Here is a 43,187-nt window from a genome sequence, read left to right on the forward strand (position 1 = left end):
CCCCCGTTTTCTCCCGCTTTTACGTTTGTTGTTGCTGATTTTTGAACCAAAGCCAGCAAAAGCGAAACGTTGTTTGTTGCGCCTTCAACCTGGTATTGCAAACCAACTTTGTCTTTATCAAACTTTACACCATCCAAAGTTAAAACCAAAGATGGAGTTTTTTGCAAGCTGCTTTTGATGGCATTTCGCAGCGTTCCTTCTTCCGATCCGATAAATTCTTTGCGGCCGTTCACCACAATTTGCGGCGTATAAACGGATTGCGTTTTCAACCAATTGGCATATTGGTTTTGCCTTTTAGAATAAGCCGCGCTGCTGAAAACATCTTTCCAGCCCAAACGGTTCCAGTAATCAACATGAAAAGCAAGGATATAAACCGGCTGGTTGTTGCTTTCCTGCTGAATTTTTTCTACCAGTTCATCTGCAGGCGGACAACTGGAACAACCTTCGGAAGTAAACAATTCAATCACTGCAAAACCTTTTGCTGCCATGCTGTTTTTATCGGTACTTTTTGGTTGATCGCCGGCAGCGATCCAGGAAATGATGCCAATCGTTGCAAGGCAACCGGCCAAAATGTATAATTTTATTGCTTTCATTATTTTAATTTTGAAGTTTCACCCTTTGTCGTTTAAAACAAGTCATCCTTACAATAAATTTAAAAAAGTTTTGTAAGGATTGAAAAAGCCGTACGACTAATGAGCTGAAATTTATACAACAATACTGCTTTTACCATATAAATTTTAACGATGCCAGCTGATAAGCTTTCGACTCTAAACCAACTAAACACTTCGGAAATAAACCCGCATAAGTGGGTGATTTTGTACGCTGATTATCTGTTTACTTATGCCATCACCCGGTTAAACGATGAAGAGTTGGCCAAAGATTTGGTGCAGGAAACTTTTTTGGCAGCGTTGGAAAAAACAGCGCAATTTAAAGGCAACAGTTCTGAACGGACTTGGCTAACGGCGATTTTAAAAAACAAAGTGGTTGATGTTTACCGGAAAAATTCCTCCGGCCCCGGCAAAAAAAGTACGGTAAAAGAAGCAGAGCAGGAACAGCAGGATTTTTTCGATTCTGAAGACGGACATTGGAACGAGGCGCATCGCCCGCAGGAATTCGGTGTAGAACAGGATCCGATCCTCAACAAAGAGTTTAACCAGATTTTGCAAAATTGCATGCAGAAACTTCCGGTGCTTTGGCTGTCGGTTTTTACCATGAAGCACATGGACGATGCCTCGACCGAACTGATTTGTACCGAATTGAAGGTTTCGGTCGCAAATTTTTGGGTAATCATTCATCGCACTAAAATAAATTTAAGGGCTTGTCTTCAAAAAAACTGGATTTAAGGATAAGGAATGGACGAGATAAAAAAAATTGCCTACAACTGCAGGAAAGCTACTTTTTTGATTGAAAAGAAGCAGTTAGAAACTTTGACACTTCGGGAAAAACTGGAATTAAAAATCCATTTGGTCGGTTGTTCTGTTTGCCGCACTTTTCAGCAGCAAAGTATCATGATTAATCAAATGGTGAAAGGTATGTTTCATTCTTCCCAACCTCAGGAAACTAAATTGGACGAAACTTTTAAAAACGAATTGCAGGAACGCATCAAAGAAAAGCTGAACGGAAATTAAAATAAATTGTAAGTTTAACATTTTTGCGGGAACGAAAATTTGAAACCATGAATACATTTTTAATTAAATCTTCTTCAACTTCTGTTTGCCCTGATGCTTCTTTTAGCACCTAAAAATCAGTGTGTTTTGATGGTTTTTGCGGTTTCGTTTCAACTGCTTTTATATTTTGGACAATGGGAAATTATCACTTTAAAATCATAATAGATTTAGTGTTTGAAGTAATGGAAATTTTTCTTACTTTTGCAGCAGATTTAGCAATGTAGCTAAGTTCGTTATTTACATCATGAACCCATTTATTGAACTGGGAATCCGTCATGATATTGTTAATGCCATCTCTGATTTAGGATTTGAAAATCCTACGCCAATCCAGGAACAATCTATTCCGGTTTTGTTAACAGGCAGCAACGATTTTGTCGGATTAGCCCAAACAGGGACCGGAAAAACTGCTGCCTTCGGACTGCCGTTATTAGAACTGATTGACTTTGATCAGAACAAGCCTCAAGCTTTAATTCTTTGCCCAACCCGCGAGTTGTGTTTACAAATTACAAGCGACATTAAAAGCTATGCCAAAAACATGCACAACGTTAAAGTTGTAGCTGTTTACGGTGGCGCCAGCATTATGGACCAACTTCGCGAAATAAAACGCGGCGTACAGATTGTTGTTGCCACTCCAGGACGTATGTTGGACATCATTGGCCGCAAAGCCATTGATTTTTCAGACATCCAATACGTTGTTTTGGACGAAGCTGACGAAATGTTGAACATGGGCTTCCAGGAAGACATTAACGAAATCCTGTCTACCACTCCTGAAGAGAAAAAAACCTGGCTGTTCTCGGCCACGATGCCGGCCGAAGTGCGCCGCATCGCTAAAAATTACATGACCGATCCTTTTGAGCTTACCATGGGCACAAAAAACACCGGAAATGTAAACATTGAGCACGAATATTATGTAGTGAAAGCGCGTGAGAAATACGCCGCTTTTAAACGTATTGTTGATTTTAACCCGGAAATTTTTGGTATCGTTTTTTGCCGTACCAAAATTGAAACCCAGGAAATAGCCGAATCTTTAATTAAAGACGGTTACAATGCGGATTCTTTGCACGGCGATTTATCGCAGCAACAACGCGACAAGGTGATGAAACGTTACCGCGACCGCAGTTTGCAATTGCTGATTGCGACTGATGTGGCTGCACGTGGTATTGATGTAAGCGACGTTACACACGTGATCAATTATTCTTTGCCGGATGAAATTGAAAACTACACGCACCGCAGTGGCCGTACCGGCCGTGCCGGTAAAACGGGTATTTCGATCGCCATCATCAACGCCAAAGAAATTGGCAAAATACGCCAGATTGAACGTGTTTTAGGCAAAAAGTTTGTGAAAGCAGAAATCCCGACCGGTTTTGATGTTTGCGAAAAACAACTGTTTGGTTTGGTGCACAAAGTTCATAACGTAGCGGTAAACGATCAGCAAATTGATCAGTACATTCCGCGCATTATGGAAGAGTTTAAAGAACTGAGCAAAGAAGATATCATCAAACGTTTTGCTTCTTTAGAGTTCAATCGTTTCTTAGATTATTACAAAAATGCGCCTGATTTAAATGCTTCGGCTGATGAATCCCGTGTGCGCGATGGCGAACGCACACCTCGCAGCGGCAGCGGTGTTAATGCAGATTATACGCGTTTGTTTATCAACTTAGGTTCGGTAGATAATTTTACCCGCGGGGATTTGTTGGGCTACATTTGTAACACCAGCAAAATTAACGGCCGTGGCGTTGGCAAGATAGACGTAAAAGGTGTTTATTCTTTCTTCGAAGTGCCAAACGACGAAGCGCAACAGGTAGTTGATGCCTTTAAAGGTGCCAATTTCCAGGGCCGTGAAGTTCGGATTGAACTTTCGGGTGCTGCCGATGGCGAGCGTAGCGAAAGCCGCAGCCCAAGGTCATCCGGCGGTGGTTATCCGCGCAGAGAAGGCGGAAGCGGAAACCGTGAACGGCGCGATGGCGGACGTGAACGCAGCTACAGCGGCGGCGGAAGCGGAAGTGGTTTCCGTGATTTCTCAGGAAAAAGCAAAGAAGACCGTGGCGAACGCCGCAGAAGGTTTTAAAACAGTTGATACTGTTTTTACCACATAATTTTTTAGTTTTAGTTTAGTTAAAAAAGCTTTCGGAAACATCCGAAGGCTTTTTTTATTGGCGCATAAAATTAACCGAAGTAGAATCCGGATAAACCAACGTTAAACTTTTATCCAATAAATTCTTGATAGTAAACTTGGTAAAAGGCCGGCTGCCTTGATACGAAGTAAATATCGAATCGCCCTTTACAAAATAATTTTCGGCAATTGGTTCGTCGCCTTCGTCCAGCGTAAATTCTTTTTGGGTAATCGTCAACCTGGTTTTTCCATCTTCAGAATGCCATTTGCCGCGGATTTTATCTTTTGCAGCTATTTGCTGCCTGCATCCCAAAGCCATCAAAAAAAATAGTAGTAAAAGAAGTATGCTGTTTTTAAAAAGTAGTTTTTCTGATTTCATACTTCCTTTGTTTTTCTGGTTCAAGATGCTTCTTTTATCGGCATAAAATTAGCAAACACAAAAAATGCCCGAACAATTATCCGGGCATTTTTCACTAAAAAAAATTTAATTATTTGGCTGGTGCGTCTACCAGTTTTGATTTTGCGATATAAACTTTTGCGCCTTTTTTGTTTACGTAAAAAGTTTTGTCGTGCTTGTCAATGTAAACCTTTTCTCCTCCCGGCGCAACTTTGCCTTTGTACGTTTTGTCGGCAATGGCTGCCACACCTTTTGCGGCAACTTCGGCGGTTTTATTGCCGGCTTTGTTAACGGCGGTTCCAACTTTACCTTTTGCGGTATTTTGGGCGAATGATTGTACGGCAAACAGCACAGCAGCTGAAAGCAACACGGCTTTAATTTTTTTCATGGCTATTGTTTAAGTATTTTCCCTATTAACTCAAATGTTCTGCCAATTGTTTCATTTCGGCAACGGGGCTGCTTTTTTGGTATAAAACTGCGTAAACCGCCTGACTAATCGGCATATAAACGTTGTACTTTTTGTTCACTTCCTGCAGGCAGTTGGCGGCGTAATAACCTTCGGCCACCATGTTCATTTCCAATTGTGCCGAGTTAACGGTGTAACCTTTGCCGATCATGTTGCCAAAAGTGCGGTTGCGGCTAAACTGCGAATAACCGGTAACCAGCAAATCGCCCAAATAAGCCGATTCGTTGATATCGCGGCTGATGGGATGGACGGCATCCACAAAACGCTTAATTTCGCGGATGGCGTTGGAGATTAAAACCGCCTGGAAATTATCGCCATAACCAACGCCGTGGCAAATACCGCTGGCAATGGCGTAAATGTTTTTCAAAACGGCGGCATATTCCGTTCCGTAAATATCGTCCGAAATATTGGTTTTGATGTAACGCGTGTTAAAAGAAGCGGCCAGTTTAGTGGCCAGTTTTTTATCCTGCGAAGCCAAAGTTATGTACGACAATTTTTCCAACGCAACTTCTTCGGCATGGCAAGGGCCGCTTAAAACCAAAAAACTGCTGAGTGGAAGCTGGTAATGCTGATGGATAAAATCGCCTACAATCTGGTTTTCGTCCGGCACGATGCCTTTGATGGCCGAAATGACTTTTTTGTCTTTTAAATCTTCGGACGTAATATCGGCAAGCGCATCTTTTAAAAAAGCGGCCGGCACGTTCAGCAAAATTACATCTGCTTTTTTAATCGTTTCCTTTAAATTGGTAGACAGGTTTTTGGGCTTGATGTTGATTTCCACCGAACTTAAATAACGCGGGTTGTGCCGGAAACGGCGGATGCTTTGCAGCGTTTCTTCGTTGCGCATCCACCAAAAAATTTCTTTCGGAACCGTATTGTCTGTCAGTATTTTAATAATGGCCGTGGCCCAGCTTCCGCCGCCAACCACCGCTATTTTTAATTTATCCGGCTCCATTAATTGCTGATGAACATTTTATTTATAGTATTGCAAAGTAAGGAAAATATCTGCATTATTAAGTTTACGCACAAAAGCCGGAATGGGTTATGCTTCTTTTACCACTACTTTTTTGGTGTCAAATTTTAATTTTTGCAGCAACATGAAAATGCCATATTTGGTAAAAACGCCTGCGCTTTTAAAATATGTTTATCCGGGCCTCACCTGGCACAAAAGCCGGACAGAAAACGCCATTTACCTTACTTTTGATGACGGGCCGATACCGGAAGTAACGCCATTTGTGCTGGAAACTTTAGCGCAATTTGAGGCCAAAGCAACGTTTTTTTGTATTGGCGATAATGTGCAAAAACACCCCGAAATTTTTGAAGCCGTAAAAGCAAGCGGGCATGCCATTGGCAACCATACTTTTAACCATTTGCGCGGCTGGAACACACCGGATGAATTGTATTTGGAGAATGTGGAACAATGCAACCAACTGGTAAAAGCTAAACTATTCCGTCCGCCTTACGGGCGCGCAAAAAAATCACAGTTAGCCGTTTTAAAAAAGCAATACGAAGTGGTGATGTGGGATGTTTTAAGCGGCGATTTTGATCCGGATCTATCTCCTGAAAAATGTTATCAAAATGTGGTTGATAAAAGCAGCAACGGCTCGATTGTGGTTTTCCACGATAGTTTGAAAGCCTGGCCGCGGTTAGAATATGTTTTGCCGAAGGCGTTGGCTTTTTGGCAGGATAAGGGGTATGGTTTTAAGAGTTTGTGATGGATAATTATTATTTTTCCTGCAAACAGGCAAAAGATAATTTACTCCTTTTGTATTTTGCATGATGATTTTTTACCGGTAAAAGAAGCATTGCTATTTGTAATAAGGGAATTTGAAACCCAAAGCTCTAAGGCTAGGGTTACAACTTGCGACCAGCAGAACAAAGCAGGTTACATATCCCGACCAGTAGGAATTAGCTTTTTAAGGCTTAGTTAACGTGCCAACCCGCTGCCAAATTGCGGCACTTATAAGCCGCATACCTTTATTGGAGGGATGGTATTGTATGCCACTATCGATCCACAACCCATAAGAATAGTTACTGCGATCATTCCCTAAATAACTAAGTGATAAAAATGGAGAGTATTTTTTCATAATATCATCGACAACACTTTTGCCAGGCCAAAATGAACCAAAAGCATATACTTGTATAGTAGGATTTGCACTTTTAAAATATGCAAGTAAAGCGGCGTACCTGGTGTTAAATAAAGTTGCATTAAATCCATCCTGTACGTTTTCGCCAATACGTATTATAAGTAAATCCGGCTTACTGTCTCTGTAAGTTTTAAGATTTGCATCAAAGTCATAGCTTGCAAAACCTGTTTCAAAAGCGGCAATATTAAAGGCTGTAACTTTACAATTACTGTTTTTCTTAGAAAACAGTGTTGTTAAACGATGTACATAATCGCTGTCAGCGGCAGTGGCTGCCATTCCCCAGTTATTATTCCAGCCTATTGATGGGTTAGCAGATGCTTGTGTAATACTATTGCCTAAAATTAAGATATTTGACAAAGCGGGCTTTGTAGTAGCTACTATTGTATTTTGTTCTTTGTAACATGAAATTGTAACCAAAATAGTAAACAACCCTAATGTGATAAAAACTGGATTTATTAATTTTAGCTTTTTAAAATTCATGTATATTGTCTATTGTACAAATTATCAAATAGAGTCTTCAAATTATTACACTATAGTAACGGAATTAAAAGAGCCTTTTACAACGTAAGGGCTCTTTTATTTAGGTAGCAAAAATCAATTTATTGATAACTATTTTACTCTAGATTATTTTTTCATAGTTTTTTCCAAAATCTCTAAGAATAATAACCTTACATCTAATATTATCACTTTCGATGAAAAACCAAAGCGACGGGTAATGTCAGGCCGTTCTCTACTGTTCTATTTTGAGTGTTCTCCGTATTTACCTTCATATGACGCTCCTCCGTTAAGTAGGTAGTGAACTCATCTGGATCTCGATCAGAAATTGTTACTACTAATTTGCCATGCTTATGTTTTCTCTGATCAGAATAAGTAAAAAACACTTTATCCTGAAAGATTTTACTCATGTCGTTATTAATGCCTTGGGTTAAAACAGGAGTATTTCTTTGCTCAAGTATTTCATTGTTGTCCTTATGTAACAGATAACCAACCAGGAAGTCGACTTTACTATTTAAAATAGGTTCTTGTATTTTTCTTATCGTTATTGTTATTGTCTTTTTTCCTGTTTGGGAAACCCAAGTACCTACAAATTTATCAAGTACCGGATTGGGTTGATAGGGCTTTAACTGTGCAAAGACAGTAAAACTAACTAAGGTCAGCAAAAGTGCAATAAATAATTTTTTCATGTTTTAAGAAAATAGTTTTTTATAATTCTAATATAATTATGGACATGGAGTCGCTTGTGTGCGATACCAAGAGGAATTGTAATTAAGTGGTAACCAATTAGCAGATGAGTATAAGTTATTTATGTCTCCTCTGATCATTCTAATACCGGAATTTTGAAGGTAATATAAAAGGGCTGTTTCATGCGCGTCTCGATCGCTGTATCCACCACCGGCAAGTAATGCATTTCCCAAACTTGTAAAATTCTTTTCAAATAACGTAACACCATCACTGTCTCTTGCAAAATTTGTAGTCATCCATGTTTTAAAAAGGTTTGGATCGCTGATAGAAATCATATAAAGGGATCCTAAACCAGTAATTACCGTGCTGGTAAATGTGGATGGAATAGCTAACTTACCGGTATTGAAGAGGGTTCCTATAGCCGCAAAATCCTCAGGTGTAGGGGTTGGTGACATGCGAACTGGGTTATTGTTCATATCAACAATGCCTGTCGGATGCGAATGCACCATGCCAGTGATTTGAACCGGTACTGTAAGATTAATAAAAGGCTCGTTTCTAGACCCATATTGAAAGCTATAGGTACTAAGTTGATTGATATTAGTATATGTATAAGCACTTTCATGGTCAAGTGCTAACCAATTGTCTTTAGCAGCATTCAAAGTGTTTGCCCATGTTGGACTGCTTAAGGTGGTCGCCTTAACTGCACATGGATTACTAACAGGAAAAGTTATATTAGTTGGACTACCACCAAGTGGAGGGTCTGGATATTCTACATCATGACAACTCGTCCTATACTCGGTGCCAGCGTACTGCCAACCGTTAAAAGAAAAGCAACCACTCGGTATAAAAATAGGTTCTCCAGGACAAAAGTCTACACCACTAACCGCTGTAACATAATATCCATTACAATTGGTGAAATATGTACATATTGCAGTTGTCTGACATTCAGTAACGACATAATTCGGTTTTAACACAGAGTTTGTACTAACCGGTGATTTAGCATTAATAATCTTCGACCCATTTATATAATAATTTTTACTGTAGGAATTCTTGTCTAAATTTTCAAACAAAATACTTCCTGTAAAATTATTCAAATTGTAATTTTGGCCGATAGCTTTAACTGGATTTTCAGTATTTTTTTTATCAGTTTCATCAAAAAAATATGTAGCAATTCTGAAAAAAGTTCTACTTGAACTTTTGCCTACTAATAAAAACTTCTTGATATTTACTTCTTCAGTATTATTAATTAACTCAAGTTGCTAGATAAAAGGCTTAAAGAGTAAGCATCAAAAAAGGGAATTTTGGTTTACCACAACTAAAGAACCGATGATGATGCTTACCAAGGATAAAATTATAGGAATATTTTGTTTTATAGATGATTTACTAAAAACAAGTAAACATTATGAAGACAGCCGGAGGCGGGTCAGCGATAGCGAGATCATTACAACAGCAGTTGTATCGTCGTTGTATTTTGGCGGGCATCAGGATAAGGCAAGGCAGTTTATGAAAATGACCGGAATGATACCGGGCATGCTGGACAAGAGCCGTTTCAACCGCAGGTTACATCGGATTGCAGAACTGATTTACAGTCTTTTCATGCAGATCAGTTATTATTTCAAGTATATCAGTTGTGAGATGAGCTATGTACTCGATTCGTTTCCGGTAGCAGTTTGCGATAATATTCGAATCGCGAATTCTAAAATATTACACGGCAAGCAGTGGCATGGCAAGCAAACCAGTATGCGCCGTTATTTTTATGGGGTAAAAGTACAGTTGCTGGTTACCAAAGATGGTATTCCGGTAGAGTTTGGTTTTGTTCCGGGCAGTGAACATGATTCACAGGCCTTAAAGAAGCTGCCAATGGAACTGCCTGCCGAAAGCGAGGTGTTTGCCGATTCGGCTTATACCAATTACGAAATCGAGGACCAGCTTATGGAAACCGATCTGATTGCTTTGAAAGTACACCGGAAATCAAATGCCAAAAGAACAGATAGCGTAAGTGCTGCCTTTATAAAAGAATATATGCGTAAACGGATCGAAACAACCATCAGTGAGATCAAAGGCTTGTTTCTCAGAAAACTTCATGCCGTAACTTTCAAAGGATGGTTGTTGAAAATTACATTATTCGTGTTTGCTTTTACCCTTGATAAAATAATACCTAACTAACAACTTGAGTTAATTATTGAATTAGATTTAGTATTGAGGGCAACAGGATATAAGAGCAATATAATAGTAAGTCAAGCTATCACCTAAAGAACTTGAAGTATAAGATTTCCAATCAGGAACCCATTTTAGTATAATGGTATCATTGATTGTCTGATTTAATCTTTTGTCATAGCTTTTATTAAGAAATCCGGTTTTAAAGCTGTCTATAATTGAATTGTTGGAAGTAGAAACGCTTGATTTTGATCCCGAATTATTAAGTTCTTTCTTACAACTGTATAATATGAAAAGAAAGATGATTATGTAAAAGATTTTTGTAGTTTTTACATTCATAAACTGATGAAATTAGTTGGAATTGAAATAGATAGTAGTTATAGATCGCTTTAGGAGTTATTAATTTTAACCTACTTAAAATTGCAGTATATAATAAAAAGGTGAGGCTCTTGACATATAGTAGATTTAGGTAAATATTATAAGCTAAAGTTAAAAAAGTAGTTTGGGAATTTTTGTTGACAAACGGTTAATTCAAATAATAATGCTATTGTAACAAAGATGTTACCATGATATGGTGTAGTAAGGTATTAGTAAACATCTGTTAGTAATAGTTGTAACTCCGTCCTTTGATTTGGGAATTTCTAATTCCGATTAACCAGGGTATCATCACCTACCATAAATCAAATCTACATCTAAGCCACTGTAAAAACCCAACCTTTCCCCATCTCACATCAAATCAAAAATCCAAACCCAATACTTCTTTTACCTGTTAATTTTGTAGATTCGCACCCGTACTTCGCTCGTTTAATAATTAACCGTTCAATAAAAATCAATAAAATGGCTTTTGATTTAAATATGATCCAGCAGGTTTACAACCGCTATGGCAGCCGCATCGAAGCTGCCCGTAAAGCAGTTGGTAAACCTTTCACCCTCACCGAAAAAATTTTATATTCCCACCTTTCCGAAGGCGACCCGACCCGGGAACTTTTACGCGGGGTGGATTATGTTGATTTTGCACCAGACCGCGTAGCCATGCAAGATGCAACGGCGCAAATGGCGCTTTTACAGTTTATGCAAGCGGGCAGGCCGCAAGTTGCCGTGCCTTCCACGGTGCATTGCGACCACTTGATCCAGGCAAAAGATGGTGCCGGAGAAGATTTAGACACTGCAAAAAGCCAGAACAAAGAGGTTTACGATTTCCTTTCTTCTGTTTCCAATAAATATGGCATCGGTTTTTGGAAACCGGGCGCCGGTATTATTCACCAAGTGGTTTTAGAAAATTACGCTTTTCCGGGTGGGATGATGATCGGTACAGATTCGCACACGCCAAACGCCGGTGGTTTAGGCATGATTGCGATTGGTGTTGGCGGTGCCGATGCCTGCGATGTAATGGCCGGACTGCCCTGGGAACTAAAATTCCCGAAACTGATTGGTGTAAAACTGACCGGAAAACTTTCCGGCTGGACAGCAGCAAAAGATGTGATCCTGAAAGTGGCCGGTATTTTAACCGTTAACGGCGGAACCGGTGCCATTGTTGAATATTTTGGCGAAGGCGCACGTTCGATTTCGGCAACTGGTAAAGCAACCATTTGTAATATGGGCGCCGAAATTGGCGCAACCACTTCTATTTTTGGTTACGATGAAAAATCGGAAACTTACTTGCGCGGAACAGAACGCGGCGCGATTGCAGATGCAGCCAATGCCATTAAAGAACATTTGACCGGCGATGAAGAAGTTTATGCCAACCCGGAAGCTTATTTTGATCAGGTGATCGAAATTAACCTTTCCGAACTGGAACCTTATGTAAACGGCCCGTTTACGCCGGATTTGGCCTGGCCGATTTCTAAATTTGCCGATGCTGTAAAAGAAAACAACTGGCCGGCACAATTGGAAGTTGGTTTGATTGGTTCCTGCACTAACTCCTCTTACGAAGATATTACCCGTGCGGCTTCCATCGCCACCCAAGCAATTGATAAAGGCTTAAAAACACGTGCCGAATTTACAGTTACGCCGGGATCAGAATTGGTTCGTTATACGGTAGAGCGCGATGGTTATTTAAATACTTTCGCACAAATTGGTGGTGTGGTTTTGGCCAATGCCTGCGGGCCTTGTATCGGCCAATGGGCGCGTCATACCAATGATCCAACCCGAAAAAATTCCATCATTACTTCGTTTAACCGCAACTTTGCCAAACGCAACGACGGCAACCCCAATACACATGCTTTTGTGGCTTCGCCGGAAATTGTAACGGCTTTTGCCATTGCCGGTGATCTGTCTTTCAATCCGTTGACCGATACGCTAACGAACGAAAGCGGGGAACAGGTGAAATTAGACGAGCCGCAGGGCATCGAAATGCCGATCAAAGGTTTTGCGGTAGAAGATGCCGGTTATTTAGCGCCTGCTGTTGATGGCAGCACCGTTGAAGTAAAAGTAAGCCCGACTTCTGACCGTTTGCAGTTGCTCGATCCGTTTAAAGCCTGGGAAGGCACCGACATTACCGGTTTGAAATTGCTGATCAAAGCCAAAGGAAAATGTACAACCGACCATATTTCGATGGCTGGCCCATGGTTGAAATACCGCGGCCATTTGGATAACATTTCCAACAACATGCTGATTGGCGCGATTAATTTCTTCAACCTAAAATCAGATACGGTTAAAAACGAACTGACAGGAGAATACGGCCCGGTTCCGGCAACTCAGCGTGCTTACAAAGCCGCAGGAATTGGCAGTATTGTGGTTGGCGATGAAAATTATGGTGAAGGCTCATCCCGCGAACATGCGGCGATGGAACCCCGGCACTTAGGTGTTCGTGCGATTTTGGTAAAATCTTTTGCCCGTATCCACGAAACCAACTTGAAAAAGCAAGGTATGCTGGCTTTAACTTTTGCCGATAAAAATGATTACACCAAAGTTTTGGAAGACGATATTTTCGATATTACCGGTTTAAACCAGTTTGCACCGGGCAGCCAATTGACTGTTGTTTTGCACCATGCAGATGGTACACAGGAATCTTTCCCGGTAAACCACACTTACAATGCACAACAAATCGAGTGGTTTAAAGCAGGGGGCGCACTCAACATCATCCGCCGCCAGCAAAAAAATGTGGCATAAAAACAGTATTGTTATTGTTGCCCAAAAAAAGCCCCGAAATTTATCGGGGCTTTTTCTATTTTTAGGGAATTAACAGCCGTAAACAATTTTGAAAAAACTTCGACATATACTTCTTTTATCGGTCTTTTTTTTGTGTTTTACAGATGTGCTTAAAGCACAAGCACCGGCAAATGATGATTGTTCGGGCGCGATTACGCTGACAACTGTTTCTAATTTTTGTTCGGATAACGCAGCTTATACCAGCATCAATGCTACAGCAGGTGGTTTAGCAGCGGCGCAAGGCTGGCCTTCTGCCGGAAACGATGTTTGGTTTAAATTTATCGCTACAGCTTTTGATGTCAATATTTCGGTAACTGGAAATGCAAACGGTGGCGGCACTTTAAACACACCGTTAATTGCTTTATACACCACGCCCGATTGCACTAATTTTTCGGAAATGATTGGTGCCAAAACCAGCACCGCAACTTTGGGTACGTTATATAAAGGTGGCTTAACAATCGGTCAAACTTATTATATCCGTGTAAGCGGAGGCAGCAACAGTACCGGCACTTTTAAGCTGTGCCTCAATAATTATTATCCCATTTTAAAAGCCGGTCAGGATTTTAGCACTGCTTCTATCATTTGCGATACAACAGCTTTTACCCAAACCAATGTAACCGGTGCAGGCAGCAACAGTCGCGAATCTGCCGGCACTTGTTTGGATGTGAATTCCGGAAGCGGGCCAATTGAAGCTAATTCTGCCTGGTATAAATGGACGGCCGCCAACAATGGAACGTTAACTTTTACAATTACGCCAACCATTTCCGACAATGATCTTGATTGGGTTTTATATGATTTGGGAACCAGCGGCGCAGCAAGCAACGTAAATGCAGCAAACGCAATTCGATGCGCCTCTGGAAGCGGGGTAACTTGTACCCCTTTTTACAATAAAACCGGGCTTAACTTAACTTCTACCGATTTGGTAGAAATGCCTGGCTGTGTGCCAGGCCAGGATGGTTTTGTGAAATATGTAGATATGATCCAGGGGCACGTTTATGCTTTGCTGATCAACAACTTTACTTCCGGCTCCAATGGTTTTACCATATCTTTTACCGGCGGCGGCCCTACTACCGGAACATTTTTAGGGCCGACAGCTAAGTTGGATTTGCAGGTAAACAATCCCTGTACCGCAAAACCGAGTTTTACTTTCACCAATAAATCTACCAACAATACCTCTTTAAAATGGAGTTTTGGTGATGGCGCCAGCATAGATTCCGCTGCCGGGCCAGGCCCTTATACGGTTACCTATTCAACTCCCGGAACAAAAACGGCTGTTTTATTGGCGTACAATGCGCAAGGCTGTTTGTCGGTAGATTACAAAACTTTTGATATTCCTACAAAACCAACCATACCCGTTTTGCTCACTTCCAACACTAATTATTGCTTGGGCGATAAATTGATTTTGAGGGCGCAAATTCCTTCCTCCGCAAAAACTTCGTATCTATGGCAAGGGCCGAACGGTTTTTCTTCGACGGATTCCGTCGTTACCATTCCGCTAGCCAATTATAACCAGGCTGGCGTTTACACGTTGGTCATCACACAAAATGGTTGTTCGAGCGATCAGGCTTCCATCACCGTTCCGCCCATCGGGAAAACGCCGGTGCTTAATTTTACCGTTATGCCCAACAATTTATGTACGCCGCAGCAAAGCTTCACCATCACCAATAACTCTACGGATTATACCAGTTTGAACTGGGATTTTGGCATCGGTGCCAGCATTGCCAGTGCCACTACCAACGGGCCTTTTACCGTTACCTATGCTTCTTTTGGCGATAAAAAAATTACCTTAACAGCTACCGGAAGCGGCGGCTGTACTACTGTTTTTACCCAGGTTTTTAATGTGCCGCAGAAACCAGTGCTTACGCAACTGAATAAAGTAAATGGTCCGTACTGTATTGGCGATACTTTGGTGATGAGCACAAACGCGTTGGCAAATACTACCTACAGTTGGACGGGGCCGAACAGTTTTACTTCCAACCAAACTACGGTGCGCATTCCCATTACCGGGCCTTCCGTTGCAGGTACTTATTCGTTGGTGATTACACAGGGGCAATGTTCCAGTGATCCGGTTTCGACCACCATTAATGCTACCGATATTGTACCCGTTCCGGTTGCTGCTTTTGATGCCACGCCTGCGATTCCGGGTACGGGCGCCGTGCCGCTGCTGGTTTCCTTTAAAAATTTGAGCACTAATGCCGATAGTTATTTGTGGGATTTTGGCGACGGCAGTAGTTCCACCCAAACCAATCCGCAGCATACCTACACCACCAAAGGAAGTTTTACGGTGAAGCTGACCGCCACGAACAAAGGCGCTTGCTCAAACACCATTTCGCTTGGGAAGTTGGTTTTGCGTTACGAAGTCGTAATTTTTATCCCCAATACTTTCACGCCCAATGGCGACGGCATTAACGATGATTTTGGGGTAAAGATCACTAGTTTGCGCAATTACCGCATCCAGATTTTTAACCGCTACGGCACTCAACTGTACGAAGCCAAAGACATTTTAAAACGCTGGGACGGTTTCTACAACGGAAACCCGGTTCCGGTTGGCACTTATTATTATGTGATTACAGGGATAAGTTTAAACGATGACGTAATTAAGGAAGCGGGTTATGTAACGGTTTTAAGGTGATAAAAGAAGTATAAATGGAACAAGGACAATTTAAAACTTTACTGGAACAAGTAAATACATTAAACAATCATTACAAAAAGATAAACCAAATAGCCGGAGAGAACTTTAACATATTCAGAATTTTAAAACTTGAATCTTCCGAAGTAAGATTACATTCTGCATTTCTCGCTGAGCTTTTAAATCCAAAAGGCAATCATGGACAAAAGGATGTTTTTTTAAAGTTATTTATTAAAGCGTTTTGTTTTAAAGGAAATACTATTGATTCTGAAAGTTGTAACGTTGAAATAGAAAAACATACGACTTCTATAAACAAAGATTTTACAGAAGGTGGCCGCATTGATATTGTAATTACCGATAAGAACGGAAATCAAATTTTGATTGAGAACAAAATTTATGCAGGTGATCAAAAGAATCAAATTCTTCGCTATTATAAATACGCTCCAAATGCAGATTTGATATATTTAACTCTTGATGGAAAAGAGCCTAATAAAAGTAGCTTTGGTGATCTTGTAAATGGCACACACTTTAAAAGTTATTCTTATAAATCAAATATTTCAAATTGGTTAGATCAATGTCGCAAAGAAGCTGTCATGTTTCCAATAATCAGGGAATCAATTACTCAATACATTAATTTAATCAAATATCTGACTAATCAAACTATAAATGATAGTATGCAAACAGAATTGAATTTAATAATTGCTACAAATTTGGAGGCATCTTTTCTGATAACAGAAAACTTGAATAAAGCTTTAAATTCTGTATCGAAAGAATTTGGAATTAAAATCGAAAATGAATTTAAAGCCCAAGGATTTTTATGTGATTATAAAGTAAACTTTAGCACAAAATACTCTGGCTTTTGGATAAAGAAAGAGAATTGGAAAAACATACAAATAGGTTTTGAATTTCAATCTTCTGACAAATATTTAATATATGGTTTTAATATATCTAAAGATTATGTTGATACGATAATTTCAACAGAACTAATCAAAAGGTTGCAGTTATTGCCAAATAATAATGGAAGTACTACAACATGGCCTTGGTTAAGGTATATGGACAAGCCTTATGATGATTGGAAAAAGTTAGAAGCATGGCAAGCTATTACAGATGGAAGAATGATGCAGATGATTAAAGAAAAAGTTAATACACTCCTTCAACTTACTGAAGGAATGGATTTATAAGTTTATGGATTTATAAGTTTAAGGTGATAAAAGAAGCACAGTAGCACACAGTAAAAGTATGCGCTTTGCCTCGTGAGGGATAGTAGCGGATAGCCCAACCCGTAGCGGCACGCCCAAAACAAAAATCAACACCAAATTTATACCGGTAAAAGAAGCATTTGACGAAAAGCTGCCAACATTAAAAATATTTAGAAATCCAATATATATTACTTCCACAAATCTTCGGTAACAATTTTTACGCCTTTGCCGTTTTTGTAATCTTCTTCGCCCTGGCGCACTTTAGCAACAGCATCAGGGCTGTAATAAGTTTTTTCAGTTTTAAATTTAACTTTAAGGGCTTTTGCAAAAGCTTTAATCGCACTTAACTGTTCTTTGTTTTCGGGCAACATAATAATTGTTTCCATGATTTTTTGTTAGGTTGAAAATACAAATTTATACCCATAAAAGAAGCATTGCCTCAATTAACTTCCAACCCAATTTCCCTTAATAAAATAGAAGCATTAAAAGTTTTACAGGCGCCATCTTTGATCTTGTAATCAAAAAACATATCCTGATTTTGCATTTTGATATCGAAATGAAAATTGCGGACAGCGCCAGAATGTTCGTCGGCCAAATCGGCAATTTGCAAATCGTGCGTAGCAACCAAAGCGGCGGTTTGCTGGCGGATCAACCTTTCGATAAACGCTTTGGAACCGGCGTATTTATCTTTGCTGTTGGTGCCGCGCAGCATTTCGTCAATTAAAACAAGCACGTCGCTTTCAGCGGCGGTTTTTTCGAGGATCATTTTTAAACGGTCCAGTTCGGCTTTAAAAGTGGAAGTGCTTTCGTTTAGTGAATCTTTGATGCGCATGTAACTTACCAGTTTTAGTACGGAAACGGTCATGCTTTCGGCACAAACCGGCGCACCCGAATAAGCTAAAACTAAGTTAATGCCTAAAGTTCGCAGAAAAGTACTTTTGCCAGCCATGTTCGAGCCGGTAATCACATCCACAGTTTTATGGTTTTCCATCGAAAAATTATTGACCACACGTTTTTCTTCGACGATCAGCGGATGGCCTAATTTCTTCATTGTTAAACAAAACTCGTTGCTGATTTTTGGAAAAGGCCAGTCGGGATGGTTGTAATGCAAGGTGCTTAAACTGGTGATTGCCTCAAAACCCGAAATCACTTCAAAAGCTTTTAAAATAAATACCGAAGACGTTTGGTGCCATTTGGAAACTTTGATGGAGCAGCGGATGCCCCACAAAAAAAGCAGGTTTAAAAACAGCGCGCCAATAGGCGTTGCCATCAAATCAAACTGTTTGATGATTTTTGCCAGTGATGCTATTTTTACATAGGTTTTTTCGGAACGGTTTGCAGGTTCGCATTGCTGCACCAAATTTTTAAGGTAAATGCATTGCCAGTTTTCTTCTTCAATCCATTTTAAAACTTCTGCATAAGCATTTAACTGCCCGGCGCATTTGCTAAAACCGCTGTGTACGCTGTTCACTTCTTTGTTGTAAATACCCGATAAAAAGAAGTTGAACAGCAGCACAAATACCAAAATGTTCAAAAAAATACCGATAAAAAAAGCACCGGCAACTAAAGCCGCAACAAGATAAGGTAAAATTTGGATGTACGTTTTCAGCCATTTTCGTTCTGTAAAAGCAATCCGGTTTTTTAAACCGTTGCTGATCGCGGCGCTCAAATTTTCCATTTCGTGATGAACGAACGGCAATAAATGTGCGCGGAAATTGAAGGTTGCTTTAATCTTTTCTTTCAGTTCTTTTACGGCTTGCTGGCGTTCTTCGATCACCATTTTTTCGGAAAGGTTTTTAAACCAATTGGCTAAAATTGCTTTGCCGTTTTGCGTATTGCTTCGGTTCACTTCGTGAAACAGCGAAAACGGACCAAAAATATCGAGGTCATCGGTGTAAGGATGGGTTGCAGAGGCAAAGCCGGAACCATCATCGTAAAGATTTTTATGCGCTTGTAAATTGTCAATTTCGTTTTCGATAACGGCCAGCAAATTCTTGTTGAAATCGTGCTGCACCTGCAATTTTCCCTGCTTCATCACCAACTGCATAAACACAAAACTGGTGAGCAAAAAAACGAGCAGCATGTAAATTGCGCCGAAGTGTCCAATCAAATAAATGATGACAATTCCGGTTAAAAACGCAGCCAACCGGTACAACGAAATTTGGTTGATGCTTCTTTTACAGGCTAAAACTTGTTGCGTAAGCGTGCTTGCTTCCTGCTCGTATTTTTGTAAAACCTGCTGTTCCTGCTCCGTCATTTAATAGGCATTTTAAAAATCTATCTTTGTACAATCAGGTGCGAAAGTATCTAAATTAACACCAAATTTTGTTTTTAATTCTGTTCCGAAAAGATGAAGATCACTTTACTTTGTGTAGGCAAAACCGAAGAAAAATATTTAAACGAAGGCATCGAAATCTACCTCAAAAGGCTGAAGCATTACATTAAGCTGGAAATCATAGAAATTCCGGAGTTGAAAAATACGAAAGGTTTGAGCCAGGAACAACAGAAAGCAAAAGAAGCGGAATTGATTTTGAAGAAACTGGCATCAACAGATTTTGTGGTTTTGCTGGACGAACGCGGACAAGAACTTTCGTCCCTGCAATTTGCCGATCTGCTAAACAAAAGGATGCTGGCCTCAACCCAAAACCTGGTTTTTATCATCGGCGGCCCATACGGATTTGACAACAGTATTTACCAGCGCGCCAACGAAAAACTTTCGCTTTCTAAACTTACCTTTTCGCATCAAATGGTGCGTTTATTTTTTGTAGAACAGGTTTACCGCGCGTTTACGATTTTAAAGAATGAACCTTATCACCATGAATAAAAAGAGCGTGGAGCGAGGATTCAAGAGCGGGTTTGCGTGAATAAAAAGCTGACCCAAAACTGGAAAACGCCTCAAATGATTGACTAACTTTGCATTATGGCTCACACGCATTCACACGATCATTCACATTCGCACCATCACCACGACCACGCACCCAAAATAACGCATTTGACCAGGGCTTTTGTGATTGGTATTATCCTGAATGCTGCTTTTGTGGTTACTGAAGTGGTTAGCGGTTTTTACACGCATTCGCTTTCGTTATTAACGGATGCCGGCCATAATTTAAGCGATGTGGCCAGTTTGGCGTTGGCATTGCTGGCGTTTAAGCTTTCCGGCGTAGCCAAAAACAGTCAATATACCTATGGTTACAAGCGTTCTACCATCATCGTTTCGCTGCTCAATGCCATCATTTTGCTGGCTGCCGTTGTAATTATTGCTTACGAAGCCGTTAACCGTTTTATGCACCCCGAACCGATTGCCGGCGGCACGATTGCCTGGGTTGCTGCTGCCGGGATTTTGGTGAACGGCATTACGGCCTGGCTTTTTGTAAAAGGGAAAGAAGACGACCTGAACGTAAAAGGCGCGTATTTACATATGGCAGTGGATGCGGTTGTTTCCTTGGGCGTGGTGGTTTCAGGTATCATCATTTATTTTACACATTGGTTTTGGGTAGATAGCCTGGTGAGTTTAATTATTGTGGTGGTGATTGTGGGCGGAACCTGGAGTTTGCTGAAAGAAAGTTTGCGGCTTTCTTTAGATGGCATCCCGAAGGAACTGGACCTGGAAAAAGTAAAAAAAGCCATGCTAAAAACAGTAGGCGTAAAAGATGTGCACCATATCCACATTTGGGCTTTGAGCACAACAGAAAATGCGTTGACAGCACACGTTGTAATTGACCCATCAGCCGTTGCTTCTTTTAACCACATTAAAAAAGAGTTGCGGCACGAATTGCTGCATTTGGATATCCAGCACAGCACTTTTGAGCCGGAGTTTTCGGTAGAAAGTTGCAGTAACCAGGAATGTTAGTAAGATAGGAATGCTTCTTTTAGCACTATAATTTTTGTGTGCTAAAAGAAGCATGTTGTCATTTCGGCCGAAGGGAGAAACCCTCTTCAAAGCGGTTAGGCTGCGGTTGTTGAAAGAAGATTTTTCCCTTCGGTCGAAAAATGACAACAATGCCGGAAGCTGTATAAGCTACACCTCATGCTTCCTTCTTTCCGGCTTCCGGACTTTCCCAACTTCCCAACTTTCTCCAATACTTCTTTTATCAGCATAAAGTCAATACCGGCTTGCCTTCAAACTCAAACTAAAAATTCGCCGTTACCATTAGTAAAACACCAAAAATGGAATACAATAAATTAACGCCCGAAGAAGAATACGTGATCCTGCACAAAGGGACTGAACGGCCTTTTACCGGCGAATACACCAATTTAAAAGACGCTGGAACGTACGTTTGCCGCCGCTGCAACACGCCGCTTTACACCTCGGATACCAAGTTCGAATCGCATTGCGGCTGGCCAAGTTTTGATGATGAAATTCCGGGAGCGGTAAAACGCGTTGCAGACCGTGATGGCCGAAGGGTAGAAATTGTATGTAATAATTGTGGCGCCCATTTAGGCCACGTTTTTACCGGCGAAAGGTTTACGCCAAAAAATACACGCCATTGTGTAAACTCTATTTCGATGAAATTTATCCCGGCAAAATAGGGCTAAATTGTAAAACGGGTTTTCGCTTACGGTAAAAAACCGGCAATGTTGCCAATGTGGATAACTTTAAAAGTGTTTAAAACTTGATCTTCCAGGCACCTTTCTCAAAGGCTATATTTGTATCAAGGCGAACGAAAATTGTTCAACTCATTGGTAAAATTCATAATTGCCAATGCAAACTGAAAAACTAAAAAAATTTATGCCGATAAAAGAAGCCTTCCAAACAGGATGGCTTTTTTTGGCGGCTCATATTTCACCAATTTAAAAAAGTATTACAAATGATTGCAAATCAGGAAGATGAAGTATTGCTGCGGGAAAACAAAGACCGTTTTGTTATTCTGCCGATTAACTATCCCGCCATCTGGGAAATGTACAAAAAGCACGAAGCCAGCTTTTGGACGGCCGAAGAAATTGACTTGACCGACGACCAGAAACACTGGGACAATTTGAGCGATGGCGAGCGGCATTTCGTTTCGCATGTGCTGGCGTTTTTTGCGGCAAGCGACGGAATTGTAAACGAAAACCTTTCCGTCAATTTTATGAGCGAGGTGCAGGTTCCGGAAGCGCGCTGTTTTTATGGCTTCCAAATTATGATGGAAAATATTCACTCAGAAACTTACGCTTTGTTGATTGATTCGTACATCAAAAACCCGGTTGAAAAAGACCGTTTGTTCCATGCCATTGATACCGTTCCCTGTGTAAAGAAAAAAGCAGAATGGGCTTTAAAATGGATCAACAACGGCAATTTTGCACAACGTTTGGTGGCTTTTGCCGCGGTAGAAGGCATTTTCTTTTCGGGTAGTTTCTGCTCCATTTTCTGGTTGAAAAAACGCGGTTTGATGCCGGGCTTGACTTTCAGCAACGAATTAATCTCGCGCGATGAAGGTTTGCATTGCGAGTTTGCCTGCCTATTGTACAGCATGTTGAACAATAAACTTTCCAAAGAAGAAGTAACCGAAATCATTGCGGATGCGGTAGTGATCGAAAAAGAGTTTATCACCGATGCACTTCCGGTCCGTTTAATTGGGATGAATGCTGATTTAATGGGACAATATATCGAGTTTGTGGCCGACCGCTGGCTGGTAGAATTAGGTTACGATAAATTGTATTTCGCCAACAATCCGTTTGATTTTATGGAGATGATTTCCCTGCAAGGCAAAACCAACTTTTTTGAAAAACGCGTTGGCGATTACCAAAAAAGCGGTGTACTAAATACCGAAGCCAAAAGCCAGGCTTTCTCTATGGATGAAGATTTTTGAAGAAGCTGAAAGCTATCAGCAGTTAGCTTTCGGCCGTTACCTAAATTGAACCAGATTAATTATGATATTCAAGCTGAAAGCTAATTGCTGACAGCTAAAAGCTCCAAAACTATGTTTGTAATAAAAAGAGACGGCAAAACTGAAACCGTAAAATTTGATAAAATAACCGCACGGGTAGAAAAACTGTGCTACAGTTTAAACCCGGCATTGGTTGACCCAATTGATGTGGCCAAAAAAGTAATTGAAGGTTTGTATGATGGTGTAACCACATCCGAACTGGACAACTTGGCGGCAGAAACCGCGGCATCGTTAACCACTAAACATCCGGATTATGCGCTTTTGGCTTCCCGCATTGCGGTTTCCAATTTGCATAAAAATACGATGAAGTCCTTCTCCGGGACGATGCGGAAACTGCACGAATATGTGGACCGCAAAACTGGCAAAAATGCTTCTTTAATTGCAGATGATGTTTGGGAAGTGATCGAGCAAAACGCAGAACTGCTGGACAGCACGATTATTTACGACCGTGATTTTGGCTTTGATTACTTTGGATTTAAAACTTTAGAAAAATCATACCTGCTCAAAATTGAAGGACAAATTGTAGAGCGTCCGCAGCATTTGTTTATGCGTGTTGCAGTTGGCATCCACAAAAAGGATGTAGAAAGCGCGATCAAAACCTACCATTTAATGAGTGAGCGCTGGTTTACACATGCCACACCAACGTTGTTTAACGCCGGAACGCCAAAAGCGCAAATGTCGAGTTGCTTTTTGCTGACCATGAAAGACGACAGCATCGAAGGCATTTACGATACGCTGAAACAAACGGCCAAAATTTCGCAAAGTGCAGGCGGAATTGGTTTGAGCATCCATAATGTGCGTGCAACCGGTTCTTACATCAGCGGAACAAATGGAACGAGCAATGGAATTATTCCAATGTTAAAAGTTTTTAACGATACGGCCCGTTATGTTGATCAGGGCGGTGGCAAGCGCAAAGGTGCTTTTGCTGTTTATCTGGAGCCGTGGCACGCGGATATTTTTGATTTCTTAGACCTCCGCAAAAATCATGGTAAAGAAGAAATGCGCGCCCGCGATTTGTTTTATGCGCTTTGGGTTTGTGATTTATTTATGAAAAGGGTAGAAGCGGACGGCAACTGGAGTTTGTTCTGCCCGCATGAAGCACCAGGTTTAGCTGATTGCCACGGCGAAGAGTTTGAAGCTTTATATGAGCGTTACGAACGCGAAGGGCGCGCCCGCAAAACCATCAAAGCACAGGAACTTTGGTTTGCCATTTTGGATGCGCAAGTAGAAACAGGCACGCCATATTTGTTATATAAAGATGCAGCAAATAGCAAATCTAACCAGCAAAATTTAGGAACGATCAAAAGTTCTAATTTGTGTACCGAAATTATTGAGTACACGGCTGCGGATGAAGTTGCCGTTTGTAACCTGGCTTCGTTGGCTTTGCCGCGTTATGTGATTAACGGTCAGTTTGACCACGAAAAATTGTATGAAGTAACGTATCAGGTTACGCTGAACTTGAATACCGTTATTGATCAAAATTATTATCCGGTCATCGAAGCGCAGAATTCCAATTTGCGCCATCGTCCGGTTGGTTTGGGCGTACAAGGTTTGGCGGATGCTTTCATCAAATTGCGTTTGCCTTTTGAAAGTGCCGAAGCCCAAAAATTGAACAAAGAAATTTTTGAAACCATCTATTTTGCAGCGATGACGGCTTCAAAAGATCTGGCAGTACGAGACGGTGCTTACAAAAGTTTTAAAGGTTCGCCATTATCAAAAGGAAAATTTCAGTTTGATTTATGGAACGTGAAACCGGACAGCGGCCGTTGGAACTGGGAAGAATTGCGGGCCGAAGTGGTAAAACATGGCGTTCGTAACTCGTTATTGGTTGCGCCGATGCCGACTGCTTCTACTTCGCAAATTTTAGGCAACAACGAATGTTTCGAACCTTATACTTCCAACATTTATACGCGTCGTGTTTTGAGCGGAGAATTTGTGGTGGTGAATAAATTTTTGCTGCACGATCTGGTTGCTTTGGGTTTGTGGAACAGCAACATGAAGAACAAGATCATCGCGGCAAATGGTTCAATCCAGGATATTCCTGAAATCCCAGCACACATCAAAGAATTGTACAAAACCGTTTGGGAAATCAAGATGCGTACCATCATTGATATGGCTGCCGATCGTGGCGCTTACATTTGCCAGTCGCAATCTTTAAACCTGTTTGTCAACCAGCCAAATGCAGCCAAATTAACCTCGATGCACTTTTACGCTTGGAAAAAAGGTTTAAAAACCGGTATGTATTATTTACGCACACAAGCTGCTTCGCAAGCGGTTCAATTTACAGTAGAAAACCAGGGCGGAAAAAATATGGAAGCGGTTATCCCGGAACATATCAATCATCCGGCAGAAGAAATTCCGGCCGGGCCAAGCTGTTCGATGGAAGAAGGTTGCGTAACCTGTTCTGCATAAAAATCATCCGATAAAAGAAGCATTTTAAGTTGATGCTTCTTTTATCGGCATAAAAATTAAATAGTTAATGGAAAGTTATCAGTTTTATAAAAGTATATACGATCGAGAATTGTCAAGACGTAAAGATTTAGATGCTGATATCAATTTGCCTATTACAATTTTATCTGTTCTTTTTGCTGCAAACTCTTATTTAATAAAAGAAGGAAAATTTGATGATAAATATTGGACAGCTCATGTTGAATTTATACTGTTAACGGCCGTTTATATTAGTATAACGATAACAATAGTTTTCTTAATCAAATCTTATAATAATTTCTTTAAAGGATTTGCCTACAAAAATATGGGTTTAATGACGGAGGTTCGGAAGTATGAAGAACAGGTTGTGGAATACAATTTAAAAGTAGTTGAAAATAAGATAAGTTTTGAAGACGTTGTTATAAATAAAATAGTCAATTTTACTGACAACCATATTATTTTTAATGATGTTAGACATAGAGATATATACAAGGCAAAAACATCACTTGTAATTACTATGATAATTACAGCATTTAATTTTATTTTAGTAACTTTTAAGTACTTAGAATTATGAACGAAAATAATGAAAATGTTGAAACGGCCCCCGTGGTACTTCCAACACCTCCACCTGCACCTCAATTTCCAATTGACAGGATAGAACTTAATGATATACCAATTCCACGATTTCCTCCCGATAGAATTGAAAAAGGAGAAAAGTTAGCTGATTTTATTAAAAGTTCTAAATAAGACACCTTTTCTCTTATTTGTAAACCACAAACGTTCCTCTAAAAAGAGGAACGTTTGTGGTTTACGGCCATACTGTTTTTATCAACATAAAAACAGTATGCTTATATTTGCAGTGCTATCAATATGACCAAACACGAAATTATTGCCTGCGAGCGTTGCCAAAGCCGGATTGAATGTAAAGCCAATTCTTTCACCAAATGCCAGTGCAGCGAAGTGAAGTTAACCCATGATGAAATAGAACATATTGCAGAATCTTACGAAGGTTGCCTTTGTGCTGCATGTTTGTTAGAACTTCAGCAGGAATATCAAAAAAGTTTAAGTATAACGGTTTCTTAATCATCAATTGGAGCAAACAACCTGCTTGTTTTGGTGTACTTTATGTAGATTTGCTTGTATTTTTAGTAAGCAGGCATGACAGAAACCTGTCAATAAATACCTAAATTTGAACCTTTAAAGTAGTGCAATGAGATTTTTTGAAGAGAAAAGAAGAGAGGTGATGCGGCATATCGAAAAGTATATGCTGGAGAAAATGGACGAGTACTTAAAGCCGATTGACCAAATCTGGCAACCAAGCGACCTGCTTCCTGATTCTTCAAGGGATACTTTTTTTAGCGAGATAAAAGATTTACAGCAAAGCGCGCAGGGTTTATCGTACGATTTGATTGCCGTTTTGATTGGCGATACCATCACCGAAGAAGCTTTGCCGACCTACGAATCGTGGTTGATGATGGTGCAAGGTGTTTCAAGCAACGAAGAAGGCGGCTGGATGAAATGGACACGCCATTGGACGGCCGAGGAAAACCGCCACGGGGATTTGCTGAACAAATATTTATACCTATCGGGCCGCGTAAACATGCGGATGATGGAAGTATCAACCCAATATTTAATTGCCGATGGTTTTGATATCGGCACCGGCCATGATCCTTACCGCAACTTTATTTACACGTCTTTCCAGGAGTTAGCAACCAATGTTTCGCATCGTCGCGTAGCCAGCCAGGCAAAAAAGCACGGCGATACTTTGCTGTCGAAAATGTGCGGCGTAATTGCTTCCGATGAAGCGCGGCATGCAAAAGCTTACATCAATTTTATCGGTAAAATATTTGAGGTTGATGCCAACGAAGCGATGATTGCTTTTGAAGATATGATGAGGAAAAAAATCGTCATGCCGGCACATTTTTTACGCGAAATGGGCTTGATGGCAGGACAAACTTATGGCCATTTTACCGATGCGGCACAACGTTTAGGCATTTATACCGCAGTTGATTATGTGGAGATTATGAAGCAACTGCTGGTTGATTGGCAGATTGAAGGCCAGCGTGATTTAAACGAAGCCGGCGAAAAAGCACGCGACTACCTGCTAAAACTTCCAGACCGTTTGCTAAAGATTGCAGACCGGATGAAAAACCCCGGATTGGAATACAAGTTTAGCTGGATTAACGGATAAAATAACAGAAGCCTCTTTTACAGAGGCTTTTTTTATGCCGGTAAAAGAAGCATTAGAAATTGGTATCTTTGCCAAATCATGGGTACGGCAGAACTGGCTTTTAATTCGGGAGTAAGGACTTACAATAATTACGGTGCCTGGCTCCGTAAAAAATACAACGGGCAGCGCGTTTTTAAAGTAATTGTAGATGGCGGTTTTACCTGCCCAAACCGCGATGGTTCCAAAGGTTTTGGCGGATGCACGTATTGCAATGTTGATTCTTTTACGCCTTCCGTTTCCCGTTCTACGCCTTCTTTGCGCGAACAGGTCATCAAAGGAATGGAGCGCGCTCGAACCGGAAACCGAGCCGATAAATTCATCATTTATTTTCAACCCAACACCAACACTTATGCGCCGGTCCATTATTTAAAAATGATGTATGATGAAGCGTTAAGTATTGATCCGGAAAATATTGTCGGGTTGTCCGTCGGCACCCGTCCGGATTGTATTGATGCGGAGAAAGTGGCTTTGCTGGAAAGTTATACCGACCGTTTTGATGTGGATTTGGAAATGGGCATGGAATCCATTTACAACGATACGCTCGACCAAATTAACCGCGGCTGCAAACACGAAGAATTAGTTGCGGCGTTAGAACTCGTTAAAAATTCTAAGTTAGATATTTGTGTGCATACCATTTTTGGCTTCCCATGGGAAACTAAAGAAATGATGTTGAAATATGCCGATGAAATCAACCGTTTCCCGCAAATTAAATTTGTAAAATTTCACCATTTGCATATTGTAGAAGGTTCTATCATGGGCGTTAAATACAAACGTGAGCCTTTTCCTTTATTTAGTTTGGAAGATTATACGAACTTTTTATGTGAGCTTTTGCCCCTTGTTCGCCCGGATATTGTGATCCAACGGTTGTTCGGCTTATCAGATCTGGATTTGCTGATTGCACCGAATTGGAATTTAAAGAAATCGGAGATACAACATTATATTGATAAAACCATTCAGCAAAAAGGAGTTGTGCAAGGAAGTAGGTATGAAGAGGCAGCTATCAGCTCTTAGCTTTCGGCAATCAGCTTTTCTAAACTTCTTGCAATGCTTCTTTTATCGGTATAAATTTGCCTTTTAGCTTTTTGCCTTTCACCTCTTAGCTTTTATATTTTCCGAACAAGTCATCAATAGCTTTGGTGCGGTAAGCAAAAATCTTTTTAACTTCTTTGCCAACTAAAACCCGGTTTGCAACCTGACCAAGAATAGAGTAGGGAATGGCATAATCTAAAATATCGTGCATTTTTACACCTCCCGGAATTTCGGTAAAGTGATGTTGGTGGTGCCACAAAGCGTACGGGCCAAAAACCTGGTTATCTACAAAATATTTGTGTTCATCAACGTGGGTAATCTCTGTCATCCAGTTCATTTTGATGCCAAAAACCGGAGAAACATGATACGTGATAATCATACCGGGGTACATTTTGGTATCGACAGTATAGTTAGAAGTTACGGTAAACTTCATTTCTTTCGGCGTAATACGCGCCAAGTTTAGCGGAGACGAAAAAAAGTCCCAGGCATCAACTAAAGGGATTGGCAGTTTCTGCTCAAATTCTAAATGGTAAGTTTTCACAATTGTTCAACTCCAAAATCCCGAAAGTGTTTATGCTGTTTTTACTGCACCATTTTATTGGCGCAATACGAACTGGCAAAAGCTTCAGGCTTGGCTTTGAAAACAAAACCCATACTTAAAATATACCCCATCGCTTCGTGCAAAGCCTGGTTCGATTTAAACATCGGGTTGGTGTTGATGTCCGCGTGAACTTCTAAATCCACATCGTACAAATCCAGCAAATCACACAATTGGTAAGCAATATCAATGGATTTTTGTACTTCGTTTAGCATCCTTTCTTTGATGCCCATTTTTTGCGTGGTCCGTTCCTGGTGGATATACATAAAACCGCCGCGTTGTTCGCGCAAAAAAACGATGACGGTCGCAAAATCGGTAACGTTACCTTTCACCTGCGAATCTGTGCCGATGCAAACTTTAAGTTTGTTGCCCAGTTCGGTTTCCCGTTCAATGGTTTTTTCTACTTCTTCCAGTATCGGCAGTTCAATAATCTCGCCGCTAAATTTTCTCCAGGTCATAATCGTTTTTAGTTTTAGATCTGCAACCCTGAATGAGGTTTAACGAATTTACGGCTAATTAATTCATAAACCAATGATTTTAAAGTAATTAAATTGTTAACAAAAAGTGGGTTGTTAACAAGAGAAGGTTACTGGGCTATTGCTTTTTCTAATTGTTGAATAAGAACCGCCCTATTCATTGGATATCCTGCTTTTGATAATTCATACGATCCATCTTTTTTTATGACAACATATGTTGGATATCCTGTTCCTTTTACTTTATCCATAATATCCTTGTTCAATTTTTCATTAGCTAAAATGTGGGTGCCATCTAAATGAAAATAAGCAATTAGCTCTTTCCATTTTTCTTCGTTTTTCTGATCATAGTTTGCTATGTATAAATAATCTAAGCCTTTGTCTTTGAAATGCTCTTTTAAATATTTGTCATTTTTTTCCATCTCTTGCCTGCATGGCCCACACCATGTTCCCCACATATCCAGCAAAACAGTTTTCCCCTTTACTAACGCTAATACATCATTTAAGCTATTAAAATTTAAGCCGTTGTTATTAGCAAAAACCATAGTTTCGGTCAGCTTTTGGTGCTCCTGATTTATTTTAATTGCATTTACCGCAGGTTCATACCAACTTATGTAAGCACTTTCAGGGTATTTACTTTTGAAGTTTTCGAAAATAAGAACAATATTATTAGGGTTGGCTTCATATAAAGCCTCATCAATTACACAAGCATGTAAGTATTCAGCAGTTTTGCCTGTGAAAGTATTGTTAATAATTTTCTCTTTTAATAAGTTCTGATTGTCTTGGTTATACAATACAGCCCCAGTTTTAACATCAGTATTATACCATTTTTTGTAAAAGTCTTCTTGGTGTTCCGCACTTTCCTGCCATAATCTTTCTTTTTCACGTAACAAAAAATCTCGTATAAATGAAGTATAGTTAGAGGTAGTTAACGCACTGCTATTATCAATTTTAGAGATTTTAAAAATGCTGTCTTGTACATATTGCCATTTTTTAAAATTTCGTTTGTATGATTCACCGATTTGAAACTTATTGTTTTCTTTAAATGAAAAATAGGAATTAATAAAATAATAACTTGAGTTTAATTGATAAGCATTCAAAAAAGATACATCTGGTTTGTATAGCTTAACGTATTCCTTGATATTTTTTTTGTTAACAAATTCCCTGTTTTTAATAAAAGCAATTACACGGTTAGGTGTGGTATCTCCGTCAAATTTTTGTATGTCATCCTCTTGTATCAATGCCAATAAGGGTTGATTGTTATTACTTCCTTTACCCGTAACTGTAATACCATAATTAGGTTTTTTAAAATCAGCCTTCAAAGTAATACTATCTCCCGGAGACAAATATAATTGGTAATTAAGTGTACTACTTGTGTTCAAATTACTTGATCTACAATAGATATTTACAAATTTTGGTTCAGTAATCGGAAAAGTATATGATGCTGTGTTGTCTTTATCTAATGGGACTTCGAAAAAACTCTTTTTTAAATAATCTCGACCTATAGATAATTTAGGTATCCAAACACTAAATTTATTTAAGCTTGTATTTTTTAAATTTACTTTTAGCGTTGCTGTTTGTGCAAAGGAAACAGAAACAATAGTGATTGAATATAAAAGGGTTGTTAAAAGATTTTTCATATGAAAGAAAGTTTTAACTAATCTACACTAATTTATAATTTGTTGATCCTAACATTTTTTGATTTTTTTTAAGAACAGGTTTATAAACTCATGTTAAAGTTTTACTTAATAAAAGAAGCATCCTTAATTTGTGCATCAATAAGCGTATTGGTATCAATCAAAAATTCCGTTCCCATTCATTTCGGCTTTGATTGATATATGCCTGCATCTTTTCGCCTTCTTCTAAACTAAGTGTTCCAAAAAAATTGGAAGGTTTTTTTTGAGGTAAAATAGAAACTGTTGTTTTTTTTACTTCTTCATTAATATAAAAAAGTACGTGGACTTGTTTGCCCACGTAATCAACAGGCAACGATACAGTCATATCAAAGTTTGGTTTATCCGGAGTTACTATTGTTTGTATCATCTTGAATAATTAAGGTGAATATTTATAATCAGTGTTACTGATTTTTACCCGATAAAAGAAGCATCTATCTACCCAACCAACTTCTTGTACTTTATCCGTTTCGGTGCCACATCGCCCAAACGTTTCTTGCGGTTTTCTTCGTATTCAGAATAATTTCCTTCAAAAAAATAAACCTGCGAGTCTCCTTCAAAAGCCAGGATATGTGTGCAAACGCGGTCTAAAAACCAACGGTCGTGGGAAATGATAACCGCGCAACCGCCAAAATTATCCAACGCTTCTTCCAAAGCACGCAAGGTATTTACGTCAATGTCATTGGTCGGCTCATCCAGCAACAAAACGTTCGAACCTTTTTTCAGGTTGACGGCCAAATGCACACGGTTACGTTCGCCGCCAGAAAGCACGTTTATTTTTTTCTGCTGATCGGCACCGTTAAAATTAAATTTAGAAACATAAGCACGGGAATTGACCGGACGATTGCCCAGCAAAATTGTTTCCTGGCCGCCGGTAATGTTTTCCCAAACCGATTGATTTGGGTTGAGATCATCGTGCATTTGGTCAACATAACCTAAAGCAACCGTTTCGCCAACACGGAAAGTTCCGGCATCGGCTTCGTCTTGGCCAGTAATTAAACGGAACAACGTTGTTTTACCGGCACCGTTCGGGCCGATAATGCCCACAATTCCTGCAGGTGGAAGCGAAAAGCTGAGGTTATCAAACAAAATTTTATCACCAAAAGCTTTGGTTACGTTGCTGGCTTCGATCACCACATTGCCCAAACGCGGGCCGGGCGGAATAAACAATTCCAACCTTTCTTCGCGTTCTTTGGTTTCTTCGGAAGCTAATTTATCGTAATTGGCAATCCGTGCTTTGCCTTTGGCGTGTCGGCCTTTTGGTCCCATCCTTACCCATTCCAATTCGCGCTCCAGCGTTTTCTGGCGTTTACTTTCTGTTTTTTCTTCCTGTGCCAAACGTTTCGCTTTCTGGTCTAACCAGGATGAATAATTTCCTTTCCACGGAATGCCTTCACCACGGTCTAATTCTAAAATCCATCCGGCTACATTATCTAAGAAATAACGGTCATGCGTTACAGCAATCACTGTTCCTTTGTACTGTTTTAAGTGCTGTTCCAGCCAATCAATGGATTCGGCATCCAAATGGTTGGTCGGCTCGTCTAACAATAAAACATCAGGTTCCTGCAACAGTAAGCGGCATAAAGCCACCCGTCGGCGTTCCCCGCCTGACAATGTGGCAATCTTCGTATCCGGTTCCGGGCAGCGCAAAGCATCCATCGCACGCTCTAACTGCACATCCAATTCCCAGGCATTGCTGGCATCAATTTTATCCTGCAATTCGCCTTGCCGTGCCAGCAGTTTGTCCATCGCATCGGCATCTTCATAAACTTCGGGCAAACCAAATTTTTCGTTGATGTCTTCGTATTCCTGCAAAATCGCTTTTGTTGCCGCAACACCTTCTTCCACCACTTCTTTTACTGTTTTTGTGGCATCTAATTCCGGCTCCTGCGCCAAATAGCCAACCGTATAACCGGGAGAAAAAACCACATCGCCCTGGTAAGCCTTGTCCAAACCGGCAATGATTTTCAAAACCGAAGATTTCCCGGAACCATTTAAACCGATCACACCAATTTTTGCCCCATAAAAGAAGCTCAGGTAAATATTCTTTAAAACCTGTTTTTGCGGCGGATAAACCTTGTTTACGCCCGCCATTGAAAATATAATTTTTTCGTCTGCCATTATTTCTGCTTTAAAAATTTTACATGGCTAAATTAGTCAGAAAGCAGTAAAAATGGGTACATTAGATTATTGTTGCAACGAAAGTTATTTAATGGCGTAATTGTTGATAAATTTATACCAGAAAATGCTGTTTGTTGGTAAATAAAAATTTATTTATAGATTAGTACTTTCCCTTTATTTGAAAGATATATTATGGAAGCAAAATTTTCGCCCCGTGTAAAAGATGTTATTTCGTATAGCAGAGAGGAGGCATTGCGTCTCGGGCATGATTATATAGGAACAGAGCACTTGTTACTGGGTTTAATTCGCGACGGTGATGGCGTTGCGATAAAATTATTAAAAGGGCTGCATGTAGATGTGGCACGTTTAAGGCGTGCTGTAGAAGATGCAGTGAAAGGGACAACAGGAACTACCGTAAATATCGGCAGCATTCCGTTAACCAAACAGGCAGAAAAAGTATTGAAAATCACTTACTTAGAAGCAAAAATTTTCAAAAGTGATTTGATTGGAACCGAACATCTTTTACTATCTATTTTAAGGGATGAGGACAATATTGCATCGCAAATTTTAGCACAGTTTAACGTGAATTACGAAGTGTTTAAAGCGGAAGTAGAATCCGGCAAACATGATGTTACCGATGAATTGCCAGGATCTTCAACCGGCGGAGACGACGATTTCCGTGATGAAGAATCATTTAGCCAACCAAAAAAAGTGTCAGACATTAAATCAAAAACACCAGTTTTAGATAATTTCGGCCGCGATTTAACCAAAGCAGCCGAAGATGGAAAGTTGGATCCAATTGTTGGCCGCGAGAAAGAAATCGAGCGTGTATCGCAGATTTTATCCCGTAGAAAGAAAAATAACCCGATTTTAATTGGCGAACCGGGTGTTGGTAAATCAGCCATTGCCGAAGGTTTGGCATTGCGGATTGTACAGCGTAAAGTATCACGTGTACTGTTTAACAAACGCGTGGTTACTTTGGATCTGGCTTCTCTAGTTGCTGGAACAAAATACCGCGGACAATTTGAAGAGCGGATGAAAGCCGTGATGAACGAGCTGGAAAAATCTCCTGATGTGATTTTGTTTATTGATGAAATTCATACCATTGTTGGTGCTGGCGGTGCTTCTGGTTCGCTGGATGCTTCCAACATGTTTAAACCGGCTTTGGCCCGCGGAGAAATCCAGTGCATTGGTGCTACAACTTTAGATGAGTACCGCCAGTACATTGAAAAAGATGGTGCTTTAGACCGCCGTTTCCAAAAAGTGATGGTTGAGCCGGCAACTCCGGATGAGACGATTGAAATCCTGACCCGAATTAAAGATAAATATGAAGAGCATCACGGTGTAACTTATACTCAGGAAGCGATTGAAGCTTGCGTTTCTTTAACTTCCCGTTACATTACCGATCGTTTTTTGCCGGATAAAGCGATTGATGCTTTAGATGAGTCAGGTTCTCGTGTTCACTTAACCAATATCCACGTTCCGCAGAATATTTTGGATATTGAACAAAAGATCGAGCAGATTAAGCTGGAAAAAAACAAAGTTGTGCGTAGCCAGAAATACGAAGAAGCTGCGAAATTGCGTGATACCGAAAAGCATTTGCTGGAAGAATTAGAACAAGCTAAATCAGCTTGGGAAGCAGAAACTAAAGCAAAACGCTATACCGTAACAGAAGATAATGTTGCAGAAGTTGTTTCAATGATGACTGGAATTCCGGTTCAACGCGTTGGACAGGCCGACAGTCAGAAACTGCTAAACATGGCGGATAAGATTAGTGATAAAATCATTGGCCAATCTGATGCAATCAAGAAGTTGACTAAAGCGATCCAACGGACACGTGCCGGATTGAAAGACCCGAAGAAACCAATCGGTTCATTTATTTTCTTAGGCCCAACAGGTGTTGGTAAAACGGAATTGGCAAAAGAACTGGCTCGTTTCATGTTTGATACTGAAGATTCCTTAATTCAGATTGACATGAGCGAATACATGGAGAAATTCGCCGTTTCCCGTTTAGTTGGAGCGCCTCCCGGATATGTGGGTTATGAAGAAGGCGGACAATTGACCGAAAAAGTACGCCGTAAACCATATTCTGTAATTTTGCTGGACGAGATCGAAAAAGCGCACCCAGATGTGTTCAATATTCTATTGCAGGTTTTGGATGAAGGGCAATTAACCGATTCTTTAGGTCGTAAAGTGGATTTCAGAAATGCCATTGTCATTATGACTTCAAACATCGGTGCACGCCAGTTAAAAGATTTTGGCCAGGGCGTTGGTTTCACCACTGCTGCTAAAACAGATCAGGCTGATGCACACTCCAGAGGCGTGATTGAAAATGCTTTAAAACGTGCTTTTGCGCCAGAGTTTTTAAACCGTATTGATGATGTGATCGTGTTTAACAGTTTGGGTAAAGATGAAATTTTCAAAATTATTGATATTGAACTGACTGCTTTGTTTGATCGTGTTCATAGTTTAGGTTTTGATGTGAAGTTAACACTTGCTGCCAAAGAGTTTATTGCCGAGAAAGGTTATGATTCGCAATTTGGTGCCCGTCCGCTGAAAAGGGCGATCCAAAAATATTTAGAAGACCCAATTGCAGAAGAAATCCTGAAAGGCGAGCTGGCTGAAGGTACGTTGATGGAAGTTGATTTCGACACAGAAACCAAACAAATCACCATCAATGCAAAAGCTGCAGAAAGCGATAAAACACCTGAACAAGAACAAACAGGTGAGTAAATAAAAATTAGTTTCTAAACAGAAAGTCCCGATAGTTTTGCTACCGGGACTTTTTTATGTTACCAATTTTTAGGTGGTAAAAGAAGCACTACTGTTTTTCCATCTGATTAATCACCGGTTGCGTTACGCCAACATTAGAAAATCCGCCGTCATGGAAAAGGTTTTGCATGGTTACCATTTTGGTCAAATCAGAAAAAAGTGTTACGGTATAATCCGCACATTGGTCTGCATCTGCATTTCCCAGCGGCGACATTTTTTCAGCAAAATCAATAAAACCATTAAAACCTTTGATACCGCCGCCAGCAGTGGTGCGGGTTGGAGACTGGCTGATGGTATTGATGCGAACGTGTTTTTTAACACCATATTGATAGCCAAAGTTGCGTGCAATACTTTCCAGCATCGCTTTGGTATCAGCCATTTCATCGTAACCAGGGAAAATCCGCTGAGCGGCAATGTAAGTTAGCGCAACCACAGAACCCCATTCGTTAATCATATCCTGTTTCATGGCAACCTGCAAAATGCGGTGCAACGACATGGCCGAAATATCAATCGTTTTGTGCATAAAATCATAATTGGAGTTGGTGTACGGAATGTTTTTTCGAACATTCAAACTCATTCCGATAGAATGCAAAATGAAATCTACGCCACTACCAAAATGCTCTTTGGTGCCTTCAAATAAGTTTTCTATATCCGCAGTAATGGTAACATCGGCAGGGATAACCGGCGCATCGCAAGCTTCGGCCAGTTTATTTATTTCGCCCATACGCAAAGCAATCGGTGCGTTTGTGAGTACAATTTGTGCGCCTTCTTCCACGCAACGCAATGCAGTTTTCCAGGCGATTGATTTTTCATCTAAAGCACCGAAAATAATGCCTTTTTTACCTTGTAATAAATTATAAGCCATTTGATTTTTGTTTAGCGCCTAAAAATAGAATTATTTATCGGTTAGTTTAAAGTACATTTAAATCCTGTTGAAATTTATGCAACAAAAAATATTAATGCTTCTTTTATGCCCATAAATTCTGTATTGGTTATTACATTAATACAGAAACCACAAAAAAGGCAATGATTTTTATGTGGTAAAAGAAGCATTCTTATATTTGAACAAAATTTAAGCAGGCTTTTAATTCCTGCTTTAACTATTCAACAATTCCCTTGCATTTTGCAGTGCACTTTCGCCGGGTTTGCTGCCGCTTAACATTTTGGCAACTTCCAGCACACGTTCTTCTTCAGTAAGTTTTTTGATTTTTGTGGAAGGAATTTTGCCCGTATCATTTTTATAAACCAAATAATGAGAATGGCCTTTGCTGGCAATTTGCGGCAGGTGCGTAATCGTAACAACTTGCAAAAATTTCGACAATTGTTCCATTACCAAACCAACTTTGTTGGCCACTTCACCCGAAACGCCGGTATCAATCTCATCAAAAATAATAGTTGGCAAAGCCGTGTAACGTGAAATTAAAGATTTGATACTCAACATCACCCGCGAAAGTTCTCCGCCCGAAGCAACTTTGCTCATCTCTGCCAGTTTGTGGCCTTTATTGGCCGAGAACAAAAAGCGGATGTGGTCAATCCCGTTTTTATCAAATGCTTCTTTTACCGCTATATTATTCTCAATTTTTAAAACCGCCTGGCCCATATCTACATCGGCCAGCGTTTTTAAAATTTGTTTTTCGATCTCCGGAATGGCTTTTTGCCGGTTTTTGGATAAAGCCAAAGCCATATTTTGCAGTTCTGTTTTTTGTTTTTCGAGTTGTTTTTGCAGGTTTTCTATTGAATCATCGCCGGATTGGATTTTGTTTAAACGGTCGGATAAATCTTCCTGAATTTTCAACAATTCCGAATTGCTGCTCACGCGATGCTTCTTTTGCAGGCTAAAAATTAGTGCCAACCGATCGCTGATTTGCGTTGTTCGCACTTCATCAACTTGTGTTGCTTGTTCTAAATCTTCAATTTCGGCAACTATATCTTTCAGTTCTATGTTGATGCTGGTCAGTCGCTGCACCAATTCGCCAACTTTCGGGTTAAACTTTTCCAGCGAGTTTAACAATTGCAACGATTCTTTAAACTGGTTTAAAGCCGCCGTTTCGCTTTCCTGCAATAAATAAGTAGTATTTAATAAGTTTCGTTTGATCTCTTCGGCGTTGTTCAGCGCATACAATTCCTGCTCCAAAGTTTCCTGTTCGTCTTCTACCAAACTGGCTTTTTCCAGTTCATCAAACTGAAACTGCAAATAATCTTCCTCGCTTTTTGCCTTTTCATTCTCCGCAATTAATTGTTGTAATTGGGTTGCTGATTTTTTATAGGTAAAAAAAGCATTGCGGTATTGCTCCAACAATTCGGAATGATTGGTAATCGAATCCACAACCAACAATTGAAAATTAGAATCGTTAATCTCGGCAGTGGCATGTTGCGAATGGATGTCAATCAGCTTTTCGCCCAACTGTTTTAATGAAGCCAGGTTAACCGGCGTATCGTTTACAAAAGCGCGCGATTTTCCGTCTGAATTTATTTCGCGGCGCAAAACGGTTTCAGCTTCATAATCCAAATCGTTTTCTTCGAAATATTTTTTAAGATGGAAGCCGTCAATCCGGAACAAACCTTCGATCACACACTTTTTTTGCTGGTTAAAGAAGTATTTGCTTTCCGTCCGCTGGCCTAAAATCAGCGAAAGCGCACCCAAAATAATAGATTTTCCGGCACCGGTTTCGCCCGTCATGATGTTTAAACCGGCATCAAACGCAATATCCAGATTATCAATCAGCGCATAATTGTTAATCGTTAACCTACTCAGCATAGTTTATTTTTATAGAAAACAAATTTACGCATTCGGCTGCAATGTGGCTAAAAAGATTAGTTTCTTAACAAAACCTGGTATTTGTTTCCGTTTGCCGGGTCAACTTTGCTTAATGCTTGGTAAGCCTGCTCCCTTTCCTGCGGCGTGGCTTTGGTTAAAACCTGCAGCAGTTCATCACTTTTTGCTGTAAAAAACACCTGCGGCAAAAAAGCGCCGGTACGCTGGCGGTCAATATCGGCAATGGAAGGAAGCGCGGCGGTGATGGCTTTTAAACCCTGGTCGGCATTGGAAGCCATCACATCCAAACCCAAACGATGGTACGTGTAGCTGAAATCCCGCAGGTTTGTATAAGCATTGTTGCCTAAGTTTTCGGCAAGCCAATAACGGTTGTGGTTGCTGTCGAAAGCTTTCCAGCCTTTGTAGGAAGAAGTTTGGGCAGAATTGACAATGCTTTGGGCGTGTTCAAAATAAGGCGTTCCGCTGCGTTGGGCAAAAGAATCGTAATCCAAGCCAACAATCATATAAGCATAAAAAGCAAAAAACGAACTGAGGTTATTTTGAAAAAGCTGGTCGTTAAAATCAATGATCTGACCTTCAGTATAAGTAAAATCGAAATCTTTATCATTGATGTTCAACAGAGTAGAATTATAGTTGGAGCCGAAAATTGGCCGGCTGGACTGCACTTGAACTTCGGCGCTAAACGCACTTGCGTTGTCCCATTGCGTTATGTTGATTACGAAGTTGCAATCAATCCTTTCCTGCGGCGTAATTTGGTCTGCGCTCCACTTCCTGCCGTTCAAAAAATCTTTGATTGCAGTTTCTAAAGCTACAAAAACCCTTCGATTGGTGGTTTGGATTTTGGGCGAAAGCACTTGTACGCGGGCATTTAAATCCTGTGCACAAGAAAAATTGTATGATAAAAACAGTATCAGAATAAAACTTATGAATTTCATTTATTGAGTAATTGAATAATTTTTTGGCAAATATCAACAGCAACTTCGGTTTTGGTTTTCAGCCCGATTTCGGTTTTTTGCAGATGTTTATCAATCATAGTTACTTTGTTGGTATCGGTTTTAAAACCTGCACCGATATCAGCAAGCGAGTTTAAAACGATCAGATCCAAATTTTTTTTCTGCAATTTATCCAAAGCATAACGTTCGCCGTCGTTGGTTTCTAAAGCAAACCCGATTAAAATTTGGTCATGCTTCTTTTGTGCACCTAAAGTTTGCAAGATGTCAACGGTTGGTTTTAGTTCGATGGTTAAGTTTTGGTACTGCTTTTTCATCTTTTGATTGGCTACAATTTTCGGCGTAAAATCAGCAACGGCAGCATTCATCACACAAATACGTGAACCGGGAAAATAAGTTAGGCATTGCTGCAGCATTTCCTCCGCAGAAGTGATGTTGATGCGCTTCACGTTTTTGTTCTGCGTTTCCTGATTGGAAGGGCCGGCAATCAGCGTAACTTCGGCGCCTAAATTGGCCAGTTCATCTGCTAATTTAAAACCCATTTTTCCGGAAGAATGATTGGCAATAAAACGGACAGGATCAATCGCTTCAAACGTTGGCCCGGCCGTAACTAACGCTTTTTTGCCTGCTAAAAGAAGCATTTTGCCAAATGATTGGTTTAAAAATTCGACAATTTCTTTCGGTTCTGCCAATCTTCCTTCGCCAACCAAACCGCTGGCCAGTTCGCCATATGCTGGTTTTATTAAAATGTTTTTATAAGAAATTAACTTCTGAATGTTATTTTGGGTGGAAGGATGTTTCCACATATCCAGATCCATCGCTGGCGCAAAATAAACCGGGCATTTGGCAGAAAGGTAAACAGCAGTAAGCAAATTATCGCACAACCCATTCGCCATTTTTGCGATCGTATTGGCAGAAGTAGGCGCGATTAGCATCAAATCTGCCCACAAACCCAATTGCACATGGTTGTTCCACTCGCCGGTTTCGGTTTTATAATACTGAACTAAAACCGGATTTTTTGAAAGCGTAGCAAGTGTAAGCGGCGTGATAAAGTTGGTTGCTTCCGGCGTCATGATTACTTGTACCGTTGCGCCAGCTTCTGCCAACAAACGAATTAAAGGAGCAGATTTATAACTTGCAATACTGCCGCAAACGCCCAGCAGGATTTTTTTACCGTTCAGCATTTTCAAAAGTAAGAGCCTGTTTAAGTTTATACAAGTAAAAATGTTAATGCTTCTTTTACCCTATAAAAATTGGTGCCTGCATAGCTTAAACAATCCAAAAACTTAGGTGCCCATCAATTTTTTAGTGATAAAAGAAGCATAGAAACCTTAATAAGTAAAATTTAAACAGGCTTTAAGTTTTTCGATTATAAAAAAAGCCTTCCTGTTTGTGGGAAGGCTTTGGATAGGTTTGTTAAAACTATTGTTCTTTGGATGGGTTACGGTAATAAATTTTGCCTTCCAAAAATTCCTGAACGGCAATTAAAGAAGGTTTTGGCATTTTTTCGTAATGCTTGCTAATTTCGATTTGCTCGCGGTTTTCAAAAACTTCTTCCAGGTTATCGTTGGATTGGGTAAATTCAGACAATTTCTGGCCCAGTTCTTCTTTGATATTGTTAGAAATTTGGTTTGCCCTTTTAGACATTACCACAATAGATTCATATATATTATCGGTTGATTTGTCCAGGTCGCGCAAATCGCGTGTTACCGTGGTGCTTGCCAAAACGGGTTTTGTATTGCTCATCTTATTTTATGGGGTTTTAATATCTTGTGTTGCTTGTGTTTGTTTACTTTTTTCCTGCTCAACCTGTTTTTTAAAGGCTTTTTGCTCGTTATCCATATTGGCCAAATACTTCTTAACGTTCTGGATACTGTTTTGGCACTGGCGGCTTAACGCTTCTGCCTGTTTTAAATATTGGCTTGAGGGATACTTCTCTTTAAATTCATTAAAAGCGTCAATGGCTTCCTGGAAGCGTTCTTCCTGTTTGGTTTCCAAGCTGTTTTTAGCATACATATATTGTGCTTGTATGGTTAAAAACTCCATTTCTTCGGCGTACTTTGTGTCCGGGAAATCGCGCATCGAATTTCTAAACGCAATAACTGCCGACTTATAGTCGCCAATAGTTAAATACAATTTTGCGTTTTCGTAAGATTTCACTTCCAAACGGTCGCGCAGGTTTTGGATCAATTTGCTGGCTTCCGCAACCCGCGTACTTTTAGGGTACAAGTTGATAAACAATTGTAGCTTATCAATAGATTGTAAAGTATTGGTTTGGTCTAAAGTTGCATTTGGCGCTTCCAGATAAGCACAATAAGCCGACATATAACGGCATTCTTCCGCCCGCGAACTGTTTGGATAAGTATCAGCGAAGTTTTTAAAATGATATCCAGCCGAAGTGTAATCCTTTAAAAAATAATTTGCGTAAGCGTAATTGAAAAACAAAAGTTCTGCTTCTTCGCGGCCTCGGTAGCGTTGTATCAAATCGTCAAACAAAGCCAAAGCGCGCGAGTAATCCTTTTTATTATAGTATTTTATACCTTCCTGGTATTTTTTCTGATAATCGTTACTGGCTTTTAGTTTCTCAAATTTGCTTTTACAACTGAATAAACCAACGGATATGATAAGGAGGAAGCCAAATAATGAAATCGAACTGCACTTTTTAAACATTCTGCAAAGATAAGTTAATATTATAGATCAATCAATGAATTTGCAATCAATGTTACAGCGAAAATTTCGAGGGATCAAAAAATTAACATATATTAACGGTACTATTAAATTTGGCTGTTTAGCCGGAAGCATTCATTATATATAAGCTTGTTTAAATGGCGGTCTCTAAACTGATAATACTTCTTTTATGCCTATAAATTTTGTTCGCGGATATTATATCAGCACAAACAGGACTATAAAACCACTTATTTTTATGTGATAAAAGAAGTATAGAAAACAAGTTGAACAAAAATTTAGACAAGTATATAGTTATGAATATTGTATATGATGCATTAATGGAATGCTTCTTTTAGCGAACAAAAGTTTAAGGGAATAATATTAAAATTCAAAACCAGCTTACAACAACTAATTAATTGTACTGATAAAAGAGTTTCGTTTCCTTTTTTCTTTTTCAGTTTCAATGTTTTAGGTGAATGGGCTTGGAAATAGTGAAT

39 protein-coding genes are annotated in these 43,187 nt (G+C 40.0%); 19 read left to right on the forward strand and 20 right to left on the reverse strand.

Annotation, left to right across the window (positions count from 1 at the left end; all coding sequences use genetic code 11):
* Positions 1 to 593, reverse strand: a 593-nt coding sequence (locus Q0192_RS00680; RefSeq protein ID WP_299284549.1) for a thioredoxin family protein, incomplete at its 3' end; no start/stop codon positions are given.
* Between the two features lie 150 nt (positions 594 to 743).
* On the opposite strand from Q0192_RS00680, the gene Q0192_RS00685 reads away from it, so the two are divergent.
* The 3 genes from Q0192_RS00685 to Q0192_RS00695 all read left to right on the forward strand — a co-directional run bounded on the left by Q0192_RS00685 (position 744) and on the right by Q0192_RS00695 (position 3,735).
* A complete protein-coding gene (locus tag Q0192_RS00685) occupies positions 744 to 1,343 on the forward strand; it encodes a sigma-70 family RNA polymerase sigma factor (RefSeq protein WP_299284552.1) in 600 nt (199 codons plus the stop codon).
* A 9-nt stretch (positions 1,344 to 1,352) separates the two neighbouring features.
* The gene (locus tag Q0192_RS00690; protein ID WP_299284555.1) at positions 1,353 to 1,628 is read left to right on the forward strand and encodes a hypothetical protein; all 276 of its coding nucleotides are present in this window, start codon (positions 1,353 to 1,355) and stop codon (positions 1,626 to 1,628) included.
* A 283-nt stretch (positions 1,629 to 1,911) separates the two neighbouring features.
* Complete coding sequence (locus Q0192_RS00695; protein ID WP_299284558.1) at positions 1,912 to 3,735, forward strand: DEAD/DEAH box helicase; 1,824 nt, start codon at positions 1,912 to 1,914, stop codon at positions 3,733 to 3,735.
* Positions 3,736 to 3,817: 82 nt separating this feature from the next.
* On the opposite strand, the gene Q0192_RS00700 is transcribed toward Q0192_RS00695, so the two are convergent.
* From Q0192_RS00700 to Q0192_RS00710, 3 genes are all read right to left on the reverse strand, one after another.
* Entirely contained in the window at positions 3,818 to 4,159 is a 342-nt protein-coding gene (locus tag Q0192_RS00700) for a hypothetical protein (RefSeq protein WP_299284561.1), read from the reverse strand.
* Positions 4,160 to 4,268: 109 nt separating this feature from the next.
* The gene (locus tag Q0192_RS00705; protein ID WP_299284564.1) at positions 4,269 to 4,565 is read right to left on the reverse strand and encodes a hypothetical protein; all 297 of its coding nucleotides are present in this window, start codon (positions 4,563 to 4,565) and stop codon (positions 4,269 to 4,271) included.
* Between the two features lie 25 nt (positions 4,566 to 4,590).
* Positions 4,591 to 5,598, reverse strand: coding sequence for an NAD(P)H-dependent glycerol-3-phosphate dehydrogenase (locus Q0192_RS00710; RefSeq protein WP_299284567.1), 1,008 nt, complete (start codon positions 5,596 to 5,598; stop codon positions 4,591 to 4,593).
* A gap of 142 nt (positions 5,599 to 5,740) precedes the next feature.
* Here Q0192_RS00710 and Q0192_RS00715 point away from each other — a divergent pair, with 142 nt between their 5' ends.
* Entirely contained in the window at positions 5,741 to 6,358 is a 618-nt protein-coding gene (locus tag Q0192_RS00715; protein WP_299284570.1) for a polysaccharide deacetylase family protein, read from the forward strand.
* Positions 6,359 to 6,559: 201 nt separating this feature from the next.
* Here Q0192_RS00715 and Q0192_RS00720 read toward each other — a convergent pair whose 3' ends face one another.
* From Q0192_RS00720 to Q0192_RS00730, 3 genes are all read right to left on the reverse strand, one after another.
* Positions 6,560 to 7,270: an SGNH/GDSL hydrolase family protein gene (locus Q0192_RS00720; RefSeq protein ID WP_299284572.1), complete on the reverse strand. Its 711-nt coding sequence runs from the start codon at positions 7,268 to 7,270 to the stop codon at positions 6,560 to 6,562.
* 203 nt (positions 7,271 to 7,473) lie between these two features.
* Positions 7,474 to 7,974, reverse strand: a complete 501-nt coding sequence (locus Q0192_RS00725) for a DUF6705 family protein (protein WP_299284576.1) — start codon at positions 7,972 to 7,974, stop codon at positions 7,474 to 7,476.
* 36 nt (positions 7,975 to 8,010) lie between these two features.
* Positions 8,011 to 9,066, reverse strand: coding sequence for a hypothetical protein (locus tag Q0192_RS00730; RefSeq protein WP_299284579.1), 1,056 nt, complete (start codon positions 9,064 to 9,066; stop codon positions 8,011 to 8,013).
* A gap of 238 nt (positions 9,067 to 9,304) precedes the next feature.
* On the opposite strand from Q0192_RS00730, the gene Q0192_RS00735 reads away from it, so the two are divergent.
* The 4 genes from Q0192_RS00735 (at position 9,305) to Q0192_RS00750 (ending at position 17,089) form a co-directional block, all read left to right on the forward strand.
* Positions 9,305 to 10,138 carry an IS982 family transposase gene (locus Q0192_RS00735; protein WP_299284661.1) on the forward strand — a complete coding sequence of 278 codons (834 nt, stop codon included), beginning with the start codon at positions 9,305 to 9,307 and terminating at the stop codon, positions 10,136 to 10,138.
* Between the two features lie 828 nt (positions 10,139 to 10,966).
* Positions 10,967 to 13,240: an aconitate hydratase gene (locus Q0192_RS00740; protein ID WP_299284582.1), complete on the forward strand. Its 2,274-nt coding sequence runs from the start codon at positions 10,967 to 10,969 to the stop codon at positions 13,238 to 13,240.
* Positions 13,241 to 13,328: 88 nt separating this feature from the next.
* Positions 13,329 to 15,911: a PKD domain-containing protein gene (locus Q0192_RS00745; protein WP_299284585.1), complete on the forward strand. Its 2,583-nt coding sequence runs from the start codon at positions 13,329 to 13,331 to the stop codon at positions 15,909 to 15,911.
* Positions 15,912 to 15,925: 14 nt separating this feature from the next.
* Entirely contained in the window at positions 15,926 to 17,089 is a 1,164-nt protein-coding gene (locus Q0192_RS00750) for a PD-(D/E)XK nuclease family protein (protein ID WP_299284588.1), read from the forward strand.
* Between the two features lie 206 nt (positions 17,090 to 17,295).
* On the opposite strand, the gene Q0192_RS00755 is transcribed toward Q0192_RS00750, so the two are convergent.
* A complete protein-coding gene (locus tag Q0192_RS00755) occupies positions 17,296 to 17,493 on the reverse strand; it encodes a DUF2683 family protein (RefSeq protein WP_299284591.1) in 198 nt (65 codons plus the stop codon).
* Between the two features lie 53 nt (positions 17,494 to 17,546).
* Complete coding sequence (locus Q0192_RS00760) at positions 17,547 to 19,364, reverse strand: DNA mismatch repair protein MutS (protein ID WP_299284594.1); 1,818 nt, start codon at positions 19,362 to 19,364, stop codon at positions 17,547 to 17,549.
* Positions 19,365 to 19,457: 93 nt separating this feature from the next.
* Here Q0192_RS00760 and rlmH point away from each other — a divergent pair, with 93 nt between their 5' ends.
* The 10 genes from rlmH (at position 19,458) to Q0192_RS00810 (ending at position 28,642) form a co-directional block, all read left to right on the forward strand.
* Positions 19,458 to 19,931: a 23S rRNA (pseudouridine(1915)-N(3))-methyltransferase RlmH gene (rlmH, locus tag Q0192_RS00765; RefSeq protein ID WP_299284597.1), complete on the forward strand. Its 474-nt coding sequence runs from the start codon at positions 19,458 to 19,460 to the stop codon at positions 19,929 to 19,931.
* A 96-nt stretch (positions 19,932 to 20,027) separates the two neighbouring features.
* Positions 20,028 to 20,957 carry a cation diffusion facilitator family transporter gene (locus Q0192_RS00770; protein WP_299284600.1) on the forward strand — a complete coding sequence of 310 codons (930 nt, stop codon included), beginning with the start codon at positions 20,028 to 20,030 and terminating at the stop codon, positions 20,955 to 20,957.
* 317 nt (positions 20,958 to 21,274) lie between these two features.
* Positions 21,275 to 21,637, forward strand: a complete 363-nt coding sequence (locus Q0192_RS00775; protein ID WP_299284603.1) for a methionine-R-sulfoxide reductase — start codon at positions 21,275 to 21,277, stop codon at positions 21,635 to 21,637.
* A gap of 278 nt (positions 21,638 to 21,915) precedes the next feature.
* Complete coding sequence (locus Q0192_RS00780) at positions 21,916 to 22,896, forward strand: ribonucleoside-diphosphate reductase small subunit (RefSeq protein ID WP_299284606.1); 981 nt, start codon at positions 21,916 to 21,918, stop codon at positions 22,894 to 22,896.
* A gap of 111 nt (positions 22,897 to 23,007) precedes the next feature.
* A complete protein-coding gene (locus tag Q0192_RS00785; protein WP_299284608.1) occupies positions 23,008 to 25,386 on the forward strand; it encodes a ribonucleoside-diphosphate reductase subunit alpha in 2,379 nt (792 codons plus the stop codon).
* Positions 25,387 to 25,453: 67 nt separating this feature from the next.
* Positions 25,454 to 25,975 (forward strand): hypothetical protein, encoded by a 522-nt coding sequence (locus Q0192_RS00790; protein ID WP_299284611.1) that lies wholly within the window; start codon positions 25,454 to 25,456, stop codon positions 25,973 to 25,975.
* On the forward strand, positions 25,972 to 26,148 hold the full coding sequence (locus tag Q0192_RS00795) for a hypothetical protein (RefSeq protein ID WP_299284614.1): 177 nt from the start codon (positions 25,972 to 25,974) through the stop codon (positions 26,146 to 26,148). The genes Q0192_RS00790 and Q0192_RS00795 overlap by 4 nt, the downstream gene beginning before the upstream one ends.
* A 123-nt stretch (positions 26,149 to 26,271) precedes the next feature.
* Complete coding sequence (locus Q0192_RS00800) at positions 26,272 to 26,484, forward strand: cysteine-rich CWC family protein (RefSeq protein ID WP_299284617.1); 213 nt, start codon at positions 26,272 to 26,274, stop codon at positions 26,482 to 26,484.
* A gap of 127 nt (positions 26,485 to 26,611) precedes the next feature.
* Complete coding sequence (locus tag Q0192_RS00805; protein WP_299284620.1) at positions 26,612 to 27,592, forward strand: acyl-ACP desaturase; 981 nt, start codon at positions 26,612 to 26,614, stop codon at positions 27,590 to 27,592.
* A 78-nt stretch (positions 27,593 to 27,670) separates the two neighbouring features.
* On the forward strand, positions 27,671 to 28,642 hold the full coding sequence (locus tag Q0192_RS00810) for a TIGR01212 family radical SAM protein (protein WP_299284623.1): 972 nt from the start codon (positions 27,671 to 27,673) through the stop codon (positions 28,640 to 28,642).
* An 85-nt stretch (positions 28,643 to 28,727) separates the two neighbouring features.
* Here the strand turns inward: Q0192_RS00810 and Q0192_RS00815 are convergent, their stop codons facing one another.
* The 5 genes from Q0192_RS00815 to ettA all read right to left on the reverse strand — a co-directional run bounded on the left by Q0192_RS00815 (position 28,728) and on the right by ettA (position 33,525).
* Positions 28,728 to 29,201 (reverse strand): SRPBCC family protein, encoded by a 474-nt coding sequence (locus tag Q0192_RS00815; protein ID WP_299284626.1) that lies wholly within the window; start codon positions 29,199 to 29,201, stop codon positions 28,728 to 28,730.
* A 41-nt stretch (positions 29,202 to 29,242) separates the two neighbouring features.
* Positions 29,243 to 29,716, reverse strand: coding sequence for a ribonuclease H-like YkuK family protein (locus Q0192_RS00820; RefSeq protein WP_299284629.1), 474 nt, complete (start codon positions 29,714 to 29,716; stop codon positions 29,243 to 29,245).
* Between the two features lie 128 nt (positions 29,717 to 29,844).
* Positions 29,845 to 31,371 carry a TlpA disulfide reductase family protein gene (locus Q0192_RS00825; RefSeq protein WP_299284632.1) on the reverse strand — a complete coding sequence of 509 codons (1,527 nt, stop codon included), beginning with the start codon at positions 31,369 to 31,371 and terminating at the stop codon, positions 29,845 to 29,847.
* Positions 31,372 to 31,528: 157 nt separating this feature from the next.
* Positions 31,529 to 31,774 carry a hypothetical protein gene (locus Q0192_RS00830; protein WP_299284635.1) on the reverse strand — a complete coding sequence of 82 codons (246 nt, stop codon included), beginning with the start codon at positions 31,772 to 31,774 and terminating at the stop codon, positions 31,529 to 31,531.
* 68 nt (positions 31,775 to 31,842) lie between these two features.
* On the reverse strand, positions 31,843 to 33,525 hold the full coding sequence (gene ettA, locus Q0192_RS00835) for an energy-dependent translational throttle protein EttA (RefSeq protein ID WP_299284637.1): 1,683 nt from the start codon (positions 33,523 to 33,525) through the stop codon (positions 31,843 to 31,845).
* A 192-nt stretch (positions 33,526 to 33,717) separates the two neighbouring features.
* Here ettA and Q0192_RS00840 point away from each other — a divergent pair, with 192 nt between their 5' ends.
* The gene (locus tag Q0192_RS00840; protein ID WP_299284640.1) at positions 33,718 to 36,258 is read left to right on the forward strand and encodes an ATP-dependent Clp protease ATP-binding subunit; all 2,541 of its coding nucleotides are present in this window, start codon (positions 33,718 to 33,720) and stop codon (positions 36,256 to 36,258) included.
* A gap of 88 nt (positions 36,259 to 36,346) precedes the next feature.
* On the opposite strand, the gene Q0192_RS00845 is transcribed toward Q0192_RS00840, so the two are convergent.
* From Q0192_RS00845 to bamD, 6 genes are all read right to left on the reverse strand, one after another.
* Positions 36,347 to 37,162 (reverse strand): SDR family oxidoreductase, encoded by an 816-nt coding sequence (locus tag Q0192_RS00845; RefSeq protein ID WP_299284643.1) that lies wholly within the window; start codon positions 37,160 to 37,162, stop codon positions 36,347 to 36,349.
* A 231-nt stretch (positions 37,163 to 37,393) separates the two neighbouring features.
* Entirely contained in the window at positions 37,394 to 39,055 is a 1,662-nt protein-coding gene (recN, locus tag Q0192_RS00850; protein ID WP_299284646.1) for a DNA repair protein RecN, read from the reverse strand.
* Between the two features lie 56 nt (positions 39,056 to 39,111).
* Complete coding sequence (locus Q0192_RS00855) at positions 39,112 to 40,008, reverse strand: DUF4835 family protein (RefSeq protein WP_299284650.1); 897 nt, start codon at positions 40,006 to 40,008, stop codon at positions 39,112 to 39,114.
* Positions 40,005 to 41,207 carry a bifunctional phosphopantothenoylcysteine decarboxylase/phosphopantothenate--cysteine ligase CoaBC gene (coaBC, locus tag Q0192_RS00860; RefSeq protein WP_299284652.1) on the reverse strand — a complete coding sequence of 401 codons (1,203 nt, stop codon included), beginning with the start codon at positions 41,205 to 41,207 and terminating at the stop codon, positions 40,005 to 40,007. The genes Q0192_RS00855 and coaBC overlap by 4 nt, the downstream gene beginning before the upstream one ends.
* 238 nt (positions 41,208 to 41,445) lie before the next feature.
* Complete coding sequence (locus Q0192_RS00865; protein ID WP_299284655.1) at positions 41,446 to 41,769, reverse strand: DNA-directed RNA polymerase subunit omega; 324 nt, start codon at positions 41,767 to 41,769, stop codon at positions 41,446 to 41,448.
* A gap of 6 nt (positions 41,770 to 41,775) precedes the next feature.
* Positions 41,776 to 42,693 (reverse strand): outer membrane protein assembly factor BamD, encoded by a 918-nt coding sequence (gene bamD / locus Q0192_RS00870; protein WP_299284658.1) that lies wholly within the window; start codon positions 42,691 to 42,693, stop codon positions 41,776 to 41,778.
* Between the last annotated feature and the right edge of the window lie 494 nt (positions 42,694 to 43,187).

The sequence above is a fragment of the uncultured Mucilaginibacter sp. genome, from assembly GCF_937859865.1.
GTDB lineage: Bacteria > Bacteroidota > Bacteroidia > Sphingobacteriales > Sphingobacteriaceae > Mucilaginibacter_A.

Bases quoted from the DNA above. Each gene is read 5' to 3' on its own strand.
- Q0192_RS00685 (WP_299284552.1), top strand. From the start codon at position 744: ATGCCAGCTGATAAGCTTTCGACTCTAAACCAACTAAACACTTCGGAA.
- Q0192_RS00690 (WP_299284555.1), top strand. From the start codon at position 1,353: ATGGACGAGATAAAAAAAATTGCCTACAACTGCAGGAAAGCTACTTTT.
- Q0192_RS00695 (WP_299284558.1), top strand. From the start codon at position 1,912: ATGAACCCATTTATTGAACTGGGAATCCGTCATGATATTGTTAATGCC.
- Q0192_RS00700 (WP_299284561.1), bottom strand. From the start codon at position 4,159: ATGAAATCAGAAAAACTACTTTTTAAAAACAGCATACTTCTTTTACTA.
- Q0192_RS00705 (WP_299284564.1), bottom strand. From the start codon at position 4,565: ATGAAAAAAATTAAAGCCGTGTTGCTTTCAGCTGCTGTGCTGTTTGCC.
- Q0192_RS00710 (WP_299284567.1), bottom strand. From the start codon at position 5,598: ATGGAGCCGGATAAATTAAAAATAGCGGTGGTTGGCGGCGGAAGCTGG.
- Q0192_RS00715 (WP_299284570.1), top strand. From the start codon at position 5,741: ATGAAAATGCCATATTTGGTAAAAACGCCTGCGCTTTTAAAATATGTT.
- Q0192_RS00720 (WP_299284572.1), bottom strand. From the start codon at position 7,270: ATGAATTTTAAAAAGCTAAAATTAATAAATCCAGTTTTTATCACATTA.
- Q0192_RS00725 (WP_299284576.1), bottom strand. From the start codon at position 7,974: ATGAAAAAATTATTTATTGCACTTTTGCTGACCTTAGTTAGTTTTACT.
- Q0192_RS00735 (WP_299284661.1), top strand. From the start codon at position 9,305: ATGCTTACCAAGGATAAAATTATAGGAATATTTTGTTTTATAGATGAT.
- Q0192_RS00740 (WP_299284582.1), top strand. From the start codon at position 10,967: ATGGCTTTTGATTTAAATATGATCCAGCAGGTTTACAACCGCTATGGC.
- Q0192_RS00750 (WP_299284588.1), top strand. From the start codon at position 15,926: ATGGAACAAGGACAATTTAAAACTTTACTGGAACAAGTAAATACATTA.
- Q0192_RS00755 (WP_299284591.1), bottom strand. From the start codon at position 17,493: ATGGAAACAATTATTATGTTGCCCGAAAACAAAGAACAGTTAAGTGCG.
- Q0192_RS00760 (WP_299284594.1), bottom strand. From the start codon at position 19,364: ATGACGGAGCAGGAACAGCAGGTTTTACAAAAATACGAGCAGGAAGCA.
- rlmH (WP_299284597.1), top strand. From the start codon at position 19,458: ATGAAGATCACTTTACTTTGTGTAGGCAAAACCGAAGAAAAATATTTA.
- Q0192_RS00770 (WP_299284600.1), top strand. From the start codon at position 20,028: ATGGCTCACACGCATTCACACGATCATTCACATTCGCACCATCACCAC.
- Q0192_RS00775 (WP_299284603.1), top strand. From the start codon at position 21,275: ATGGAATACAATAAATTAACGCCCGAAGAAGAATACGTGATCCTGCAC.
- Q0192_RS00780 (WP_299284606.1), top strand. From the start codon at position 21,916: ATGATTGCAAATCAGGAAGATGAAGTATTGCTGCGGGAAAACAAAGAC.
- Q0192_RS00785 (WP_299284608.1), top strand. From the start codon at position 23,008: ATGTTTGTAATAAAAAGAGACGGCAAAACTGAAACCGTAAAATTTGAT.
- Q0192_RS00790 (WP_299284611.1), top strand. From the start codon at position 25,454: ATGGAAAGTTATCAGTTTTATAAAAGTATATACGATCGAGAATTGTCA.
- Q0192_RS00795 (WP_299284614.1), top strand. From the start codon at position 25,972: ATGAACGAAAATAATGAAAATGTTGAAACGGCCCCCGTGGTACTTCCA.
- Q0192_RS00800 (WP_299284617.1), top strand. From the start codon at position 26,272: ATGACCAAACACGAAATTATTGCCTGCGAGCGTTGCCAAAGCCGGATT.
- Q0192_RS00805 (WP_299284620.1), top strand. From the start codon at position 26,612: ATGAGATTTTTTGAAGAGAAAAGAAGAGAGGTGATGCGGCATATCGAA.
- Q0192_RS00810 (WP_299284623.1), top strand. From the start codon at position 27,671: ATGGGTACGGCAGAACTGGCTTTTAATTCGGGAGTAAGGACTTACAAT.
- Q0192_RS00820 (WP_299284629.1), bottom strand. From the start codon at position 29,716: ATGACCTGGAGAAAATTTAGCGGCGAGATTATTGAACTGCCGATACTG.
- Q0192_RS00825 (WP_299284632.1), bottom strand. From the start codon at position 31,371: ATGAAAAATCTTTTAACAACCCTTTTATATTCAATCACTATTGTTTCT.
- Q0192_RS00830 (WP_299284635.1), bottom strand. From the start codon at position 31,774: ATGATACAAACAATAGTAACTCCGGATAAACCAAACTTTGATATGACT.
- ettA (WP_299284637.1), bottom strand. From the start codon at position 33,525: ATGGCAGACGAAAAAATTATATTTTCAATGGCGGGCGTAAACAAGGTT.
- Q0192_RS00840 (WP_299284640.1), top strand. From the start codon at position 33,718: ATGGAAGCAAAATTTTCGCCCCGTGTAAAAGATGTTATTTCGTATAGC.
- Q0192_RS00845 (WP_299284643.1), bottom strand. From the start codon at position 37,162: ATGGCTTATAATTTATTACAAGGTAAAAAAGGCATTATTTTCGGTGCT.
- recN (WP_299284646.1), bottom strand. From the start codon at position 39,055: ATGCTGAGTAGGTTAACGATTAACAATTATGCGCTGATTGATAATCTG.
- Q0192_RS00855 (WP_299284650.1), bottom strand. From the start codon at position 40,008: ATGAAATTCATAAGTTTTATTCTGATACTGTTTTTATCATACAATTTT.
- coaBC (WP_299284652.1), bottom strand. From the start codon at position 41,207: ATGCTGAACGGTAAAAAAATCCTGCTGGGCGTTTGCGGCAGTATTGCA.
- Q0192_RS00865 (WP_299284655.1), bottom strand. From the start codon at position 41,769: ATGAGCAATACAAAACCCGTTTTGGCAAGCACCACGGTAACACGCGAT.
- bamD (WP_299284658.1), bottom strand. From the start codon at position 42,693: ATGTTTAAAAAGTGCAGTTCGATTTCATTATTTGGCTTCCTCCTTATC.